Below are 57,671 nucleotides of genomic sequence, written 5' to 3'. Positions count from 1 at the left end.
AAAAGGTGAGGCTATGCAATACGGTGGTGGAAGAAGGAGGTAATTGGAAGTCCCCCATCCAATTCCTCCTGCACCATATTAGTTTAAACTTGCCAAGCTTTTTTCCAAAGTCTCTATTTTGGCCTCTGCATCAGCCGCTTTCTTTTTTTCCATGGCAACCACCTTTTCAGGGGCATTGTTTACAAAGCGTTCGTTGCTTAGTTTTTTCTGAACGGATTGCAAGAAACCACGGGTGTAAGTCAACTCTTCTGTGAGTTTCTTTACTTCTGCTTCAATATCTATTGCCCCTCCCATTGGAATAAAATACTCATTGCTTTTCACCCTAAAACTCAAAGCACCATCCATACCGGAATCAACATTACCCAATTGGGAAATGTTTCCCAACTTAACTATAATGCTGTCCATTTGATTAGAAGATTTTTCACTATTCAACCTAGATAGTTCCAGGGCCTCTTTTTGAGGGATGTTCTTTTCTTTTCGAATCGTACGTATCCCCGAAATTACCTCAGCGGCAAAATCAAAATCTGCTATTAGGTTCTCATCAAATTCGCTAACTGTGGGCCAGTTGGATACAATCAATGCATTTTTTGGAGTTCGCTCTGCCATATGTTGCCAGACTTCCTCAGTCAAAAATGGCATAAATGGATGCAATAACTTCAAATTCTCTTCGAACAAGTGGATAACCTCCTTGTATGTTTGACTATCAATAGGTTTTTGGTAGGCTGGTTTTACAATCTCCAACAACCAAGAGCAGAAATCGTCCCAAACCAATTTGTAAATGGCCATTAGCGCATCGGAAATTCGATACTTGGAAAAATGGTCTTCAATCTCGGTCAATGTTTGATTAAACTTAGCCGTATACCATTCAATCCCAATTCTTGATGCTTCAGGCTGTTCCATATCGGCAACTTCCCAACCTTTTACCAATCGGAAGGCATTCCATATTTTATTGGCAAAATTCTTTCCTTGCTGACAAAGTGCTTCATCAAACATTAAATCATTTCCTGCAGCAGAACTCAAAAGTAATCCTACTCGTACACCATCAGCTCCAAAATCCTTGATTAGTTTAAGTGCATCTGGGGAGTTACCTAATTGTTTGGACATTTTTCTGCGTTGCTTATCGCGCACCAAACCGGTCAAGTAAACATTCTCAAAAGGTCGTTTATCTTGATACTCATAGCCAGATATGATCATCCGCGCAACCCAGAAAAACAGGATGTCCGGACCCGTAACCAAGTCGCTGGTTGGATAATAGTAATTGATTTCTTCATTTTCAGGTTCCAAAATGCCTCCAAAAACACTTATGGGCCATAACCAGGAAGAAAACCATGTATCCAACACATCTGAATCCTGTCTTAAATCTGATGCTTGGATTCCCGGATTTTTTGCCTTTGCTTTCTCAAGTGCCTCTTCTTTGGATTCCGCTACCACAAAATCCTCCTTTCCATCGCCATAATAGTATGCCGGGATTTGCTGGCCCCACCATAATTGTCGGGAAATATTCCAATCTCGTATATTCTCCATCCAATGGCGATACGTATTCTCAAATTTCTTCGGATACAACTTGATATCACCTGTCTTTAACACACCTTCAATGGCAGGTTTGGCCAAATCCTCCATTTTGAGGAACCATTGGTCTGACAACCTAGGCTCAATTACAGCCTTGGTGCGTTCAGAAGTACCAACCTTATTAGGGTGCTGCTCGGTTTTTACCAAGAATCCGTTTTCTTCAAGTTCCTTGACAATTTCCTTGCGAACCACGAATCTATCTTTGCCTTGGTAATGCAAACCATAGGAGTTTAAGGTAGCATCCTCGTTGAAGATATCGATTACTTCAAGTTTGTGCTTATCGCCTAGATTCTTATCATTTTCATCATGTGCGGGAGTAACCTTCAAACATCCGGTACCGAACTCAATATCCACATATTCATCCTCTATGATCGGTATCACACGGTTACATATAGGTACGATAACTTTTTTACCTCTTAAATGGTGATATCTCTCATCATTTGGGTTGATGCAAACCGCCGTATCACCCAGTATAGTCTCTGGACGTGTCGTGGCTATGGTTACCTTTTCATCTGACCCTTCTATTTGATACGCCAAGTAGTATAAATTACCTTGACGCTCCTCATAGATCACCTCCTCATCGGAAAGCGTGGTTTTAGCTTGCGGATCCCAGTTTACCATGCGATATCCACGGTAAATCATGCCTTTTTCGTATAAATCCACGAAAACTTTGATCACAGAAGCCGACATATCGTCATCCATAGTGAACTTGGTGCGCTCCCAATCACAAGAACAACCTAATTTTTTCAATTGTTGAAGGATTACACCCCCATATTCGTTGGTCCAATCCCAAGCATGTTTCAAGAATTCATCGCGCGTCAAATTCGCCTTCTCTATTCCTTCATCCTTCAATTTGGCCACTACTTTTGCTTCAGTAGCAATTGAAGCATGATCCATCCCTGGAACCCAACATGCATTTTTACCTAAAAGCCTGGCTCTTCGGATCAAAACATCCTGTATAGTGTTATTGAGCATATGCCCCATATGAAGTACCCCAGTGACATTTGGCGGCGGAATTACGATGGTATATGGTTCCCTTTCATCTGGTTTTGAGCTAAAATAATCATGCTTCATCCAGTGGGCATACCACTGTTCCTCTACCCTATTGGGCTCATATTTTGATGGAATTTCCATTTTTCGGTATAGTTTTTGACTTTATTGGAATCGGATTGGGATTTTGAAGGAGAGTCGCAATGTTAATTTAACGCTATTCTTCGGCTGAGAGCCAATCTCGAAATACGAAACAAAAATAAGTAACGTTATTACATAACAAAAGAATTTTGGAAGCAGGTGATAAAACTTCTACTTTTGAAATTCACCCAAAACTAGAAATGATGAAAAAAACTGTACTCATGTTATTTGTAGGGCTTTTATCCTTAGGGATTTATGCCCAAGACGCTACAGCTAAAATTGAGTTTAAGAGCGAGACCATAGATTATGGTGAAATTGAAAAAGGTAGTGACGGTGTTCGTGTATTTGAATTCACCAACACTGGTTCAGTACCATTGGTAATTAGTAATGTTAAGTCCAGCTGCGGGTGTACAATCCCAAAAAAACCAGAAGATCCCATCTTACCTGGTAAAACGGGACAGATTCAAGTGAAGTACGATACCAAAAGAGTTGGACCTATTAGAAAGGCAATTACGGTTACTTCCAATGCTGACACACCTACTAAAGTCCTAAAAATCAAAGGAACTGTCAAAGCAGATGGTGCTAAATAAGAATAAAACAATATAGAAGAAAGCCCCGTTTATCGGGGCATTTTTATTTTAATCAAATACCTTTTTCAGAACAAACGAGAAATGCATGTCCTGATTAAACCGCTCTATCATCACACGCACCCGTTTTCCTTCCCTTTCATTTAGCATTTTGAGAACTTCCTGTAACTTGTAACGGTGAATCTTTTTACCATTTACAGCCAAAATCACATCCCCTTCCTGTAATCCAGCTTCTGCCGCAGGGCTACCTGCCCTGATACCAGAAACGATTATCTCGGGTACCAAACTGAGCCTAGTCTTGTTTTCCAATAGTATTTGAACATTACCAAATGTACTATCGTCATTACGCACTACACCAGTGAAATCGGCTATGCTCTCGGCAATATAACGAAGGCCGTTATGTTGCAAAGCAATACCTGCAAGGTTGTATTGGAAAGGATCCCTAAAGTTGGCATTTTTTTTAAGCGTAACCTGTCCTCGTTGGTAGTCAAAAATGATATTGAATCGCTTTAAAATTTCACCTCCTACGCTTCCATTCCGGTCTCCAAGATTCTTGATATAGCCAAATGATTCACGATACGGGAATGCTGCCTTGGCATCTTTCAATTCAAAATCCCCGATTTTAATACCCCTAACTTTTGTGCGTTTGCCGAATATGTTACCGCTTAACCCACGACCTAAATAATCTTCGTAGTTTTTTTCGGGAATATCCAGTCCTTTTTCGGGTTGATGAAAAAGCCATAAAGCATCACTACTTCCAGTATCAACCAAAAGTTTTACTGGCACGTTTTCTTCATCCTTCATCAATACAGTACCTTCCACATAAGCTTTTCGTTTTTCAATGGTGATAGGTAAAGTTTGCGCTTTCTTGCTACTTGGCTGTTTATAAAGTGCTGGGTTATGAAGTTTAATGTTTTGTGCCGCATAATTTACTTCCACCACAAAATCCCGAAACAAATCGTATCCTAATATGCCGTGAACAGGAATTCCCAAAGAGGTGGAAAAATTAATTTCCTTATCCAAGACCACATAAAGATCTTGATTGTAGTTTTTCGCGTCTCCCAATTTGAAGGCATTACCTATGGAACTCAGTGCTTTCATTGGTTCGCCGTCTCCTAGACCGCGGATGGTGACCTCAGATACATTGTTAATCTGAATGGAATCTTTGTCGGATAGGTTGAAAAGGATAGGTTTACTCACCCCGGAGTCCAATACAAAAGTTAACTTGGAACCGTTTATTTCCAAAGGAAGCACAATAAGATTATTGATCATTTCGAAGTTGATTTTCTCAAACTTCTTATCCTTGGGCAATTTAAATCCTTGCGCCGAAATCATGTTTGGCACAAACATTAAAAGAAATGCAAAAAGAAGGAGATTTTTCTTCAATTTCCTAGCTTATTGGGGGTTATATCTATTAAATATACATAATTATGTAGGACAACTCCAGTATTTTAACATTACGCTAACCCGGTAAATATTGTGGGAAGTAGTTGTATGCCACTATTGGTTTTCTCATTTTTGCGTAAAATTTAAAGCATGCCAAGTATTTCCAAAAAAGGATTGCAAATGCCTCCTTCTCCTATCCGAAAGTTAGTCCCATATGCGGAAGCGGCAAAGAAAAGAGGTACCCATGTCATCCATTTAAATATAGGTCAGCCAGATATTAAGACCCCTGATATTGCTCTTGATGCGGTTCGTAATCATAATATTGAGGTTCTTGCGTATAGCATGACGGAAGGGTCAGAAACTTACCGTCAAAAAATTGCTAACTATTATGCAAAGAATGACATTTCGGTAAATTCCAGTGACATTATAGTGACTACCGGGGGTTCTGAAGCTCTATCATTCGTTATGGGTTCCATTATGGATGGTGACGACGAAATCATAATTCCTGAACCGTTCTATGCAAATTACAATGGATTTGCAACCGCGGCCGGGGTGAAAGTCGTACCAATTGTTTCTTCGATTGAAGACAATTTTGCCCTTCCACCTATCGCAGAATTTGAAAAATTGATCACGCCTAATACCAAAGCCATTCTGATTTGCAATCCAGGTAACCCTACGGGGTATTTATACAGCAAGGAAGAAATTCAGCAATTGGCCAACTTGGTGAAAAAGCATGATTTATTCCTCATTGCAGACGAGGTGTACCGTGAATTTACCTATGATGGTCGCGAGCACTATTCCGTACTGCAGGAAACTGGCTTGGAAAACCATGCTATTATGGTGGATTCAGTTTCCAAACGCTATAGCATGTGTGGTGCACGAATTGGTTGTTTGGTATCCAAAAACAAGGAGGTCATCCAAACTGCGCTAAAATTTGCCCAGGCAAGGCTATCTCCCCCAACCTTTGCACAAATTGCAAGTGAGGCAGCCTTGGAAACACCAGATTCCTATTTTAATGAGGTAATTTCCGAATACGTGGAACGTAGGGATATCTTGGTTTCAGAGTTACAAAAAATTGAAGGTGTCAAGGTGGCAGTTCCGCAGGGAGCTTTCTACTGTGTGGTAGAGTTACCAGTTGCCAATTCTGATGATTTTGCACAATGGCTTTTAGAGCATTTTGAAGTAAATGGTAAAACCGTGATGGTGGCACCTGCAGCTGGATTCTATGCAACACCTGGATTGGGAACCAATCAAATCCGGATAGCCTATGTTTTGAACAAAGAGGAACTAGTACAGGCTGTTCAAATACTTGGTGAGGCACTGAAAACCTATCACAATTCGTGAATATCCAAGAGAACATATCATTAAAACATTACAATACCTTTGGTATTGATGTGATAGCTAAATCTTTTGTAGAAATCAATGGACTTGCGCAATTGCAACGTGTCTTGGAACTGAAGGCCTATCCGAATAAATTTATTTTAAGTGGTGGTAGTAATGTATTACTGACTCAAGATATTGATGCCCTGGTCATGCACATTAATTTAAAGGGTATTTCTGTTGTTGAAGAAACCGATGAGCATGTCTATGTTAAAGTAATGGCAGGAGAAAACTGGCATGAGTTTGTTCTTTGGACCCTGGCACAGGATTATGGTGGAATCGAGAACCTTTCCTTGATACCAGGAAATGTTGGCACCGCACCTATTCAAAATATTGGCGCTTACGGTGTTGAATTAAAAGATGTTTTTGTGAGCTGCGCAGCTATGAACATGGAATCCATGGAATTAGAGGCATTTGACCTCGATAGCTGTAATTTTGGATATCGGGATTCTTTTTTCAAAAATGAAGGAAAAGGAAAGTACATTATTACTTCAGTTATCCTCAAGCTTTCCAAAATCAATCATCAATTGAATACGGGTTATGGTGTCATTGAAGAGGAGTTGAAGCGGAAAGGGGTAATTTACCCAACAATACAAGATATCTCAGAAGCTGTCATAGTCATAAGGCAAAGTAAATTGCCAAACCCAAAGGAGATTGGAAATAGTGGAAGTTTCTTTAAAAATCCAGTGGTTTCTAAAAAAACGTTTGAAAAATTCCACAAAAAGAATCCAGATGCTCCTTACTACGAAGTAGATAAAAACCAATTCAAAATACCAGCTGGTTGGTTAATTCAGCAATGTGGTTACAAAGGGAAGCGCTTTGGGGATGCCGGCGTACATGAAAAACAAGCCTTGGTGTTGGTAAATTATGGAAATGCCTCAGGTAGCGAAATCCTTGAATTGGCGGAAAAAATCCAGACAGAAGTTTCCAAAACCTTCAAAATCCAAATAACTCCAGAAGTCAATATCATAAAATAACCCCTGCATTGCATCAATTACAGGGGTTATACCAAACCAAACTAACCAAAATTGTTTTTACTTAATGAAGTGTATGCTAATTTCTTTTATTTAACGTAGTTGAAAATCGATTTTCCAACGTATCGTTGTTCTATATACGAGATAAACCTTATTTTAGATTTTTACCCCCAAAGATTTACTCAACAGCCTGAATGAGCACATTGATTGAGAGACATATCGTTACCCTACTTGCGGAAAAGGACGACAAAGCAATTTCTTTACTGTATGACAACTACGGCGACACACTATTTGGTGTGGCCCATAAAGTAGTCAAGGACGAGGATTTGGCCCAGGATGTCCTGCAGGAGAGCTTCGTGAAAATCTGGAAAAAAGCCGACACCTACGACCCTTCAAAAGCAAAATTGTTCACTTGGCTATTCCGAATTACGCGTAATACGGCAATTGACAAATTACGTAGTGTTAATAATAAAGCCAATAAGGAAGTCCAAATCGACGTTTCTGACGTATATAACCTAGGAGTAAGTGGCATTAGGCCAGAAATTATGGATGTCCAAGAGAATTTGGACAAGATAGAAGACAAGTATAGAATAGTGTTGGAAGCCTTATTTTTTGAGGGCATGACACAGCAGGAAGCAAGCGAGGAACTTGAAATTCCATTAGGAACAATTAAGTCCAGATTAAAAATTGGTTTGCGTGAACTTGGTAAAATTTATGGTACATCCATGGCACTTGTGCTCCTAATAAATTTATTGTCATGAAAGAAAAAGTACAACGATTTCTCGATTCAGATATATTGGAAAAATACCTTTTGGAGGAAACTTCAAAAGAGGATACGCTCAAAACTGAGCGTTATATAGCCATGTACCCTCAAGTTCGAGATGCCTATAATGAGCTTCAAACCAATCTGGAAGCCTTCGCTAAGCTGTACGCCAGACAAACTCCAGAAGGTTTAAAAGAAATCATTTTGCATAGTGCTAAAAAGGAAAAAGCCACCAATCGTAGGTTCTTCCACTATGGTATTGCAGCAAGTGTTGTTATTATGATGTTTGCAAGCGCTTCCTACTTTTTCTGGAATCAGAACCAAAATCTTCAAAAAGAGAACACTTTGGTGACCAATCAAATCAAGTATCTTGAAGAAAACATGAAGAATCAACTGGAAGATGTAAGAAACCAGTTTATTGTTCTTAATAATCCAGCGACCAAAAGGTACAACCTTAGAGGTAAGAAAGAAGGCAAGGAATTAAAGGCAATTGCCTATATCAACCCGGTAAAAAAATTATCCTACATCAATGTTAGCAATGTCCCTGAACTGCCAGAAAACAAATGTTTTCAAATGTGGGCTGAAGTAAACGGGGAATTGGTGAATCTAGGTGTTATTAAGGAGTTTGAAGACAAGGACAAACTTTTGGCCCTTCCGTATGCAGACAATGCCGTAGGTTATATTACCATTGAACCAGAAGGCGGCAATTCCGCACCTACCGTGAAGAATATTGTTGCCAATATCAACTATTAGACAACTCATTAATTTAAGCTAACACTATCTAGCTTTACAAGGGTATTTTGTACCTTTGCACAAAAGTTGGAACATGAAGTTAGCACTGTTGACCATTGGTTTATTGGGACTCGCATTCGCAGGAATCGCAATTAAAATATGGTCCAAAAAAGACGGTAAATTCGCAGGAACCTGTGCAAGCCAAAATCCGTACTTGAATCAGGAAGGTGAAGCTTGTGGGTTTTGTGGAAAATTACCAAGTGAGCAGGACTGCAAAAGGGATTCAGTTACAGAATTACAATAGTTTGATAACCTTCAAGGTTAAATCTCAATATTTTTGAATAAAACGGAGCAATCCATCCTAGAAAACATCCAAAAGGCCAAAGACGGAAGTCAAATTGCCTTTAGTTCTTTACTGGATATGTTTTGGAATGAAGTCTATGCTTTTCAAATGGCTCGTACCAAGAACGAAAATGATGCAGAAGACATTACGATTCGAACATTCTCCAAGGCTTTTGATAAAATAGACACCTATGACGAGTCCTATGAATTCAAAACATGGTTGATTACCATTTCCAAAAACCTTCATGTAGATCTTATTCGTAAAAGAAAGCGAAGTCTGCTAGATGAAATGGACAATCACGGAGATGAGGTGAAAAAAGTATTGGATGAATCCCCATCTGTAGAAGATCAGCTCATTACTGAGCAAAACTTGGCCAATTTACTTCGTGATATAAAAAAGCTAAAACCACACTACCAAAGGGTCATCAATCTCCGCTATTTCAACGAATTAAGCTATGCCGACATTGCTAAGGAATTGAACGAACCCGTTAATAACATCAAGGTAAAACTACTTCGTGCCAAAAAACTTCTAGCAGAAATCATTCAAAAGAACTAGGACTTACCACCTAAATTGTTTCCCGCCCAGTTCGTATCTTTGCACTTCAATTTTTTGCTTATGAGCACAGTGACCCAGGAAAATGTTCTACCTCCAAAAGGCAAACCAAAATGGTTAAGGGTAAAACTCCCTACGGGTAAGAAGTATACCCAGTTACGTGGCTTGGTCGATAAATATGACCTGCACACCATTTGTACTTCAGGAAGTTGCCCTAATATGGGCGAATGTTGGGGTGAGGGAACGGCCACCTTTATGATTTTAGGCAATATTTGCACACGTTCTTGTGGTTTTTGTGGCGTAAAGACAGGGCGTCCTGAAACTGTGAATTGGGCAGAACCTGAAAAAGTTGCCAGATCTATAAAGATCATGAACATCAAACATGCGGTTCTTACCTCTGTTGACAGGGATGATTTAAAGGATATGGGTTCAATTATATGGGCAGAAACAGTAAAGGCGGTTCGCCGAATGAACGCCGAAACCACCATGGAAACACTAATTCCGGATTTTCAAGGGATTGAAAAGCACCTTGATCGTATTCTTGCAGTCGCACCAGAGGTTATTTCGCACAACATGGAAACGGTAAAGCGATTGACAAGGGAAGTGCGAATCCAAGCAAAATATGAACGTAGCCTTGGTGTATTGGACTACTTAAAGAAAAACGGCGCCAGCAGAACGAAATCGGGAATAATGCTCGGTTTGGGCGAACGCGAAGACGAAGTTATCCAAACTTTAAAAGACCTACGCAATGCCAATGTTGATGTGGTGACCATAGGACAGTACCTTCAACCATCAAAAAAACACCTACCCGTAAAGGAGTTTATACTTCCAGAGCAATTTAAAAAATACGAAGAAATAGGACTGGAATTGGGCTTTAGACATGTAGAGAGCGGAGCTTTGGTTCGTTCTTCTTACAAGGCTCACAAACACATCCACTAATTGCTAAACCCAATTATTAGGTTATGAAGCATATCAATATTGGTATTAACGGCTTTGGACGTATTGGAAGAACTCTTTTTAGACTTGCTCAAGACCATCCAAGTATCAATGTGGTTGCCATAAACGATGTCACCGATGCCAATACCCTGGCCCATCTGTTAAAATATGACAGTATCCATGGTGTTATGTCCGCCGATATTGCGGCAGAAGGGGATGCAATAATGGTCAATGGAAAGTCATGCAAAGTTCTTAACCATTCACATCCCAAAGAAATCAATTGGGCCCAATTCAAGGTGGATATTGTTATAGAGGCCTCAGGTAAATTCAAGGAACGAGAGGACTTGGAATACCATATTGAAAACGGCGCCAAAAAAGTCATCTTGTCAGTTCCTCCGGTGGATGAAAGCATAAAAATGGTTGTTTTAGGCGTAAATGAAGGTATAATAACCGCTGAGGACGATATCATTTCCAACGCGTCCTGCACTACGAACAATGCCGCCCCAATGATTAAGGTAATCAACGAGCTATGTGGAATTGACCAAGCTTATATTACCACGGTGCATTCCTATACGTCTGACCAGAGTCTTCATGACAGACCTCATCGGGATTTGAGAAGATCTAGAGCGGCAAGTCAATCCATTATTCCAACCACCACTGGTGCCGCAAAGGCATTGACCCACATATTCCCTGATTTATCGGAAGTTATAGGGGGTTGTGGCATTCGTGTTCCAGTACCCAATGGATCATTGACCGATATCACATTTAATGTGAAAAAAGAGACTTCAATTGAGGAAATAAACAGTACTTTTAAACATTACGCCGATAACGAACTTAAAAATATACTGCATTTCACCGAAGACCCCATTGTTTCCATCGATATAAACAATAGTTATCACTCTTGTACGTTTGATTCTTTGATGACCTCCGTTATTGGCAAAATGGTGAAAATTATCGGATGGTATGACAATGAAACTGGATATTGTTCCAGAATTATTGATTTAATAGCTTTGTTTATTAAGAAGAATTACGTTTGACCTCGAATCTGATATACAAACATCTTGGTATTGTAAGATGCTTCATTTTGTGCATATTCCTTTGCACACAGCTTTCTTTTGGTCAAAATGATATTAGCTCCACTGAAAAAGTTCAATCAATTTTTGATGAATTTACTACCTATAGGCATCAAAACAAGATTGATAAGGCGCTCGAAACCTTAGACCAAGCTGCTGAAATTGCAGAAAACAACGAAGATGCCAAACTCCTACTAGACACTTATCACCAATATGCACGTCTATTCTTGGAGGAAGGAGATAGGGAGACCACCATATTTTATTGGGATAGGGCCAGTATCCTGCTTAAAGAGCTCTCTTATTCGTATGGACAGGCGTTTCACAATTATCTTGATGCAGCTTTGCGCTATGATGAAGGCAATAACTTCCAATCGTTAAAACTACTGGAAGAATCAAGAAAATTGAGCAACAATAGAAATCTTGGAAACAATATTCTATTACTGGAGGCTTATATTTTCACTAATATTGAAAAATATGACGATGCCATTAAAAACCTCCATGCACTTATTGTTAATTCCGATGATAAGGAGCGTCCATATCTAGCTACAAAAGCCAATCTCCAATTGGCCAAAATAAGTGTAGAGCTTAATGATTTACAGGAAGGTGTCATTCATTCCCAAGCCGCACTGGAACTTGCAGAAAAACACGGACACTTCAAAGAAGTAAAAGCGGCCAATCTGAGTCTTTCCAATATTTATGAAAGGACTGGGGAGTATAGCCAAGCGCTGAGCTACACAAAAGCCTTGGAACAAATCAGGGATTCTATTTTCAATATTGAAAAAGTACAACTGGAGACAAAAACCGCTGATAAGATTCGGTTTGAGCATCAAATGACCGAAATCAACAAGCTTACGGCTAAGAATGAAGAGTTGAGCGAATCCAAAAACCGTTCAGAAATAACCGCAATTCTAACGTCAGCCTTTTTAACGATAATCTCTTTGTTGGCAGTTTCATTGTTTCGAAACAATCAAATAAAATTAAAGACGAACGACCTCTTGTACACCAAAAACAAGGAGTTGGAGTTGGCAAGGGATTCTGCAGTATCTGCGATGGAAGCAAAAACCAACTTCCTATCTACAGTGACCCATGAATTACGTACACCACTTTATGCTGTTACAGGTCTAACCCACCTATTGTTAGAGGAAAATCCGGCCGAACATCAAAAGGAACATCTTAAATCATTAAAGTTCTCAGGGGACTATCTACTTAATTTCATCAATGATATTCTTCAAATCAATAAAATTGATGCGGATAAGCTGGAACCCTTGAACATCGAGTTCAAGTTACAGAAGGTCTTGGCAGATGTGGTGGATTCACTTCAGCAAAACGCCAATGAAAACAATACGAAATTGGTGTTGGACTATGACCCGAATATTCCACAACAGCTTTTGGGTGACCCTATCAAAATTTCCCAGATTTTCATGAATTTAGTGGGTAATGCATTGAAGTTCACCAAGGATGGAAAAGTTGAAGTAATTGCAAAAATGCTTCGAATGGAAGATGACGAAGTAAAACTTTACTTTGAAGTCAAAGACAACGGAATTGGTATTTCCGAAGATCAGCAGAAGAACATCTTTGATAGCTTTGAACAGGGATCTATACAAATCAACAGGGAATACGGCGGTACAGGATTAGGACTGACCATCGTGAAAAGTCTTTTAGGACTGTTTGGCAGCAAAATACATTTGGAAAGTGAATTGGGACATGGTAGCTCCTTTTTCTTTGAATTGGATTTAAAATGCGACAATACCACTGTTGATGAAGTGACTTTCGAATTGAATCCAGAGGAATTTGACTTTAAGGGCCTACATGTTTTAATTGTAGAAGACAATAAAATCAACCAGGTGATCACCAAGAAAATGCTCACGAAAAAAGAGATTACCTGTGATATTGCGAACAATGGTAACGAAGCCATTGATCTAGCCAAGACAAATACCTATAATGCCATTTTGATGGATATCCACATGCCAGGTATTAGTGGTGAGGAGGCAACTAGACAAATCCGCAAATTTGATCAAGAAATTCCAATTATTGCTTTGACCGCAATTTCACTTGATGACAGTTTGGACAGTTTCTATGAGGCAGGCTGCAATGATGTTGTCACAAAGCCATTTAAACCTGAGGTGTTCTATCAGAAAATTGGAGAAAATATTTTCCGTAAAAAGATGGAAGGCTTAGTTTAAAAAACGGATTCCAGCGTTTCTTTCAATACACTTTTGTCCTTTTCGGAAAACTTGTGGGCCACTTCCAAATAATACAATGAATCCACCTTACCATTAAGTCTTACAAAATCTTTTTCGGTAGTAATTACCACATCAAATCCATTTATCCGTTTAAGTTCCGTAGCCGTAAAATGGTGATGATCACTGAACTCTAAATGCTCAAAGTTGAGGTTCAAAGCCGCTAAATGTTGAATAAAGGGTTCGGGAGAGGCAATTCCAGTAACCACAGCGATTTGCTTATCCTGAAAAAGTATGTCATCCACAGTTTGCCCCAAATCGTCCTTAAATTTTTCCGCATAGTCCAAACTAGTGAAAAGTACTTTTTGATGGATTTTTGGCTTTATTTGCCTTGTAATAGCGACCTTGTCTTCTTCCGAAAGATTTGTTGGACATTTGGTCACAATAATCAGCTGGGCACGTCTAGCCTCCCTCTTGGAATCCCTGAGGTTCCCGGTGGGTAAATACCAATCTCTAGGATAAAGGCAAGCATAAGACGTTAATAGTATTGAAAGATGTGGATTGACTTTTCGATGTTGAAAAGCATCGTCCAGTAAAATAACCGCTGGCTTTATCAGCTGTTCCAATTGGGCAATACCATTCAACCGATTTGCATCAACAGCAATTGATTTAGTTGGGAATTTCTGTTGAATTTGATACGGTTCATCACCTAAATCCAAAACTGTTGATTCTTCATTACCCAACTGAAATCCTACTGATTTCCGTTTGTACCCCCTACTTAACATGGCTAGTTTTCTGGTTTCCAATAATCGTATGACATATTCAATCATTGGAGTCTTTCCAGTCCCACCAACACTCAGGTTTCCTATGCAAATAGTAGGCGTATTTGGGGTTTTTGACTTAAAAACACCAATGTCATAGAAGTAATTCCGAACAGTTATGATTAATAAATAAATCAAGGAAAACGGAAACGCTATTTTCCGAAGAAGTTGAAGCATAAGGCGAAAATATAATATTTTATCTTTAGCACATTAAGATAAGCAGTATGACCGTAAAAGAAATTGCGAGTGTTTTGGAAGAGTTGGCACCCCTGGCACATGCAGAGGATTTTGACAATGTAGGATTGTTGGTTGGTGACCCCAATCAAAAGGTTTCAGGAGTATTAGTGACCTTGGATACCCTGGAATCCGTGGTAGATGAAGCCATTGAAAAGAACTGTAATCTCATTGTAAGTTTTCATCCTATAATATTTAAAGGTTTAAAGAAAATTACGGGAAGAAACTATGTTGAGCGTGTAGTGCTTAAGGCCATTGCCAATAATATATCCATCTATAGTATGCATACTGCATTGGACAATAGCAATTTGGGGGTCAATGCCAAGATATGCGAGGTTTTGGGTATTCAAAATCCAAAAATCTTGATCCCGAAGCATGGAACAATCAAAAAACTGACTACATATGCCCCATTAAAACAAGCAGAGGCCATCAAAAAGGCACTGTTTAATGCTGGAGCTGGCAGTATTGGAAATTACAGTGATTGTAGTTTTGGAACTGAGGGTAGAGGAAGTTTCAAACCAGGGGAAGGAACAAATCCCAACACCGGAAAAGTTGGTGAACTACATTACGAGAGGGAAGAGCAAATTCATGTTATTTATTCCTTTGAGAAGGAAAAGAAAATACTTCAAGCTTTGTTCCAAGCACATCCTTATGAAGAGGTTGCCTACGAAATCAACACGCTGGAAAACCCAAATCAAGACATTGGTATGGGCATGATAGGGATGTTGGAAACTGCCATAGATGAAAAAGAATTCCTGAAACAAGTAAAACAACGAATGAAAGCTTCTGTGGTACGCCATTCGCAATTACTGGATAAAAAAGTGAACAAAGTAGCAGTTCTAGGAGGTAGTGGCGCCTTTGCCATTGCTGCCGCGAAAGCAGCCGGAGCCAATGTTTTTATTACTTCAGACATTAAATACCACGAATTTTTCCAAGCTGAAAACCAAATGGTAATTGCAGATATCGGGCACTTTGAAACTGAGCAGTTTACAAAAGATTTATTGGTTGATTATCTTATCAAAAAAATTCCTAATTTTGCAATCTCTTTATCGGAGAGCATTACAAATCCCATCAAGTATTTATAATATATGGCGAATAAAAGTGAAAACACCGTGGAAGAAAAGTTAAGAGCTTTATATGATCTACAACTTATCGATTCCAGGGTTGATGAAATACGCAATGTAAGGGGTGAACTTCCTTTGGAAGTACAGGACTTGGAAGACGAGGTATTAGGTCTAAAAACAAGGATAGACAAACTAAAAACCGATGTTGAGACCGTAAATTTTGAAATTGCGGCAAAGAAGAACCTTATTGAGGAGTCCAAAACCCTTATCAAAAAATACAACGAACAACAAAAAAACGTTCGTAACAGCCGTGAATTCAACTCCCTAAGTAAGGAAATTGAATTTCAGGAGTTGGAAATCCAATTGGCTGAAAAAAACATAAAGGAATTCAAAGCTCAAATTGAGCAAAAGAAAGAGGTTGTTTCAGAAACCAAGGAAAAGCTTTCTGAAAGAGAAGGTCACCTTAAGCATAAGAAAGGTGAATTGGATGCTATTTTAGCTGAAACCGAAAAAGAAGAAAAAGCACTTCTTAAGAAATCCGAAGAGTTTGAAGAGAAAATTGAGGACAGATTAATTCAAGCTTACAAGAGAATCCGTCACAATGTAAAAAATGGTCTAGCCGTGGTTCCTGTTGAAAGAGGCGCTTCCGGTGGTTCCTTCTTTACAATTCCTCCACAAGTACAGGTTGAAATCGCTTCAAGAAAGAAGATCATAACCGATGAACACAGTGGTAGAATTTTGGTTGATCCTTTGTTGGCTGAAGAAGAACAAGCAAGAATGCAAGAAATGTTTGCCAAAATCTAGTTTTGGTTCACCATACAAATCAAAAAACCACCTTTTAGGTGGTTTTTTTTGTTTTTAAAAGGGATATGATTTTCTCTGCTACCAAATCGGAATCCCAATTTTCCTCAATATTGGGCAGTTCCATTACCTCACGCATAATCCGTTCCTGTTCATCACCAATAGCTAAAGCTTCGGCATAAGGTCTATCAGAAAATGTAACCCTACTATAAACTGGAATCCATTTATCGGGATGTTTTGATGCAAAATGCTTTTCTATCTTTTTTTGAAGTAAAAATTTGGAATCAGCCGTTTTACTGCTCATTTCCTTGAAGTTGCGATAACTTAATTCCGCAATGGCATCAGCATTGGGTTTACGGGATTTCTGATAGGCAGAAAAAATGGAATCCCAGTCGTCTCCATACGTTTCCATCAATTCGTCAAGGACATATATATCTTCAAAACCTGCATTCATACCTTGGCCATAAAAAGGTACTATGGCATGGGCAGAATCACCAACTAAAGCTACCTTGTTCCAATACGTCCATGGATAACATTTCATCGTAACCATTGCACTGGTAGGATTTTTAAAGAAATCCTCCGTGAGATTTTCTATTTCCTTCCTAACATTTGGAAAATAGGACTTAAAGAAAGCCTTCGCTTCTTTTGTTGTTGTAATATTTTCGAAAGATACCTCTCCCTCAAATGGCAGAAATAAAGTACATGTAAAGCTCCCATCAATATTGGGCATAGCAATCAACATGAATTTTCCTCTTGGCCAAATATGAAACGAATTATTATCCAGTTTATGGGTTCCGTCTTCATTCGGTGGAATCGTTAGTTCCTTATAACCCACATCAATAAAATCCTGTGAATAATCGAATCGGCTGCGTCTTTGCATCTTATGCCTTACCCTTGAAAATGCGCCATCACAACCAAAAATCAAATCATATTGATATTCTTTCCAAACACTTTTTTCTGATTCTCCCGTGAAAATTTTGGCTTCAGGTAGATCAACATCCCAAACCTTTTCATTAAAACGAAAAACTGCTCCTTCGTTTTCGGCTAAATCAATCATCCTTCTATTTAAAACCCCTCTCGAGATTGACCAAATAGCCTCACCCTCCTTACCGTATTTTTGAAAATACACCGGTTTATTATTGACATGCATTGCGCGCTTATCAAGCGGAATGGCAATTTCCCTTATGGCATCACCCAGTCCAACTTTTTCCAAGGATTTCCATCCCCTATTACTCATTGCCAAGTTGATAGATCGTCCAGAGAAGTGAACAGTCCGAATATCCGGTCGTCTGTCAAAAACAGTGACAGCATGGCCTTTCTTTTTTAAGTAAATCGCTAACAAGGAGCCCACCAATCCAGAACCGATGATGGCTATATTTTTTGAAGTTTGTTCCATATGCCCGCGGGCGAAATCAGGTTAGTCTATAAAAGTACGGAAAATAGGCTGCATTTTTAGCGACAACATGCCCGTAAAGGGGTTTCAAATATCCGCTCAAGTCCTAAAATTCCGTTAAAAATGAAACTTTAGTAGAAATAATTAAAGTACCTGTAAACTTTTGGCATCAAACTTGACGTATATAAAACAAATATCCCGCCTCGGCGTCTATATATAAAAAAGTCCTTCACAATTTATTGCGAAGGACTTTTTCCTTTTGGTGTCTTGCAGCTTATTCTAATATGCCATCCACAATACCGTAAGCCACTGATTCTTCAGCGCCCATCCAATAATCACGATCAAAATCTTTCATGACCTTGTCAAAATCCTGACCACAGTTATCCGCCAAGATTTTCGCTCCAAGTTCCTTGGTCTTAATGATTTCCTTGGCTTGGATTTCAATATTGGAGGCCTGACCTTGTGCTCCACCACTTGGTTGGTGGATCATAACACGTGCATGCGGTTGAATAAAACGTCTTCCCTTTTCACCCACGGACAACAAAATGGACCCCATTGAAGCCGCCAAACCGGAACAAACCGTTGAAACTGGACTTTTTATCTGTTTGATGGTATCATAAATAGCAAAACCAGAGGTTACATAACCCCCTGGGCTATTAATAATCAATTGAATTTCGTTATTACTTTGAAGATCCAAAAACAATAGTCGATCTATAACGTGTTTTGCTGAATCATCATCAACCATACCCCATAAAAACACCTTGCGTTCGTCCAATAACTTTTCTTGGATCAATTCGTGAACTTTTCCTTTTTTTGAACTCATTTGTTATTTATTGAAAGTTTCAAAATTAATCAAATTAAAGGTAATCCTTTTGCCTTAAAATTGCGTTTAAATCCGCTCTGAATATGGAGCCGGATCCGCAGCAAAAAGTCGAGATGCGTTGCTTAGCAGGAAAACCCGACACTTAAACGTCAAAAACAGCAATTCAACTTACTGTTTTACAGTCATCTATGTTTTTTTCACCTTATCGATGAATGGGTAATACAACGATTTATGTGATAGCTATATCGTGTAACTTTTCGTTAAAATCCATTCCGTTCTTTCTTTGACGTAGAATTATAAACCCAAATCCATAATTCCGATCTAAACTTTGAAACACTTAACCTGCAATGACCAATTCTATTTCAATTCATTCACTTACTGTTCATTACTAGGTTAAGCCTTTCATAAAGTTTGGATAAACGGTTACCGTTAACCCAAATCAGAACTTATGAAGCGTAAAACTACCTCTTCTACATTTCGATTTTTAGTTCCAGCAATCGTGCTCCTTTTAGGTGTTTCCGTAAAAGGACAGGTAAAAAAGACTTTTACCTCACGGTATTCTGAAACCATTAAAGGTGATGTCACCATAATTGCCAACAATGTTCTTTCAAGGCATGCTACAAATGCATATACAGGCAACGATGGTAATCACGATTTTTCGAACAATGTTTTTGTGGATATTGATTCCGATGCCTCAACTTTTAATTCCAGTAGCGCCAATTTTGCCAATCCACAACCAAGTTTAAGTTGTTTAAATTTCAAAAAGGTTCTGTTGTATTGGGCCGCTGCAGATAAAGAATACTCTGTTGACGATAAAACGGGTAATGGAGGAGCGGAGCCAAATTGGAATTACAATCAGGTGAAATTGATGTTGCCTGGTCAATCTTCATACAATACGGTCACAGCTGATGAAGTCATCTATAGAGGTAGAGATGAACATTTTGTCAATGATCCTTATGTATGTGTTAAGGACATCACCAACGATGTAATAGCCTTATCCAATCCTTATGGTAAATTTCAAATAGCAAACGTTAAGGCCACGGAAGGCGATTTATATTCACATACTGGTTCCCATACTGGAACTTCCGGGGGATGGCAAATTGTGTTTGTTTACGAGAATCCAAGCATGATTGGTAAAAACGTAACACTCTTTGATGGTTATGTCCACATTACCAAAACAGAAGGTGAGGTTGAATTTGATTTTAATGGCTTTCAAACTGTACCTACTGGAAATGTGAACGCAGATATTATCCTTGGTTCCTTTGAAGGTGATAAGGATATTTCTGGAGATCAGCTACAAATCTATGACACCAATAACACCTGGTCAAACATTTCCACACCATTAAGGGATGCCAATAATTTTTTCAATAGTCGAATTACGGTGGATAATGCAGACTATACCAACAGAAACCCTGCAAGTACAAATACATTAGGATTTGATGCCGCAATTTTTGATCTACAGAACACAGCGAACAAATTCATTGATAACAATCAAACATCCGCACGGTTAAAAATTACATCAGACCAAGAGAGTTATGGTCTTTATCTTTTAGGTTTAAGTGTTGAAGTATATGAACCAAGTCTTGGCGCATTGAACTTTACTTCATCAACCTCAGGTACAGGATTCAATCCTGGCGACTCAGTTCAAATGTCATTAAATGTAGAAAATTCAGGAAATGACGATATACAAGGACTGGAGATATTTACAACGCTTGCCCCAGAAGTGGATTTCATCAATACAGAAACGCTTCCATCCGGGGTAACTTACAATTTCAATCCTACTACAAGGGAACTTCGCTTCTTTATTCCTGATGGAAACACCGATGTTGGAGATCCATTGTACACCTTGGATTTTAATGTACAGATCAAAGAACAGTGCTATTTTTTAGAAACCGCCTGTTCCACGAATTTCGCGATGCAAGCGACGGCTACATTTAGCGGTGCAACGAACACGAATCCTGTGACCGCCTATAGTTCGGGAACACTGGACAGTTGCGGTATTGGAAATTTTGACCCTACTTTAGTGGCGATAAACCAGCCAAACCAAGTAAATTGGATTACTGCTGCAAACGCTTTGGATACAACCGTAAACTGCGATGATTCAGATGCTTTGAATGCTGCACAAAATATGGTGCCTGCCACAGAATATTGCAATTTTACCCTTAACAAAATCTCTGGTGATTTTATCGCTGACCCCACATGTCCTAGTATCGGAACATATACTAATACATGGACCTTTACAGATACGTGTGGAAGAACCAGTGACCCCTTCACTCAAGTAATTACGTTGGAGGACAACACCGCTCCGGTGTTCGTGGAGGCATTGCCAGGGGACACGACCGTTTCCTGTGAAAACGTGCCAACGGCCGATATCCTTACGGCGACCGACAACTGTGACGCCGCGGTTTCGGTAATATTCGACGAGCAGGTGACAGACAACGACTCTTGCCCCTCGGATTACACCATCACAAGGACATGGACCGTTCAGGACTGTGCCGGGAACACCGAACAGCACGTACAGACCATTACCGTGGAGGACAACACCGCTCCGGTGTTCGTGGAGGCATTGCCTGGGGACACGACCGTTTCCTGTGAAAACGTACCAACGGCCGATACCCTTACGGCGACCGACAACTGTGACGCCGCGGTTTCGGTAATATTCGACGAGCAGGTGACCGACAACGACTCTTGCCCCTCGGATTACACCATCACAAGGACATGGACCGTTCAGGACTGCGCCGGGAACACCGAACAGCACGTTCAGACCATTACCGTGGAGGACAACACCGCTCCGGTGTTCGTGGAGGCATTGCCAGGGGACACCGTTGCTACATATAACGCTATCCCTAGCGCCGAGATACTAACCGCAACAGACAATTGTGATCTTAATGCAACTGTAGACATAAATGAATCCTATATTGGAGACCAATCAAGTACAACCTACACTATAGTAAGAACATGGACTGCTTCAGATTGTACTGGTAACGCGGTAAGTCATACTCAACATATTTTTGTAACTGAAAACGGAGATCCAATTGGTCTATATATTAACAACATTCAAGTTAATGAAGGAACAGGAAATGCTATTTTGGATGTTTTTCATGTAGGGCATGTCAATGGTGGATTTACATTGAACCACAGTACCGCCAACGGATCAGCAATTGCATCCGAAGATTACACATCAATTTCAGGTATTCTAAACTTCAATGGAAACCATGGTGAAATCATTACGGTTTCAGTACCAATTATCGATGATAGTAAAATAGAAAATACTGAAACATTAAAAATACAATTGAACACTGGTACAAACACTCCTGTGATTCAGGTATCTGAAGGTGAAATTACCATCATCGACAACGACGGTGGAGCGGGCTTTGGCGTCAGCGTGGCGGACTTCAACGTGGACGAGGATGCCGGTACCGCGAACTTCACCCTTTCACTCAATGCAGAGGTACAGGGCGGGTTCGACATCGACTTCAACGTCAGCGACATCACGGCAATGATCGGACAGGACTACAACACCGCCAACGTCTCGGGTACGGTAACCTTCACAGGTAACGCCGGGGAACAGCACAACGTGGCAATCGACATCATGGACGATGCGGCCATTGAGGACACCGAACAGCTATCCATTCAACTGAGCGGACTGACCACCAACCTAATACAGGTCGTGGACGGTGAGGCCACCGGTACCATCATCGACAACGACGGTGGAGCGGGCCTTGGTGTACAGTTTGATTTAACCAATTTGGATATTGATGAAAACGCCGGAACTGTCTCTATCCCTGTCAGTTTAAATGCCACTGTACAAGAGGTCTTTACAGTAGAATTCCATACCTTAAATGGCTCTGCACAAAGTGCATTGGATTACAACGGAATACCTCAAAACACACAGACTTTGACCTTTGGTGGAAGCAATAACAACAATCAAACTGTAGTCATTTCCATAATCGATGATATTATCATTGAAAATGCGGAAGATTTTAATGTAATCCTAAGTAATATTTCAACCAATAAGGTGCAAATATTGATCAATGATACGGCTACAGTCAACATATTGGATAACGATGGAAATGAAGGTTATCCTACTGATATCATTTTGGAAGCTTGCGATATTATTCCAAATCCAGAAGTAATTACTGTAAACAGTACTTGCAATACCACTGTTGTCTATAATGAAGTGATTACAGGTCAAGATGATGGATGTGCCATGGATTATACTATAACCCGTACCTGGACTTTTTCAGATTGTGTTGGAAATACCCGTGAACACATTCAAATTGTTACCATTTTGGATACACAAGCGCCTAGTTTTGTTGAGATTTTGCCGATGAACCTAACAATCTCGTGTGATAATATCCCAAATGCGGAAATCCTAACTGCTGTAGACAGTTGTGACCCGAATATCACTGTCCTATTTAACGAGCAGATTACTGACACGGATTCTTGTGGGTCCAACTATACCATTACCAGAACTTGGAGTACCGCAGATTGCGCTGGTAACCCCGTGAACCATGTACAGGTAATCACTGTTGAAGATACCACAGCACCCGTTTTTGTGGAAACATTGCCAACAGATATCACCGTATCCTGTGACAATGTTCCTGCTGCTGCGATCTTGACCGCTACGGATAATTGTGATCCTAACATCACTGTCCTATTTGACGAGCAGATTACTGACACGGATTCTTGTGGGTCCAACTATACCATTACTAGAACTTGGAGTACCGCAGATTGCGCTGGCAACCCAGTGAACCATGTACAGGTAATCACTGTTGAAGATACCACTGCCCCCGTTTTTGTGGAAGCATTGCCAACAGATACCACCGTATCCTGTGACAATGTTCCTGCTGCGGCGATCTTGACCGCTACTGACAATTGTGATCCTAACATCACTGTCCTATTTGACGAGCAGATCACCGATACGGATTCTTGTGGGTCCAACTATACCATTACTAGAACTTGGAGTACTACAGATTGCGCTGGTAACCCCGTGAACCATGTACAGGTAATCACTGTTGAAGATACCACTGCCCCCGTTTTTGTGGAAGCATTGCCAACAGATACAACCGCTTCCTGTGATAATGTTCCTGCTGCTGCGATCTTGACCGCTACGGATAATTGTGATCCTAACATCACTGTCCTATTTGACGAGCAGATCACCGATTCGGATTCTTGTGGGTCCAACTATACCATTACAAGAACTTGGAGTACCGCTGATTGCGCTGGTAACCCAGTGAACCATGTACAGGTAATCACTGTGGAAGATACCACTGCCCCCGTTTTTGTGGAAGCATTGCCACAAGACATGACCGTAATGTGTAATGAAGTTCCAGATGCCGCTACTTTGACCGCAATGGATAATTGCAATAGCAACGTGAATGTATCCTTTACCGAATTAATCAGCAATGACGCAAATTGTGCTCTAGGATATACAATTACAAGAACATGGTCTACCGTTGACTGTGCTGGCAACCCTACAAGTCATACGCAGGTAATCAGCATCGCTCCAACGGGTCCAATCACGTCTAGTGTTTACGACGAAGAAATAACTCTAGTTTGTGGTGATGCTATACCGGAGGTTCCAGAATTGACATTTACTGGCGGTTGTGGCAATTATGAAGTGTCTTTCGAGACAGAAACCACGACACTTATGGATACTGAAGATTTCATGATTACAAGAACATGGAATGTTACGGATTCTTGCGGAAACCATGCTGAATTTGAGCAAGTAATTTTTGTGATGCAACCACAACCTGAGGAAGTTATTGTAGACATTTGTGTAGAAGATGACGCAATTGATTTGATCAATTATTTACCGGAATCTTTTGACACTAACGGGAACTTTGAAATCATAAGTGGAAATGTCAATTTAGCCGGAAGTGTATTTGATCCTGCGAATTTAGAAGTAGGTGAATACAAAATCAATTACAGTTCTACCGAAGGTACTTGTAAATACTATGTTGAATTTACAATAATTGTGAACAGTGATTGTGTACCATGTGGTAGAGATGAAATCATTGTTTCCAATGCCGTCACTGCCAATGGCGACAATATCAACGATTTATTTACCATTACTGGTGTCGAATATTGTAATTATTCCTTTGAAGTTATGATATTCAACCGTTGGGGAGATAAAGTATATGAGTCTGCTGATTATCAGAACGATTGGGGTGGTTATGCTCCCAACAACGCCTTTGGTAATTCCGGGATGCTTCCTTCTGGCACCTACTACTATATCATCAATGTAACCAATGCAGAAATCAAACCATTGAATGGATACATTTATCTAGGTACTGGAGCCAACTAAATTGTGCGAAATAAATTGAAAAAAGGTCAATCCATTGGGTTGGCCTTTTTTTATATCGATTATCGAACAAATTCATGGGTAAACCACGACTAAAATCGAAGTTAGCACCTCGTGTTAATCCAAGGAAATCAGCACTTTATCGACGAATGGACATAAGACCGAAAATTAAGGTTCATTTAACGGCTATATTCCATTTTAGCTAGGTTTTATTCGTGATTTGTTAATGAATTCAAACCCAAATTCAAGTCTGGGAAACTAGACAAACCTTAACCGAAACAATATGAAAACGCTACGCAAGTTCGTCCTGTCTTTCATGGTACTTGTTGGAGTCCAAACCATGGCCCAACAGCTTCCACAATTTACACAGTACATGTTCAACACAATTTCCGTAAATCCGGCCTACGCGGGTAGTAGGGAAGGCATCAATATGACTGCCCTGCATCGGAACCAATGGGCTGGCCTGGATGGAAATCCAACCACTAGTACATTTTCATTCCATACGCCCATGAACAATGAAAGAGTAGGCTTAGGATTATCCTATATAACGGATCAACTGGGATTTGAAAGTACGAACTATGTCTATGGAGATTTTAGTTATACAGTTCCTGTTTCCGCAGAAGCCAAGCTGTCTTTTGGACTAAAAGCGGGTTTTACCAATTACAGGCTCGAAAATCCAGATTATAACGACCCATTCTTTAATGCCAATTTCAATAGTTGGAAACCCAATTTTGGAGCAGGGGTTTACTTAAGCACAAATAGGTGGTACGCAGGTATCTCATCTCCTAGAATTCTTAATACCGATTTGAACGAAGGGGAATTTGAGGCTTTGGAGCGCAATAGTTATTACGCTATTGGTGGGTTAGTTTTGGATTTATCTGTCGATGTAAAACTTAGACCCGCGATTATCACAAAATTTACGAATGGAGCGCCGTCTACCTATGATATTACCAATAGTGTTCTGTTGTATGAGAAATTTTGGTTAGGTGCATCCTATAGGTTCAATGATGCTTCAAACTTTGGAGCCTTCATGGACTACCAAATTTCCAACGATTTTAGGATTGGTTATGCCTATGACCTGCCCACATCCACTATTCGACCTTATACCGGCGGAACACATGAAGTCATTTTGATTTTTGAACCCCGCTTGTCCAAGAAAACAAATCTGTACAAATCACCACGCTATTTCTAAAATTCATTTCCAATGAAAGCACGTAAAATCACAACCACTTTATTGATTGCTCTTTTTGGAATATGCATGGTTACTGCGCAGACCATGACACAAAAAAGAGCGGACCAATTCTTTTATAAGTTTGCGTATGCCAAGGCCATACCAGAATACGAGCAAATGGTAGTTTCTGGTAAAAACACTGCCCATGCTTACCAAAGACTGGCGGAATGTTATTTAATGCTACGTGATTTTGAAAAGTCCCTGCCCTATTTCAAACGCTTTATCAATGAACCGGAAACGCCAACTACTTATTACTTTAAGTATGCCATGGCATTGAAAAGTTCCGGTCAAGAAACTGAGGCTTTAAAGTGGATGAAACTTTATAAAAAATTCCATAAAAATGACGCGCGTTTAAAGCAATTTCTCAAAGATGGGAATTTGGCATCCGTAGTTTTCAACAGTAATGAAAGATATGAGGTTGAGCCCGTACATTTTAATACACGGTACAGTGAATTTGGTTCTTTTGTCCATGATGGGCAACTTTACTTTAGTTCCAGTAGAAAGGAAAATACTTCAGATGATACTTACGATTGGAACAACGAATCCTGGTTGGACATTTTCCATGTTACCGAAGGTAGCACCATAGATGTACCTAAGAAATTCCAGGGCGAAATCAATTCCAAATTCCATGAAAGTTCCATGGTATTCTCAACGGATTATAAAAACGACACCATAATCTACTTTACAAGGAATAGTTATTTCCAGAACAAAGAGAGTTTTTATACCAAAAAAGAGAACAAGAAAATTGAAAACCTGAACAACCTTAAAATATTTAAAGCAGAGAAAATTGAAGGTGAATGGAAGGTTACCCGTAATCTTAAAACCAACGCGGACCACTATTCCACCGGTCATCCTACCGTTAATTCAAATAGAACGCTGCTCTATTTTGCATCGGACAGACCCGGAGGTTATGGAGGAACAGATATTTATTATTGTAAAATCCACCCAAGGGGCGGTGTAGGACAACCAGTAAATGCTGGTCCGATTATAAACACACCCGGAAATGAAATGTTTCCTTTTATTAATAACGAAGGTCAACTATTCTTCTCTTCAGATGGCCATGTCGGTTTTGGTCAATTGGATGTTTTTGCCGCTGTTATGGATGGAGAAGGTAAATTTACGGATGTCATCAACCTTGGCAAACCTTTGAATAGTGAAAAAGATGACTTTGGCTATTACGCTTTGGATAATGGAATTGATGGTTACGTGAGTTCCAATAGAAAGGGAGGTAAAGGAAGTGACGACATCTACAAATTCAAGTTTATTCCTTCCTTGATGTTGGAAGGTACAGTAACGGATGCCATCAATTTAAAACCCTTGGATAGTGTCACCATTTCGCTTTTTGACCAGAGAACTGGGGAATTGGTAAATCAAACATTGACCGATGCTCAAGGCAGGTATGAACTTATGGTGGACCGTGGACAAAATTATATGATTGAAGCGGTACGCAAAACCCACCCACATAAGCATGTGTATTTTAGCACCCAAACTGTGCAACGCACCACAAAATCAATGGTCCAGGATATTCTGATGGAGCCCGTAATTGACGTTAAATTGTTAGCGGGACTCAATAAAATTTATTTCGATTTTAACAAAAGTGATATTAGACCTGATGCTGCTCACGAGTTGAACAAAGTGGTGAAATTGATGACCGAAACCTATCCGGAAATGATTATTCGTTTAGAATCCCATACTGATCCAGTGGGGAGTCATTCGTATAACGACCAACTTTCCTCAAAAAGGGCCAAGTCAACCTATGAATACTTAATTGCCAATGGTATTCCTAGACACCGAATAATATCCTTTAAAGGATATGGAAAGCGAAAGTTGATAAATGATTGTACAGGTCTCAAGGACTGTGGTCAAGATCAACTAGAATTGAATAGAAGAACTGAATTCCCGGTAGTGCAGTTAAGCAGTAATTACCTGGTTAAATCTAAATAATTTTATAGGGGAGTTTAAAAAGCCGCCTTTGGAAACTTCCAGGCGGCTTTTTCATTTTCAGGGTTAGGATTTTACCTCAACCTTACTCTCCACAACATCCTTAATCGGTATCACAAACTTTCCGGATTTTGTGACCAAAGTGAGACTATTGTTTTCAATTGCTTCAACAGTGCCAGTTAATTCTCCTATGACCAACTTGTCTCCTACGGCAAATGTCCTACGGGTATAAAATGATCGCAACAAATCGGTAATCACATCTCTTGATCCCAAGCCCAAACCAATGGCAAATGCCAACAGAAATGCGCCTAAAATCATAGTCACATTATTGGTAATTATTGTGGTGTCTATCCCAGCTTGGTTCAATGCCGTAATGGAAATAAAGATGACTATAATGTAAAACAGTAAATTACTCACAAGATTAGATCCACCAAATTCCAAGGAATCGAATACCTTCTTGACTGTTTTTTTAATGAAATTTCCAATATACAATCCGATCATCATCAATGCCAATGCACTGAACAGACGAGGTAAATAGCGAAGTAGGTTTCCAATTTCGGTGGATATGATTTCCCAGCTTAAAATATCTGCTGCCACAATCAAGAACACCAACAGCAACAACCATTTTACAAAACCTTGTATGATCTTGATGATATCAAATTTGAGATCCCCTTTGCCAAAGAGTTCCATTTCGTTGATCTTATCACTGACCATGTCCATTTTAGCCAATTTCAAAATCTTACCCAGAACAAACAATACAATTCTGGTTACAATCCATCCGATGATTAGAATGATTAAGGCGCCCGCTATTTTAGGTAATGCCAATGCCACATCCCTTCCCATTGCTGCAAGGGAATCAAATGTGAGGTTTTTCCATTCATTTAATGTTTCCATATCTCAATTATTTAGTGCTTCCTAATTGTTTCCAAAGGTTTTAAATAGTTTTTTCAAGGCTGAACCTACATTGAAAGAAAACAGCGATGCCAAATCCATGATCAATTTGGCTGCTGCAATGTCATTCATGACCTTCTTTTTCATGCCTGGAGGTACTTCGCGCAAGGACGCCTCCAATTCTCTAAAAGGATTTTTCATCTTCTTAGCCATTTTACAGGGTTTTATAGATTTGCATGAGTTTTTCTTTTGCTCTTTTAAGTCGCATTTTTACTGCACTCTCACCTATTTCCATAAGGTTTACAAGGTCTTTGATGGATGCTCCATCCTGATACTTCAGTAATAGTATGGATTTGTCTTCTGGTGAAATCATTCCCAAGGCCTTTTTCAACTTCTTGGTTTTCATTTCAAACAGGTCTTCGTCAGGTATTTCTGAAGTAAGTTTATACTCAGAGTCCTGAACCGGAACGGATTTATCACTCATTTTCCGTTGCTTGTTCCTATTTACATAATTCACACAGAAATTATAGGTAAAGGAATAAAGCCAAGTAGAAAACTTGGATTTTCCTTTGAACATTTTCAGTTTAATGAACAATTGAAGGAACACATCCTGTGTCAAATCTTCAGCCTCATCTTCGGATTTGGCAAAACCGTAGCACTTGTTGTAAACCATTTTCGCGTGCCGGTCATATAGTTTACCGAACAGGAGCGGATTATTATTTGCAACGATTTTCTTTACCAGTTCCTCATCCGACAAATGAGCGTATGGGTCATTTGTTTCCAACGAATTCTTATCAATATGATGTATAAGTGTTAGAAACAGCCTTTTTAGAAAAGTCACTGGATGAGGTTTGATACGATTGTGAAAATGAAGAATTTCCATCATGGAAATTCCTCCCAATATAAATGATTTGACCTTATATTTACCAAAAATTTGAAGATGAAGTACTTTCCACTTACACTACTTTATTGCCTTTTTCTATTGGCTGCGTGCAAAACAGAACCTAAAGCCAAAGAAACTGAACAAACTCCTGAAGTATTATCTATTCCTGAAAAAATAGCCCAAGTACATGGTTATGAAAACTGGAAATCGGTAAAAGAAATACAATTCACCTTCAATGTGGACAGAGACAGCACCCATTTTGAACGTTCCTGGACTTGGAAACCAAAGACTAACGATATCATCTCAATTTCCAATGGTGATACCCTTGTTTATAACAGAAAATCAATGGACAGTATCACGCTGAAACGAAATGGTGGATTTATCAATGATCGTTTTTGGGTTTTGGCACCCTTTAATTTGATTTGGGATGCCAACAACTACAGCTTTGAACATAGTCCAGAGGAAATTGCGCCGATTAGCGAGCAGAAAATGCAAAAATTGACCATTGTTTATGGGAACGAAGGTGGCTATACGCCAGGTGATGCCTACGATTTTTACTTTCAAGATGATTATATCCTGAAAGAATGGGTTTTCCGAAAATCCAATCAAGAAGAACCGTCAACCACCACAACATGGGAAGATTATGTGACCATGGGTGGATTGCTACTGGCACAAGACCATCGTACCAAAGAACCTGGTTTCAGTTTGAACTTCACTGGATTGTCCGTAACCGCGGAATAATACCCTCAACTTCTTTTTCGTTGAAGAAAAAAGGTAGTGAGCATAATTAATAAAACGCAGCCTAGTAACGTATAAAAGCTGTGCTTAAGGGAAGCATTTTCGGCTATAAATCCGAGTATTACTGGGCCTAATAAAAAACCCGAATACCCTGAACCTGCTATGAAAGATATTCCTTGAGCTGAATCTACACCTTTTACATTCCCACCAATACGAAACAGTTCAGGAACTATTACCGAAAAACCAAGTCCATTAAGTGCAAAACCTATTATGGCCAAAAAGGTGGCACCGCTTAACACTAGAAAATAGCCTAGTGTAGCAATAATAGCTCCGAGGGCAACCACTTTAATTGACCCAATGCGTTCACTAATACCATCGCCTAAGAATCTACCTAAGGTCATTGCAACAGAAAATGCCAAAAACCCTGATCCAATAAGGGCCTCTGGTGCCAAAGTAATTTCCTTTAGATAAAGTCCACTCCAATCTATTATTGCGCCTTCACTACCAAATGCCACAAATCCTATAATACCCAATAATAGGAGAGGTTTAAATAGTCGAAAGCTAAAAGGTTCTGTTTCCACTGGTGCAGCCGTAATGTTTACATACTTTTTGTAAAACAGCAAATTGATTAAAAAAGCTAGCCCTACAGTAATAGCCATATGCAGTGGTGGATTATCAATAATTGGAATAAGAAAACTCCCTAAGCCAACAATCACTCCACCAAGGCTAAAAAAACCATGGGCGGCAGACATAAAATTTTTCGCATCTTCTTTTTCAATTTCAGTGACCAAGGTATTCATTGCAATATCCGTTAAGCCGTTAGCCATTCCAAAAAAGAACAAAGCAACCATAAGCACATAATAATTTGTTGCCAATAAAGGGAACAGCGCTGTAATGGTACCTAAAATGACACCAAACCAGGTGGCCTTGCCTACACCTAATTTGTTAATGATTTTGGAAGCGACGGGGAAAATGGTAAATACACCCAGTGACAAGCAAAATAAGGCAATACCCAAATCGGACTTATTGATACCCAAATTCTCCTTGACCGTTGGGATATAAATAGCCCAAGTCCCAAACCAAATGTTCAAAGTTGTAAACACCCATGCTGGGGCAAAATATCTTGGGTTAGAAAATATTAATTGCAATGATTTCATGGAACAAAGTAACCGAAGGCAATTTGGATTGCCTAGCTGAAAATATTCCAATATTAGTCCGTTTTATTCCTTTTTTAATAAAAATATAGATATTATTGCTAGTTTTATTGCATGAAACCAATGTTGGAATCTATTCGGGTTGATGAAGATTCATCTTTTAAAGTAGCAACTTATGACAATGAAAGCTATTGCGAATCTGCTGGCTGGCATATTCATCCAGAGTACGAATTAGTCTATATAAAAAATGGTTCTGGTAGTTTGCAAATTGGTTCCAAAACCAGAAGTTATTCAAATGGTTGTCTAGTGTTTTTGGCTGGAAATATACCTCATGCCGATTTTGGCAATAAAGACAACCCCAGCAATATTGAAGTCGTAATCCAGTTCAAAAAAGAATTAGTAGAAGAAAAATTAAAGGCCTTCCCTGAGTTTAAATCACTAAACACTTTTATAGAGCAATCCGCAAGAGTGTTACTTTTTGACCACAAAGTCAAAGACTCCCTTAGCATTAATTTTGAATCCTTTAGATTTCAGGACAATCCAGCAAGACTGATCAATTTATTGGAAATACTTTCCACACTTGAAAAATCGGTCTCTTATGACTGGCTGTTTGACACCTTTTCTATGAATCAACTGAAAAGTGATGAAGTAAAGCGCTTGGAAGAAATCTTTGAATACGTCAACAGCAACTATCAAAAAGAGGTGAATATTGCTGAGATTTCTTCGCAATTAGGTTTAACACCCAACTCCTTTAGCCGATTTTTCAAAAAAATGACAAACCGAAGGTTTATGGATTTTGTCAACTCCTTTCGAATATCCAGGGCTGTGGAAATGTTCAATGCTACTAACCCAGCTATATCTGATGTGATGTATAGAACAGGCTTTAATGATCCTTCCTATTTTAGTAAGCAATTCAAAAAATACCAAGGGGAATCACCATCTAACTACGTAAAAAGGAAATACCAGCCTTTACTTGTTTAGAATTCCTTCCTTCAAGATTTGTCCAAAGTTGTACATATCTGTGTATGAACAATAGAATGGTGCCGGTGCCAAACGTATTACATTGGGCTCCCTCCAATCGGTTATGACCCCGTTTTTCATCAAATAATCGAATAAGGACCTACCTTCACCATGTAAAAAAACAGAGAGTTGGCATCCTCTATCCTTTGGTGTAATAATTTCAAAAGTACTTTCCACCTGCTTATCAATTTCACCCAAGATGAATTCCAAATACGCAACGATTCTTTTTTGCTTATCGATTAACGCTTCCATACCTACCTCATCAAACAATTCCAACGATGCGAGGTAAGGTGCAATGGATAAAATTGGTGGATTACTTAATTGCCAGGCATCGGCGGTTTCAATAGGGTCAAATTCAGGTTGCATTAAAAAACGGGTTTCTTTTTTTGTACCCCACCATCCTTCAAAACGTGGTATGTCCTTTTTCCCTAAATAGTGTTCATGCACGTATATGCCTGATGCATTACCAGGACCGCTGTTCATGTATTTGTAGCTGCACCAAGCTGCAAAATCCACATCCCAATCATGTAATTCCAAAGCAATATTGCCCACACCATGTGCCAAATCCCATCCTACGAAAGCCCCAACTTCTTTTCCGGCTTTGGTAATGGTTTTCATATCCAATACTTGCCCATTGTAATAATTAACGCCTCCCATGAGCACTAAAGCCAACTCCTCTCCTACCTCATTGATCTTGTCCAAGATATCTTCAGTACGCCAAAAATGTTCTCCTTTACGTTTCTTGACCTCCACTAGTACCTCATTTGGATCTAGCCCATGAAATCTTGCTTGACTTTGCAACATATATTGGTCAGACGGAAAAGCTTTCTCCTCACATAGGATTTTAATTCTTTTTCCTTCAGGTCGATAAAAAGAAACCATTAACAGGTGCAGATTTACTGTCAAGGTATTCATTACAGAAATTTCTTTTTCCTTGGCCCCAACAACCTTAGCTAGGTCAGTAGCCAATCTTTCGTGATAGTCCCACCAAGGCTTTTCAGCATAGAAGTGACCTTCAACAGCCAGTTCATGCCAATCTTTCATTACATCATCCACATATTTTTTGGTTCTTTTAGGTTGGAGCCCTAGAGAGTTCCCTGTAAAATAGATGACATCCTTTCCATTTACTTGGGGATAAAGAAATTCATCCCTATAACGAGCCAGTGGATCATTGGCATCCAATTCCTTTGCAAATGCTAAAGAATTTTGAAAATCCATAGTTAAATTTTGTTTCAAAAATACAATGTTTTAGGAGGTTCTGATAGCAATTAAGCAATACGCATCTCAATGATATGCTTTTTAAATCCTACTTTTTCATAGGCCTTAACCGCTGGAATGTTGTCTTCATAAACGGTGAGTCGAATCTCATTCAATCCTCTATCAAATGACCATTCCTTGAGTCGCTCAATTATTCGGGCATTCAATCCTTTCCCTCTAAATTCCGGAACTGTGAACATAAATCCCAAATAGGAATAATTTTCATGATCTAAATAATGTCTCGCCTTTTTTACAATTGCATATCCTGAAGAAACAATAGTGTTGTTTATTTCCACAACAAGTACACATGCATTTGAATCAATAATCATTTGTTTGATATCATAATAACTGACAGGATCCTGCCTGATCGTAACATCAAAAGGTCGTTCTGCCTTAATGAGTTCCTGTTCAAATTGCAACAGAATGGGCAAATCTTCCAAAACTGCTTCCCTCACGATAAAAGCATCGGACATAATCAACTTATTTAAAGATTCAACTTAAATTCCAATGTACTTCTTTTCTCTATTTTTGCGAAAAATAACGGATGCATTTTTTATCGCCCTTGTTGGAAAATTATATAGCTCAAAACTCAGAATCCGAGCCCGCCGTTTTACAAGAACTTACCAGAGAGACCCATTTAAAGGTGATACAACCGCGAATGATAACCGGTCATTTTCAAGGGCGTGTGTTGAGCATGCTTTCAAAACTTTTAGCTCCTAAAAATATTTTGGAAATTGGGACTTATACGGGCTACTCAGCCATTTGCTTGGCTGAAGGGTTAGTGGAATATGGGGAGTTACATACAATTGAGGTCAATGAGGAACTAAAGACCATGCAACGCAAGTATTTTGAAAAGAGTGGCTTTGGAGAACAGATTATTCAACATTGCGGAGATGCGCTTGAAATTATTCCAAAACTGGAAAAGTCCTTCGACCTGGTTTTTATTGATGCCCAAAAGGTACAATATGATGCCTATTTTGAGGCTGCCATTAAAAAAACAAGAACTGGTGGTGTCATATTATCCGATAATGTCCTTTGGTCAGGGAAAGTAGTGGAACCCCTAGTCCCATCTGATAAAGCAACGGCATCATTGTTAGCCTACAATAAAAAATTAAAAGAGGATTCCAGAGTGGAAACTGTTCTACTTCCAATTCGGGACGGGCTTACAATGTCACGTGTACTTTAGAATAATAAATTCTTTGGAACAACAATCCAGATACTATTCCCACTATTGTGCCGACAATGAGGTCCAATGGATAATGTACTCCAACATAAATGCGACTGTATGTGAACAAAAGGGGCCAAATAAAAAAGATTGCAGCCCATTTAACACGGCTACGCATGAGTAAAAAAACCAAAACCGTGATGGCCCATGAACTTGCTGCATGACCTGAAAAGAAGCTGTAATCCGATGGCGTTTCGAGAATACGAATGAAGTCTTTCAAAACGGCATCGTTACAAGGCCGTACGCGTTTGATCCCATTTTTTACAACCAGAGTAAGTACTGTAATAAACACGGCTAGTCCAACTGTAGCACCGATTTTATAAATCGCTTGTTTTCTGGGAAACTTCTTAATGAAGAGGATAATAAAAATCAAGAATAAGGGAATCCAACTATAAATCTTTGTTGATGTTAGCCAAAAAACGTCGTAAGCTTCAGTTCCTAACCCATTAAGATAAATGAAAGTATCCCTATCCCAATGTAGGAGTCTTTCGTACATGGATTATTTAGTACTTCTTTTTACGGCTCCTGTTACCTCATCAACATTTTTTTTCACCTCTTCGATTTCCTTTCGGATATCTCGGGTAATGTCGGTATCTATACCTTGATTCTCAGCACTTTTCTGGATTTCACGTTTGATATCATCCGTTGCATCGCGAAGTTGACGCATTCCCTTTCCCAAACCCTTGGCTATTCCTGGAATTTTGTCTGCTCCAAAAACCATGACCACAATAAACAGGATAAAAAAGATTTCCGCGCCGCTGATGAATAAAAAATGCATGGAACAAATATAATGAGAACTTGATTGGAAACTAAAAAAAGCCCTGCGAATTCACAGGGCTTTTAATTATTTATTAGGTGATGTACTACCCTTTTATACCGTCCTTGAACTTGTCAAAATCGGATTTCTCCTCTTTTTTAGGCCAAGCGTTATTTTCAGTATCAATATCCGCAGTCTCTGCTTTAGGGTCTATCACAATTCCCACCAGTTCTTTTTGCGAAGAAACAACTCGTTTTACTTCGGAATCATTTTTTCTCCAAATTTCAGCAGGATAGGTAACATTCTCCTTAGTACCATCTGCATAAGTGTATTCCACGATCAATGGCATAGGAATACCACCTGGCTTGTCAAAAGTAATTTCGTAGAAGTACTTTGGCTCTTTTACTTGAGCTCGCTCTTCTGGAGTAAGATTGTCCATCATGAACTCATTCAAGTTGGCAGAAACTTCTGATGGGGTTTTCCCCTTCAAATCCGCGCTATAATCCTCAGAATCTTCTTCTGCTAGGTATACCAATGGTGGTAAATCGGCCTCAGTTATATTTCTTGCCGCCATATACTCTTCCATCTCCTTTGTTGGTTTGTTGGATACATAGTATTTCTTCACTCCTTTTACACCTATATCCACGTAATCCGTTGTATAGAACCATGATCTCCAGAACCAATCCAAATCTACTGCAGATGCGTCTTCCATGGTGCGGAAGAAATCTTCAGGTGTAGGATGTTTGAACTTCCATCTTTGCGCGTATGTCTTAAATGCATGGTCGAACAATTCTGGACCCATTATAGTTTCTCTAAGGATATTCAAGGCTGTTGCCGGTTTACCATAGGCGTTGGGACCCAATTGATAAACATTCTCTGGATTGGACATGATTGGAGAAATATAACTTTGATCTCCAGCCATATAAGGTACTATTTTAGCTGCTTCACCTCTTCGCGATGGATATTTATCATTAGGAGCAATGACATCTGCATTGTTCTTACCGAATTCCTGTTCCGTTAAATATTGCATGAACGTATCCAAACCTTCATCCATCCAACCCCACTGACGCTCATCGGAATTAACGATCATTGGGAAGAAATTGTGACCAACCTCATGGATAATCACACTGATCATACCGTATTTTGTTCGGTCTGAGTACGTACCATCTTCGTTTGGACGACCGTAATTCCAGCAAATCATAGGATATTCCATACCTTGGTTTTTGGCATGAACTGAAATTGCCTTGTGATATGGGTAATCAAAAGTATGCTTGGAATAGGTTTTCAACGTCTGTGCAACAGCTTTGGTTGACTGCTCTTCCCAAAGTGGGTTACCTTCCTTAGGGTATAGAGAAACCGCCATTACGTCTTTCCCACCAATTTTAACTGCCTGCATGTCCCAGATGAATTTTCTGGACGTTGCAAATCCGTAATCACGAACGTTATTGGCTTTGAACTTCCATGTTTTGGTTGCTGTGGAAAAAGATTTTTCTGCTGCTTCGGCCTCTTCTTGAGTTACAATTACAACTGGCTTGTCATAAGACTTGGTAGCTTGCTTGTAACGCTTCATCATTTCTTTGGAGAATACCTCATCACGATTTTGCAATACACCTGTTGCATCCAAAACGTGATCCGCAGGAACAGTAATGCTCACATCATAATTACCGAAAGGCAATGCAAATTCACCACTACCCCAGAACTGATGGTTTTGCCATCCTTCTACATCACTATACACCGCCATTCTTGGGAAAAACTGTGCAATCACATAGGCACGGTTCCCGTCTTTGGCAAAATACTCAAACCCAGATCTGGCTCTATTCACTGTATGGTCAGGAATATTGTACCACCATTTGATGGAAAAAGAAACTTTTTCACCGCTTTTCAATGCTTTTGGAATATTAACACGCATCATCGTTTGATTGATGGTATAAGACAACGGTTTTCCACTTGCATCCTTAACTTCCAATATATTGAATCCACCATCAAAAGGCTCAGTGACATAAGTTTGGGCAAAATCGCCAGCCATATAGGCAAAACTTACACCATTTCCATTTCTAAGAGGCGACTTGGAGTCCTTAGCCCTAACATTTTGATCCAATTGTACCCAAAGGAATTCCAAATCGTCTGGGGAATTGTTATGGTATGTAATGGTTTCCTCTCCATCTATTCTGGCTTTTTCATCATCCAGTTTAATTTTCATGGTGTAATCTGCCTGCTGCTGATAGTAGTCAGGACCCGGGGCTCCAGAGGCTGAGCGATAGGTATTAGGTGTCGAAAACTCCTCATACAACTGTTTGAATCTACTTTGATTGACGTGGCCGGGCTTCCTTTCCTCTTTAGCGTCCCCTTCTTCCTGGGCATAGGCCAATGCGCCAAAAAGGAACAACATAGAAGCAAAAACATACTTGATTTTGTTCATTTTCTTATTGATTTTATAACGGTGAAAAATAGGTTTTTTTTAAAGAACTGTTAAAGTTTGGTTACAAGTTTAACATTCCTTTATTATTCTCCTTGATCAGCACAAAACTTCGTTTGTTGTTCTTCCATTTAAAGTGCACAATATTTTGCTGGTCTTCAAAGAGATCGGTAAGTACTTCGTTTTGGACAGCTATTGATTTTAAACCATCAAAAGCAACGTCTTCAATTTCCAAATAGCAAATTATTACATCATTATCATATATTTTTCCTAAGTAATTGAAAGATGCCACTTGACCATCCAATTCCATGACAAATTTGGTCTTCAAATACTTTTTGATGTAATCTTCCGCAATCTTGGATTCATCCTCTGTTGCTAGCTTAGCATCTATTCCATAACGTTCATTCAAAACATCTTCCAAATCATCAATAAATATTCTAGTGGTAATCTGAAAGGAGTCATTTTTCTCCGAATAGACTACATTGGTGACACTAAGGTAGAATTTATGAAGAGTGGTAAATGACATTAACATTATAGTCATTGTCAAAAGAATTCCCAATCTTGCTGCGCTTAATAACTTCATTATTTGCTTCTAAAAATTTGGAATTGAATTGCAATTGTAAGATAAAATTGCAAACCGCATGCCAAAATAATATTAATCCAAATTGTTGTTTCGTCTATACATCCTGCTTTTGGATACCATAAAATCCCAAATCATCAATTTATCCTGTGAGTCCACAGTCTTCTGAAACTCCTCATCGACCTCACAGAAATACATGAAGTCGTCGATTTTTTCTATCGGGATTTTCAAATTGCTACTTATCAGAGAATCGGCATAGAACGCTTGAACTCTTTGCGTACGGGCATAGGTCTTATCTACCTTAACCCTATTCTTCAGCATTTTAGTTCTACCGGTTATTGCATTTATGATAGGATCCAATGGTGGAGCGAGAATCATTCCAACATTAAACTTACCGTAAGTAGCTTGCTGTAGTTTTCGTTCACTCTGGGTGGGTATTTTGGCGTGGGCATTTGGTAGACCCAATGCCTCTGCACTTACATCTTTTTCCAGTTGGAGTTGTCCCAAATCTTGATCAAGATCACCGGAAAGATTGTAAGGTCTTACAACCACTTCTTGTAATTCATTCACAAATTCCTCGAGGGGTACCGAGATGAAAGAGGTATTGTAAATCACCTCATTGACCACAATATACTTCCTTTGGAATTGAACAGCCGAAAATGCCAAGGTATCCTGAACAGAAGCTCGTATGGCAAAATTGCCCTCCATATCTGTAATTACGGCATTTTTTGCAGTGATGTTTTGTACCACCACACCGACAACATCCTTGTTTGAGCTATAAACACGTCCCCTTAATTGCTTTACACCCGTTTGTTGTCCATAAAAACATATGGTCACAAGTAAAAACAGTAAAGAGATTACATTATTCCGCATTCAACTCGGCCAAATAGGTTTTGCTATGGGTTACTAGGAAATCTATCAGTTGAAATTCATTTTCCTTGCGCAATAAGGTTTGAGACGGAACCTTATCATCACAATACAATAAAAAGGCGTCTATTTTGTCCTGCGGTAATTTCAAGTCCACCACAAAAAACTCATCATCGTAAACTTGGCGCAAAACCTCGCTCACTTTTAAAGGTTGTCTAGTTTCACCTTGCTCCCCTTTTGATTTGAAAAGCGCCTTGAAGATATTCACAAAATTAATTCCATCCTGCATACCACGAACAGCTCGGGACTCTGCAATATTCTCTACTTCAGATGAACGGTCAATTTCATATTCAAATTCCTTGAAATCCTCATTTTTCACTTCCAAGAACTTTTCTTGATTTTCAGGGGTTACCACCACACCTTCCAATTGCGTCACTTTCTCGGTAACCTCTACTACCAAACGGTTGTTGTATAAAATTTCCGGTGATATGGTCACCACTTCCAATTGGTAATTCACGGCGGTAAACACTAACTGATCTCCTTCCTTGACAGCAATAACGAATTCTCCATCTTCGTTGGTAATTGTAGCAGTTTCAGCAGTGGAATTGATAACATTTTCATTGGGCACGTTACCACCACGATAGAGTACTTTGCCGCGCAATAATTGCCTATCGTTCTGTCCAAATGTTAGCGCACCAACGAATAAAAAAAATAATAAGAGGGTAGTGTTTTTCATATGCAAGGGCGTTTAGCCGGAGTTAAAGAAAACTCTTGGCGTCGGAATAAAAAAGTAAAGGCATTCTAAACTTTTGTTAATTCTACCAAAATTAGTGCTTATTCGTGTTCCATTCACCTTTGAACTAGGGTATTTTGACGGTAAATAGTAGTGAAATCCATCTAGAGGTTTAGTTTTGTTCCTTAAGTCAAAATTCCTCAAACCTCAGATACTGTGAAAACAACACATGTTTTTCTTCTATTAGCATTTTTTTCCTTTGCTATGATGGAAGCCCAGATTAAAATCGGGGAAAATCCACAGAACCTGGACCCATCATCTGTCTTGGAATTGGAAAGTAACACAAGAGTATTGGTGATCACCAGAATGAATACCACTCAAATGGAAAATACCACGCCTTTACAGGGAGCGATGGTCTACAATACCGATACACAATGCGTTCACTTTTATGATGGTACACAGTGGATAAATCCCTGTGATAGACCTGACGAACAGACGTTTTCTGCAGATGCCATTGTAAACGATAATCCAACTATTGAAATTACCGAAAACGGGACCAATTTTAATTTTGAAGTTGGAAGGATACGCGGTGAAAATGTAGTACCAACTTCTTTAAATGGACAAGTGCATATCCAAGCTGGATCCGTCACTGGGGCACAAATACAAGACGCATCCGTGTCATTTGATAAATTGGGCATTGGCACAACCTCCGGTGAATTGCTGCAATGGAATGGTACGCAATGGATACTGGTGGACGAATCTGCACTGGCCGTAACCGAGGCAGATGCGATTATTGGAAATGAAGTTGTTGGACCAGCAGATGCTACACTTGTGCTATCTGGTACCGGCATCGATACCGACCCTTTTTTGTTGGATGTAAACAATGGGGGAATTAATACAAATGAATTAGCGGATAATGCGGTTAATTCACAAAAAATTGGCGATGGTCAAGTTGGCACATTAGACTTGGCAAATGATGCTGTCACTAATCTTAAAATGGCCGATGATGCTGTCGATACAGATGAAATCGTTGACGATGCGGTAACTGCAGCTAAAATTGACGTATCGGTTGCAGGAACAGGGTTGAATCAGGCGGCCAATGGGTCTTTAGAAATCGATAATTCCAATATTAATCCAGATTGGACCAATATAACTAGTATTCCTGCAGGATTTGCTGATAATGTAGATGACAATACAACCTACACTGCTGGTACCGGAATCACATTAACTGGAACCACTTTCTCAGTAGAAAATACGGGTATAGCTCCAGATTGGACCAACATAACCAATATTCCAGCTGGTTTTGCAGACAATACCGATGACAATACAACGTATAGTGCTGGCACCGGTATCACATTGACCGGAACCACGTTCTCCGTTGACAATACTGGACTTGCGCCGGATTGGACCAGCATAACAAGTATACCTGTTGGATTTGCGGACAATACTGATGATAATACAACGTACACCGCTGGCACTGGGATTACTTTAACTGGAACCATGTTCTCCGTTGACAATACTGCAGTTGCCCCCGACTGGACCAACATCACAGGTATACCTGCTGGGTTTGCGGACAATACTGATGATAATACTACGTACACCGCTGGAACTGGGATTACTTTAACGGGAACCACGTTCTCCGTTGACAATACTGGAGTTGCCCCCGACTGGACTAACATAACCAGTATACCTGCTGGATTTGCGGACAATACTGATGATAATACAACCTACGCCGCTGGAACCGGTCTTACACTAACAGGAACAACCTTTTCCGTAAATAACTTAGGTGGTGATATTTTAGGAGCACCGAATGCAACAGTAATCAACAACGACGCTGTTACGCTGGCAACTATTGCAGACGGTACCGCTAATGGGCAAGTAATGCAATGGAACGGAACAGATTGGGTACTTGTTGATGATTCCGCTTTGGATGTTGTTGACGAAATAGCATTATCGGGGCAAGTTGCCGCCGCAACAGGAGTAGCTGGTGCCTACACCATTAATAATGCGGCTATAACGCCCACTTCGGTAATTCAACTTACGGTTCAAGAAAACAATCCTGGCAATCCAATTATGATTCAGTTGGTCAATCAATTAGCAGGGCAATTTACAGTACAGGTATATGAATTTATATTGGGAACTCCAACACCAACCAATGCAAATTGGCATTACATTGTTTTAGCTCCTTAACATGAAGAGTTATTTACACCTTTTTTTAATGCTATTTGGGGCAACAATCAATGCCCAAAACGCCCTTTATAATAGCGGTAACATCCAAGTACATTCCAACGGACAAATTGGATTCCACACCAATTTTATCAATGATACCTCGTTTGATCAATCTGAAGGTTTAGCTGGATTCTACGGTAATTCCCAAATAGCGATATCTGGCAGTATCCCACCAGAATTTTGGGATGTTGAATTAATGAATACCGCAGGTCTATTTTTACAAAACCAGGTTAATGTCCAAAACAATACCAATTTCATTGATGGTGATGTAGTTTCACCACTGAACGATTCGAATGTTTATCTCAACTTTATGGACAGCGGATTCTTCAATGGAGAGCAAAATGCTGCTAAAGTGACCGGTTTCGCAGCAATAAATAATCGTGATTTCTTTTCGTTTCCTGTAGGCGACGCGGCACAGTTAAGACCACTGATCATGAATTCACAGGGTAGTACAGCATTAGCAGTTTGTGCCTATTTATTTGAAAACCCATATAATCCGTTGTCACTAGGAACAAGTTTTAATACTACTACCAAAATCCCAGAAATTGGTACCGTGAATGACAAAGAATTTTGGATTTTTGAGAGTGAGATTCCTGCCTCGGTAACCATTAGTTGGAACCAAAGAAGCGATTTAGCTTCAATACCCAATGCAACCTTTGAATCCATAATAGTAGTGGGTTGGAGTAAGACCACAAACCGATGGGAAATTATCGGTAATGAAGCCCAAGGCGGAGATATAAACGATGGTTTTATCACCTCTACAATCTTTAATCCCATGGAATTTTCAGCAATTACCTTTGGTACGGTCCCACTACCTACAGATACTTTTGCGGTAAATAACCCAACATTAGGTAATTACTTTTTGAGTCCGAATGGTGATGGAACCAATGATTTTCTTGTCATAGATAATATGAATGAGTCGCCGAACAATAGCCTTAGGATTTTCAATCGATTTGGTCAAAAAGTATATGAGAAAATCAACTATGTTGATGAATTCAATGGCCTTTCCAATACTGGAAAATTCTATCTAAGTCAGGATATTGGGCTTCCTGAAGGTATCTATTACTATTTCGTAACCCTTGACGATTTGGAATTGGAATACACTGGCTTCCTGTTTCTTGATCGATAGCTGTAGGAATTTTACCTCAATTTAGCTGTTTTAAGTCACTAATTCGCAAGGATTTGCAGTCCATTTTGCGGTTTACAACAATCTCCTCTAGCTACACAACAATTACTGGTTCTTATCTCCATGCAAGCTTATTTTTAGCGCGCTATCAAATATGTTGGAATGGATTTAAGAAGAATATTACCCTTTTTTGCCCTATTTTTTTCCGTTTATTCATTTTCCCAGGTAAAAGTTGGGAATAACCCCAATGTCATAGACCCAGCTTCCATTATGGAGTTGGAAAGCAGTGATAAAGTTTTGGTCTTAACACGACTTTCCTCAGCTCAGATGCAAAGCATCAGTCCATTGAATGGAGCGGTAATTTATAACATTGACACCTCCTGTGTTCATTACTATAACGGATCACAATGGATTAATCTATGTAATTCCTCAAACACAACAGGTTTTTCTTATGTGGATAACGGAGATGGTACAATTACCTTATCAGATGGCTCAGGAAATGACCTGACGTTTAACGGTGCACCCGAAACCATTACCACCTTGGTAGATAATTTGGATGGCACCTATACTTTCACGAACGAAGCTGGAGCACAAACTTTAATCAATACCTCAAGCACTGATAACCAAAATTTGATTACTGATGGGAACCCAGGAAACATAGGTATAGACAACGGCAACACGATTAACCTCAATGTAAATGATGCCGATGCAGATAACCAAAACGAAATTCAAGACTTACAGTTCAATTCTGGAATTATCACATTGACCAATGACCCTGGTAGCACAACAATTGATTTAAGTAATTATGATTCAGATGTGACCGATGACTTTTCAGGGGATTTCAATGACCTGACCAATGTACCTGCAAATCTGGATACGGATTCTACCGACGATTTCGATGGGGAGTGGACCTCGCTCAACAATGTACCGGCAGGTTTTGCCGATAACGTGGACGATGATACCCAACTTACCGATGCTCAGGTGGCAACGGCAGTGAACAACGAGTTCCCGAACCTTGACACCGATGTGACGGACGACTTTGATGGGGAGTGGGCCTCGCTCAACAACGTGCCTGCTGGATTCGCCGATAACGTGGATGATGACACACAATTGACCGATGCTCAGGTGGCCACAGCGGTGAACAACGAGTTCCCGAACCTTGACACCGATGTTACCGATGACTTTTCAGGGGATTTCAATGATTTGACCAACGTACCGGCCAATCTGGATACGGATTCCACCGATGACTTCTCTGGGGACTTCAATGATTTGACCAATGTGCCTGCCAATCTGGACACGGATTCAACTGATGACTTTGATGGTGAGTGGGCCTCGCTCAACAACGTGCCCGCTGGATTCGCCGATAACGTGGATGATGACACACAATTGACCGATGCTCAGGTGGCCACAGCGGTGAACAACGAGTTCCCGAACCTTGATACCGATGTCACCGATGACTTTTCTGGGGACTTCAATGACCTCACCAATGTGCCTGCCAATCTGGATACGGATTCCACTGATGATTTCGATGGGGAGTGGGCCTCGCTCAACAACGTACCGGCAGGTTTTGCCGATAATGTGGATGATGACACCCAGCTTACCGATGCTCAGGTGGCAACGGCCGTGAACAACGAGTTCCCGAACCTAGACACTGATGTTACAGATGACTTTTCAGGGGATTTCAACGATTTGACCAATGTGCCTGCAAATCTGGATACCGATTCCACAGACGATTTTGATGGTGAGTGGGCCTCGCTCAACAATGTACCCGCTGATTTTGCCGATAACGTGGACGATGACACACAACTGACCGATGCTCAGGTGGCAACAGCCGTGAACAACGAGTTCCCGAACCTGGATACCGATGTTACCGATGACTTTTCAGGGAATTTCAATGATTTGACCAACGTACCGGCCAATCTGGATACGGATTCCACCGATGACTTCTCTGGGGATTTCAATGACCTGACCAATGTACCGGTCAATCTGGATACGGATTCCACCGACGATTTCGATGGGGAGTGGGCCTCGCTCAATAATGTACCGGCGGGTTTTGCCGATAATGTGGATGATGACACCCAGCTTACCGATGCTCAGGTGGCAACGGCAGTGAACAACGAGTTCCCGAACCTTGATACCGATGTGACAGACGACTTTTCAGGCGACTTCAATGATTTGACCAACGTACCGGCCAATCTGGACACGGATTCAACCGATGACTTCAATGGGGAGTGGGCCTCGCTCAACAACGTACCGGCTGGTTTTGCCGATAATGTGGACGACGACACCCAGCTTACCGATGCTCAGGTGGCAACTGCCGTGAACAACGAGTTCCCTAACCTTGACACTGATGTTACAGATGACTTTTCAGGGGATTTCAATGACCTGACCAATGTACCTGCAAATCTGGATACCGATTCCACCGATGATTTCGATGGGGAGTGGGCCTCGCTCAACAACGTGCCTGCTGGATTCGCCGATAATGTGGACGATGATACCCAATTGACCGATGCTCAGGTGGCAACAGCCGTGAACAACGAGTTCCCGAACCTGGATACCGATGTTACCGATGACTTTTCAGGGGATTTCAATGATTTGACCAACGTACCGGCCAATCTGGACACGGATTCCACCGATGACTTTTCAGGGGATTTCAATGACCTCGCCAATGTCCCGGCGAACTTGGATACGGATTCCACCGACGATTTTGATGGGGAGTGGGCCTCGCTCAACAATGTACCGGCTGGTTTTGCCGATAACGTGGATGATGACACTCAGCTTACCGATGCACAGGTGGCAACCGCAGTGAACAATGAGTTCCCAAATCTGGATACGGATTCCACCGATGACTTTGATGGGGAGTGGGCCTCGCTCAATAATGTACCGGCGGGTTTTGCCGATAATGTGGACGATGACACCCAGCTTACCGATGCGCAGGTGGCAACTGCCGTGAACAATGAGTTCCCGAACCTTGACACAGATTCCACCGATGACTTTTCAGGGGACTTCAATGACCTGACCAATGTACCTGCAAATCTGGATACGGATTCCACAGACGATTTTGATGGGGAGTGGGCCTCGCTCAATAATGTACCGGCAGGATTCGCTGATAATGTGGACGATGACACCCAGCTTACCGATGCCCAGGTGGCAACGGCAGTGAACAACGAGTTCCCGAACCTTGACACCGATGTGACGGACGATTTTTCAGGGGATTTCAATGACCTGACCAATGTGCCGGCCAATCTGGATACGGATTCTACCGACGATTTCGATGGGGAGTGGGCCTCGCTCAACAATGTACCCGCTGGTTTTGCCGATAACGTGGACGATGACACCCAACTGACCGATGCTCAGGTGGCAACGGCAGTGAACAACGAGTTCCCGAACCTGGACACCGATGTGACGGACGACTTTTCCGGGGACTTCAATGACCTGACCAATGTACCTGCCAATCTGGACACGGATTCCACCGATGATTTTGATGGGGAGTGGGCCTCGCTCAATAATGTACCCGCTGGTTTTGCCGATAATGTGGACGATGACTCACAGCTTACCGATGCCCAAGTGGCAACGGCAGTGAACAATGAGTTCCCGAACCTTGATACCGATGTGACTGACGACTTTTCCGGGGATTTCAATGACCTGACCAATGTACCTGCAAATCTGGATACGGATTCCACTGATGATTTCGATGGGGAGTGGGCTTCCCTCAACAACGTACCTGCAGGATTCGCTGATAACGTGGACGATGACACACAATTGACCGATGCTCAGGTGGCAACTGCCGTGAACAACGAGTTCCCGAACCTTGACACCGATGTGACCGACGACTTTTCAGGGGATTTCAATGACCTGACCAATGTACCTGCAAATCTGGATACGGATTCCACCGACGATTTTGATGGGGAGTGGGCCTCGCTCAACAATGTACCGGCAGGTTTTGCCGATAACGTGGACGACGACACCCAGCTTACCGATGCGCAGGTGGCAACTGCCGTGAACAATGAGTTCCCAAATCTGGATACGGATTCCACCGATGACTTTGATGGGGAGTGGGGCTCTCTCAACAACGTACCGGCAGGTTTTGCTGATAATGTGGATGATGACACCCAGCTTACCGATGCTCAGGTGGCAACGGCAGTGAACAACGAGTTCCCGAACCTGGACACCGATGTGACGGACGACTTTTCAGGCGATTTCAATGATTTGACCAACGTACCGGCCAATCTGGACACAGATTCCACCGACGATTTTGATGGGGAGTGGGCCTCGCTCAATAATGTACCGGCAGGTTTTGCCGATAATGTGGACGATGACACCCAGCTTACCGATGCGCAGGTGGCAACGGCAGTGAACAACGAGTTCCCGAACCTTGACACCGATGTGACCGACGACTTTTCAGGGGATTTCAATGACCTGACCAATGTGCCTGCCAATCTGGACACGGATTCCACCGATGATTTCTCTGGGGACTTCAATGACTTGACCAATGTACCTGCAAATCTGGATACAGATTCCACAGACGATTTTGATGGTGAGTGGGCCTCGCTCAACAACGTGCCTGCTGGATTCGCCGATAATGTGGACGATGATACCCAATTGACCGATGCTCAGGTGGCAACTGCCGTGAACAATGAGTTCCCGACCCTGGATACCGATGTGACGGACGATTTTTCCGGGGATTTCAATGATTTGACCAACGTACCTGCCAATCTGGACACGGATTCCACCGACGATTTCGATGGGGAGTGGGCCTCGCTCAACAACGTGCCTACTGGTTTTGCCGATAATGTGGATGATGACACTCAGCTTACCGATGCTCAGGTGGCAACTGCCGTGAACAACGAGTTCCCGAACCTTGACACCGATGTGACGGACGATTTTACCGGGGACTTCAATGACCTCACCAATGTACCTGCAAATCTGGATACGGATTCCACTGATGATTTCGATGGGGAGTGGGCTTCCCTCAACAACGTACCCGCAGGATTCGCTGATAATGTGGACGATGACACACAATTGACCGATGCACAGGTGGCAACTGCAGTGAACAACGAGTTCCCGAATCTGGATACGGATTCAACCGATGACTTCGATGGGGAGTGGGCTTCCCTCAACAACGTACCCCCTGGTTTTGCCGATAACGTGGATGATGACACACAATTGACCGATTCTCAGGTGGCAACGGCAGTGAACAATGAGTTCCCGAACCTAGACACTGATGTTACCGATGACTTTTCAGGGGATTTCAATGATCTCACCAATGTGCCGACCAATCTGGACACGGATTCCACCGATGATTTCGATGGTGAATGGGCCTCGCTCAACAATGTACCCGCTGGATTCGCCGATAATGTGGACGACGATACCCAGCTTACCGATGCTCAGGTGGTAACTGCCGTGAACAACGAGTTCCCGAACCTTGACACCGATGTGACCGACGACTTTTCAGGGGATTTCAATGACCTGACCAATGTGCCTGCCAATCTGGATACGGATTCCACTGATGATTTCGATGGGGATTGGAGTTCTTTGACTAACATTCCCGCTGATATCGCAGATGGTGATGATGATACTGTAACAAACTTATCCCAAAATACAAGTACTGGGGTGATTACTTATACCAATGAGGCCACGGCTAATCAAACTGCAAATGTTGTAGGTGCCGAAGCTGACAATAGTATTACCGTTGGAGCCAATGGTGGTGCATATTATGAAAGTCCAATAAAGGCTTTTGGCAAGATAGCTGCTAACGGAAGTGTAACCCGGGCAACTGCAGGTATCACAGTTACTAAATTAGGCGGAAACGGTTATTATCGTGTCAACTTGCCAGCTGGTTTGGTAAGTGACGGAAATTACATTATCCAACTGGCTCAACCAAGTAGAGATGGTTCCGGAAATGATGACCCAGGAATATCGTACCGGGCACAAACCAGTTCAAGTTTTGAAGTAATCGTAGGAGATAATGACAATGGAGGAACAGACCGTAACCGATTCAATTCGGAATTTATGTTCACCATTTTGGATTTATAATTGAAGAAAATGCAGCGATTAACCATTATCTTAATACTCATGGCCAGTTTGGGACTTAGCGCACAGGCCCCAACAGCGGGTGATTTGGTAGCCATTCATAATGTTAGCTCAACTGAGATGAATGCTATTTCCAATCCAGAACAAGGGTCCATGGTTTTTAATACGACCACCCGAAGTATTCATTTCTATAGCAATTCCGCTTGGGTTGAAATTCCTAATATGGCCAATTCCTATGTCGGTGCATTTCAAATTACCAGTTTAGGAAATCAAACGATAACCGGAATTCCTTTTGAGCCGTCCAGCATTACTTTTTCGGCATATGCAAACGTAGAGTCCTTCAACCTAAATTCCGACAACGGCGTGGGAAACAACAATAGGACATTGGCAAATGCCTTTGGTAATATGAACGGTTTCGCCAGAAACGATAGTGGAACAGTTACGGAACAAGTCATCTATGTAGGAGGTAGTGGAAATTCCATTAACGATATATCAAGATATGCTTCCAACTCACATTGTATTGGACTCCGGTATAGCGATCAGAATGGAAATAACCTTGGTCTTACATCAGCAACAGTAACCAGTTTCAACACCAATGGTTTCACTTTGAATACGGACAGTTTTGCAGACGGTGTAGTGGTAATTTTTCAAGCATTCAGGTAAAAATGGCGAAAACGAAACAACATAGAATAATTCTCCTATTACTAGTATCGGTGTTGACTAATATGGTAGCTAGCGGCCAGGATGCTTTCCACAACTATGGGAATCTACAGTTTCACGCAACAGCTAGCGTAGGTTTTCACTTGGATATGATCAATGATGGAATGTTCGATAGCAATTCTGGGTTGACTGGTTTTTACAGCAATCAATTACTAACGGTTTCCGGTTCATCAAGTCCTGTTTTCCAGGACCTAGAAATTTTCACTGATAATGGATTGCAATTGGAAACCTGGATAGGTGTTACCGGGAATGCAAATTTTATCGCCGGAGACGTATTGACGCTAAAAGGTACTTCAGCCAGTTATCTTAATTTTATTGACCAATCTTTTTTTAACGGTAGCGGAGACGCTAGCCATATTAATGGTTATGCCGGTGCCACAAACAAAGAAACCATTACCTTTCCGGTTGGGGATGGTGAACGATTGCGATTTCTTACCCTTATTTCCGAAACCTCCAATGCACTGGCTAGGTGTGCTTATTTCCGTGAAGACCCCGATGCATTGAATAGTACAGGATTACAATTTCCTACCACAGAAAAAGATTCAGAGGACTTACAAATTAGTGATTTGGAGTTTTGGCGACTGGAAGGCGAACAGCCATCCATTGTAACGCTATCTTGGGATACCAATAGTGCAGTTGGTCTCCTAGCAGAAACTGTGGAGAGTTTGCTGGTAGTAGGATGGAGCAAGTCAGAGAATAGATGGGAACGTCTGGGGAATACCGCCATTTCAGGAAATCAGCAAAATGGAAGTATCACATCAGAAACTTTTATTCCAAGTGATTATGAAGTAATCACCTTAGGGGGAACTGATGATTTATTGGAACCATTTACCGTCCTGGACCTGGACAACTATTTTATGACGCCGAACAATGATGGCATAAATGATTTTCTTTTAATTGATGGAATCGAAAATGTACCCAACAATGTTTTGAATATTTACAATCGTTATGGGGTTTTGGTCTATTCCAAAGTAAATTATGCCAACGAGTTTGATGGTAAATCAAATCGAAATGGGGCTATCAGTCGAGGTTCTGGCCTATCTGCGGGAGTTTACTTTTACATTCTTACTGTTAGCGACACTCGGGAAAAATTTCAAGGTTATCTGTATATCTCTCAATAGTACTTGAAGAATAATCTATTTTGGCACACTTTTAGACTTAAAAATACTTCTTAACTTGGTCATCAAATAGCAATCATGAAGAGAAGGTCTTTTATCAAAAAAGCTTCGGCCACTAGTTTAGCCTGCGCATTCCCAACTATTATCCCTTATAGAAATTCGATAGAATTTAGTACCGATGAACTAATCGGCAAAGCTGATATTGACCTTTATGGAGAGGGAATAAATCTTAGGAAGGAAGCTCACGATGCTTATGTTGAAATGAAAAAAGCCGCCTATTCAGATGGTTTCAATATAAAGATGGTATCAAGTTTTCGTGATTTTTACAGACAACAGGGAATTTGGGAACGTAAATATTTGAGATTTACGGAAGACGACGGCATGTCACCATTGGATGCTATTGATAAAATTATTGAGTATTCCACAATTCCTGGTACTAGCAGACACCATTGGGCTACGGACATCGATATTATAGATGGCAACGTTATTGTAACAGGGGATGTATTGGTTCCAGAGAAATTTGAAGCTGGCGGACCTTTTGAAGGATTTAAGAAATGGCTGGATGAAAATTCCGAAAAATTCGGCTTCTATCTAGTGTATACCGATCAACCCAAAAGACGTGGTTTCAAGTATGAACCTTGGCATTATAGCTATGCGCCCATTTCAATTCCCATGTTAACTGCATATCGCAAAATCAATGTGGTAAAAATGCTTCAGAATGAGGACTTTTATGGCTGTGAACACTTTACCACAGGATTTTTAAAGTCCTATATCCAGGATAATATTTTGGATATCAACCCAGTACTCCTGTAAGGTATTTTTTGTACCTTGAAAAGACTATAACACTAACACCATGAGAAGAGGAAGTTGGAAGATCCGAATATTCATCGGATTGGCCATTGTTGCATTTGCTTTTATTCAACGTTGCAATAACAAAGAGGAAAACCCTTATACAGGGCGGGTCCAAAACATCAATATGACCCCTGACCAAGAAATTGCCATTGGTTTGCAAAGTGCTCCAGAGATGGCCCAACAACATGGCGGACTATATCCTGATGAACGTATGCAGGCCTTTGTGGATGCCGTTGGCAAAAGACTTGTACAATCCAGTATAGCGCGGGAAACCCCGTACCAATATGAATTTCATTTATTGGCAGATGACCGAACCATCAACGCCTTTGCTTTGCCAGGTGGACAATGCTTTATTACCTATGCCCTCTTTTCCCAATTGAATGAAGCACAGTTAGCAGGTGTTTTAGGACATGAAATTGCCCATGTAATTGGAAGGCATTCCGCAGAACGAATTGCGGAAAGTAGTTTTTGGCAAACACTCACCATGGGTGCTTCCGTAGGTGCGGATATAGGGAACGTGGTTGGAAGTATTGGTCAGAATACCCTTTTAAAGAATGGAAGGGGAGATGAACTGGAAAGTGATGAATTAGGGGTTTTGTTTATGATTCAATCGGGTTATGACCCAAACGAAATGATCCGTGTGATGGAAATCTTGAAGGCCGCCGCAGGTCCTAATCGTGTACCGGAGTTTCAAAGTACCCATCCAGACCCTGAAAACCGTATCGAAAAGATCAAAGAAGCCATTGAAAAATATTCAGGTCGATAGATTTGTGACCTTTATCGAATAAAAATGGGGTATTCAATGATTTGAATACCTTTGTAGTACCCAAATCAAACATGCTTTTATTTAACCCGATTGTGCTATCTAACGAGAGGACATATGGGAACACTATTACATTTTAAGCAGCTCTATCTAGAGGCATTCGAGAATTGCAGACCTAATTACGTGGTATTATTTCTTAAGGGATATGCCATATTTTGTGCGGTTCTATTGGCCATGGCTTTATATGCATTTTTATTTAGGGTGATTACTGGATTCGATTTTTAGAATTTACTCTTTTACAGAACACTATACGTAAATGGAAAAAAGAAGCCCATCCAATTGGATGGGCTTTTTGCTGGATGAATAAACTCCTTTCCTATTTTTTCATAGCCGATTTTAATAGCTCCAATGCTTCACCCGCGTTGGATATTTCCGCGTAACGCTTGGCAGTATATCCTTTGTCGCATTTTTTCCTAAGATTAGCGCCATTGGCAATAAGCACCTCTAAAATTTCTGTTCTATTGTAACGTGCAGCAAAATGAATGGGCGCCATACCCAAGGATTTTTGATTAACATCCTCACCTAGGCTAATCATTTTCTTTACCATATCTGTATCCCCTTGCACAATTGCCTTGCAAAAGGAATTGATTTCAGCGGTAATAACTGGAGATGGCTTTAGGTTTACAATTGTTTCTGGATTTTCATTGGCGTTTACACCCGCAACCAAGACCATACAGGCCGCAGCTGCGCTTAGGATTGTTTTTCTCATGATGACTAATTTTTGATTAATGAAATAATTGATATAAAAATAGACTGCTGGAAAAGTCAAATGTTACAGGATTAACACTTAAATAACTAAACTTTAACAAGGCCGTTTTTTTTAACATAAATAATTAACAAATTCACATTTAGAAATCTTTGAAAATACTGGCGCATCCCCAGATTTCATTATATTTTTGAAGCTTAATCCAACAGCATGAACAACAAGGCAATCCTTATGATTTTGGACGGCTGGGGCAAGTCTCCAGATCCTAAAGTATCAGCAATAGAACAGGCTAACACCCCCTTCATAGATTCACTCTACAAGACCTATGCAAATTCTAATTTGCTAACTGACGGAATGAATGTTGGCTTACCCGAAGGGCAAATGGGCAATAGTGAAGTTGGCCATATGAATTTAGGTGCCGGAAGAATCGTTTATCAAGATTTAGCGAAAATAAACAAAGCAGTTGCCGAGGATACCCTTAAAAACGAGCAAGCGCTTGTAGATGCCTTTAATTACGCCAAGCAGAACAATAAACCTGTGCATTTTCTAGGATTGGTCAGTAACGGTGGTGTCCATAGTCATATAGATCATCTAAAAGCATTGATAAAAGCTTCAGATGAAAGTGGTGTTACCAATTCATATGTGCATGCTTTTATGGACGGTAGAGATGTAGACCCAAAAAGCGGTAAAGGATTTTTGGAGGATTTAAATCAATATTGCGAAGGAAAAAACACATCCTTGGCAACGGTAATTGGTCGCTATTATGCCATGGATCGCGATAAAAGGTGGGAAAGGGTTAAAATGGCCTATGATGTCATGGTCAGCAATCAAGGAGAAAAAACACAGGATATAGTTTCTACCATGCAAAGCAGTTATGACGACGGTGTTACCGACGAATTCATCAAACCATTAGTTATAACAGATTCCGATAACACCCCTGTTGCCCAGATTTCCGAAGGGGATGTGATTATCTTCTTTAACTTTAGAACTGATCGTGGCCGAGAGCTCACTCAAGTTCTGAGTCAGGAGGATTTTGCTGAACATGACATGAAAAAATTGGACCTTTATTATGTGACATTGACCAACTACGACGACTCCTTTTCGGGTATTAAAGTGGTTTATGACAAAGAGAATTTAAAGGATACCCTAGGAGAAATACTGGCAAAACACGGTAAGAAGCAGATACGCATAGCGGAGACAGAAAAATATCCTCATGTAACCTTCTTTTTTAATGGTGGTAGAGAAGAACCTTTTGATGGCGAAAATCGAATACTGTGTCCGTCGCCGAAAGTAGCCACATATGATCTGCAACCAGAAATGAGTGCCTACGACATTCGAGATGCCATAGTTCCAGAATTACAAAAGGGGGAGGTAGATTTTGTATGTCTCAATTTTGCAAACCCCGATATGGTTGGACATACAGGAGTTATGGAGGCTGCGGTAAAGGCTTGCGAAACTGTAGACGAATGCGCTAAAGATGTGGTTACTGCGGGATTAGAAAACGGTTATACATCCATTGTGATTGCCGACCATGGCAATTGTGACACTATGATCAATCCGGATGGAAGCCCAAACACAGCCCATACGACTAACCCTGTACCCCTAATATTGGTCGACCCTGATCGAAATGCCATTAAAGATGGTGTACTAGGTGATATCGCTCCCACAATTTTGGATATAATGGATGTTCCAAAATCGGATTTGATGGCGCAAAGCTCTCTTATCTAAAGGCCAAAACAAAGCAACTTTATATTGCATTAAGCTCCTTTGTTGATTTCCAATTATCTTTGCACCCATGGTAAAAATCAAGACTTCAGAGGAAATTGAAATAATGCGGGAAAGTGCCCTGGTGGTATCGAGAACACTTGGCATGCTTGCTTCTGAAATAAAACCTGGAGCCAATCCATTGCAATTGGATAAAATGGCCGAAGAATTTATTCGGGAACAAGGTGCTGAACCTGGTTTTCTTGGGATGTACGACTTTCCGAACACCTTAAACTGGAGCCCAAATGCACAGGTAGTCCATGGTATTCCAAATAACGATGAGCTCAAAGAAGGGGATGTCATCTCCGTGGATTGTGGTGCTTTTAAAAACGGATATTATGGGGACCACGCCTACACTTTTGAAGTTGGTGAAGTGGAAGAAGCCACCAAAAAACTCCTTAAAGTAACCAAAGAATCCCTTTATGTTGGCATCCGTCAATTCAAAGAAGGGAATCGTGTAGGTGATGTGGGTTATGCTATTCAAAATTATTGTGAAAACCATGGTTATGGTGTTGTACGTGAATTGGTAGGGCACGGATTGGGAACCAAACTACATGAAGATCCGCAAATGCCCAATTATGGCAAAAGAGGTAGAGGAAAGAAATTTGTGAATGGAATGGTAGTCGCCATAGAACCTATGATCAATATGGGAACTCGAAGAATCAAGCAACTTAATGATGGCTGGACGATTCTTACCGCAGATGGCAAACCAAGCGCACATTTTGAACATGATGTTGCCCTTGTTGATGGAAAACCGGAGTTATTGTCCACTTTCCAGTACATTTATGATGCATTGGGCATTACATCAGAAGAAGAAGCTGAATTTAGAAATAAGCCATTGTCTTAAAATTATAGCTATTGTCTAAAATCTTTAAGTTTTTCCTGAACCTTATCCCGAGGCCTATACTGATTAAGTTGAGTTTTTGGGTAAGGCCTTTGATTGCCCTTGGATTGCGTGGAAACAAGTTTACTGATCCAATTGATGGTAAAAGCTTTAGGAAATTCCTGCCCTATGGCTATGAAAACCCGCGGGAGAATGTACTATCCCCTTCTACCCTCTCCTTGGAACGACATCGATTGTTATGGCTCTATCTACAAAACGAGACCCGTTTTTTTACGGATCCTATCAAGTTATTGCATTTTGCACCAGAACAAGCCTTTTACCTTCGATTCAGGAACCTAAAAAACCTCACATACACTACAACCGATTTAAACTCGCCGTTGGCGGATGTAAAAGCGGATATCTGCAACCTACCTTTTGATGAAGCATCATTCGATGTAATCCTCTGTAATCATGTTTTGGAGCATATTCCGGATGATACGAAGGCCATGCAAGAGCTATACCGTGTCTTGAAACCAGGAGGGTGGGGCGTTTTTCAGATACCACAGGACTTAAATCGTGATGTGACTTTTGAAGATGACACCATTACAGATAAAAAGGAACGTGCTCGTATTTTTGGACAGTATGACCATGTGCGCATCTATGGCCGAGATTACTTTGATAAACTTAGAACTATAGGTTTTACTGTTGAAGCGGTGGATTATACCAACGCACTGA

The 57,671-nt window shown here is 40.6% G+C and carries 48 protein-coding genes (2 of these 48 cut by a window edge); 30 read left to right on the top strand and 18 right to left on the bottom strand.

The window, feature by feature from the left end; translation table 11 throughout:
- Positions 1 to 43: the 3' portion of a TonB-dependent receptor gene (locus tag M3P19_RS14425; protein ID WP_249658397.1), read on the top strand. It extends 2,330 nt beyond the left edge of the window; only the last 43 of its 2,373 coding nucleotides appear in the window; its start codon lies beyond the left edge, outside the window; the stop codon is at positions 41 to 43.
- 35 nt (positions 44 to 78) lie between these two features.
- On the opposite strand, the gene M3P19_RS14420 is transcribed toward M3P19_RS14425, so the two are convergent.
- Complete coding sequence (locus M3P19_RS14420) at positions 79 to 2,703, bottom strand: valine--tRNA ligase (protein ID WP_249658396.1); 2,625 nt, start codon at positions 2,701 to 2,703, stop codon at positions 79 to 81.
- Positions 2,704 to 2,900: 197 nt separating this feature from the next.
- On the opposite strand from M3P19_RS14420, the gene M3P19_RS14415 reads away from it, so the two are divergent.
- On the top strand, positions 2,901 to 3,290 hold the full coding sequence (locus tag M3P19_RS14415) for a DUF1573 domain-containing protein (protein ID WP_249658395.1): 390 nt from the start codon (positions 2,901 to 2,903) through the stop codon (positions 3,288 to 3,290).
- A 48-nt stretch (positions 3,291 to 3,338) separates the two neighbouring features.
- Here the strand turns inward: M3P19_RS14415 and M3P19_RS14410 are convergent, their stop codons facing one another.
- Positions 3,339 to 4,673: an aspartyl protease family protein gene (locus M3P19_RS14410; protein ID WP_249658394.1), complete on the bottom strand. Its 1,335-nt coding sequence runs from the start codon at positions 4,671 to 4,673 to the stop codon at positions 3,339 to 3,341.
- 150 nt (positions 4,674 to 4,823) lie between these two features.
- Here M3P19_RS14410 and M3P19_RS14405 point away from each other — a divergent pair, with 150 nt between their 5' ends.
- From M3P19_RS14405 to M3P19_RS14365, 9 genes are all read left to right on the top strand, one after another.
- Positions 4,824 to 6,017: a pyridoxal phosphate-dependent aminotransferase gene (locus M3P19_RS14405; protein ID WP_249658393.1), complete on the top strand. Its 1,194-nt coding sequence runs from the start codon at positions 4,824 to 4,826 to the stop codon at positions 6,015 to 6,017.
- Positions 6,014 to 7,030 carry a UDP-N-acetylmuramate dehydrogenase gene (gene murB / locus M3P19_RS14400; RefSeq protein ID WP_249658392.1) on the top strand — a complete coding sequence of 339 codons (1,017 nt, stop codon included), beginning with the start codon at positions 6,014 to 6,016 and terminating at the stop codon, positions 7,028 to 7,030. The genes M3P19_RS14405 and murB overlap by 4 nt, the downstream gene beginning before the upstream one ends.
- A 191-nt stretch (positions 7,031 to 7,221) precedes the next feature.
- Complete coding sequence (locus tag M3P19_RS14395) at positions 7,222 to 7,788, top strand: RNA polymerase sigma factor (protein ID WP_249658391.1); 567 nt, start codon at positions 7,222 to 7,224, stop codon at positions 7,786 to 7,788.
- Complete coding sequence (locus tag M3P19_RS14390; RefSeq protein WP_249658390.1) at positions 7,785 to 8,543, top strand: anti-sigma factor; 759 nt, start codon at positions 7,785 to 7,787, stop codon at positions 8,541 to 8,543. The genes M3P19_RS14395 and M3P19_RS14390 overlap by 4 nt, the downstream gene beginning before the upstream one ends.
- A gap of 73 nt (positions 8,544 to 8,616) precedes the next feature.
- On the top strand, positions 8,617 to 8,826 hold the full coding sequence (locus M3P19_RS14385) for a membrane or secreted protein (protein ID WP_249658389.1): 210 nt from the start codon (positions 8,617 to 8,619) through the stop codon (positions 8,824 to 8,826).
- 33 nt (positions 8,827 to 8,859) lie between these two features.
- Positions 8,860 to 9,420 carry an RNA polymerase sigma factor gene (locus M3P19_RS14380; protein ID WP_249658388.1) on the top strand — a complete coding sequence of 187 codons (561 nt, stop codon included), beginning with the start codon at positions 8,860 to 8,862 and terminating at the stop codon, positions 9,418 to 9,420.
- Positions 9,421 to 9,480: 60 nt separating this feature from the next.
- Positions 9,481 to 10,356, top strand: coding sequence for a lipoyl synthase (gene lipA / locus M3P19_RS14375; protein WP_249658387.1), 876 nt, complete (start codon positions 9,481 to 9,483; stop codon positions 10,354 to 10,356).
- Between the two features lie 23 nt (positions 10,357 to 10,379).
- Entirely contained in the window at positions 10,380 to 11,390 is a 1,011-nt protein-coding gene (gene gap / locus M3P19_RS14370; RefSeq protein ID WP_249658386.1) for a type I glyceraldehyde-3-phosphate dehydrogenase, read from the top strand.
- A 47-nt stretch (positions 11,391 to 11,437) separates the two neighbouring features.
- Complete coding sequence (locus M3P19_RS14365; RefSeq protein ID WP_283777956.1) at positions 11,438 to 13,609, top strand: hybrid sensor histidine kinase/response regulator; 2,172 nt, start codon at positions 11,438 to 11,440, stop codon at positions 13,607 to 13,609.
- On the opposite strand, the gene lpxK is transcribed toward M3P19_RS14365, so the two are convergent.
- Positions 13,606 to 14,604: a tetraacyldisaccharide 4'-kinase gene (gene lpxK, locus M3P19_RS14360; RefSeq protein WP_249658385.1), complete on the bottom strand. Its 999-nt coding sequence runs from the start codon at positions 14,602 to 14,604 to the stop codon at positions 13,606 to 13,608. The genes M3P19_RS14365 and lpxK overlap by 4 nt on opposite strands.
- Before the next feature lie 47 nt (positions 14,605 to 14,651).
- Here lpxK and M3P19_RS14355 point away from each other — a divergent pair, with 47 nt between their 5' ends.
- The gene (locus tag M3P19_RS14355; protein WP_249658384.1) at positions 14,652 to 15,746 is read left to right on the top strand and encodes a Nif3-like dinuclear metal center hexameric protein; all 1,095 of its coding nucleotides are present in this window, start codon (positions 14,652 to 14,654) and stop codon (positions 15,744 to 15,746) included.
- A gap of 3 nt (positions 15,747 to 15,749) precedes the next feature.
- Positions 15,750 to 16,529, top strand: coding sequence for a zinc ribbon domain-containing protein (locus tag M3P19_RS14350; protein WP_249658383.1), 780 nt, complete (start codon positions 15,750 to 15,752; stop codon positions 16,527 to 16,529).
- 34 nt (positions 16,530 to 16,563) lie between these two features.
- Here M3P19_RS14350 and M3P19_RS14345 read toward each other — a convergent pair whose 3' ends face one another.
- On the bottom strand, positions 16,564 to 17,922 hold the full coding sequence (locus M3P19_RS14345) for an FAD-dependent oxidoreductase (protein ID WP_249658382.1): 1,359 nt from the start codon (positions 17,920 to 17,922) through the stop codon (positions 16,564 to 16,566).
- Positions 17,923 to 18,193: 271 nt separating this feature from the next.
- Positions 18,194 to 18,742, bottom strand: coding sequence for a ClpP family protease (locus M3P19_RS14340; RefSeq protein ID WP_249658381.1), 549 nt, complete (start codon positions 18,740 to 18,742; stop codon positions 18,194 to 18,196).
- A 448-nt stretch (positions 18,743 to 19,190) separates the two neighbouring features.
- On the opposite strand from M3P19_RS14340, the gene M3P19_RS14335 reads away from it, so the two are divergent.
- From M3P19_RS14335 to M3P19_RS14325, 3 genes are all read left to right on the top strand, one after another.
- Positions 19,191 to 25,052, top strand: a complete 5,862-nt coding sequence (locus M3P19_RS14335) for an HYR-like domain-containing protein (protein ID WP_249658380.1) — start codon at positions 19,191 to 19,193, stop codon at positions 25,050 to 25,052.
- A gap of 280 nt (positions 25,053 to 25,332) precedes the next feature.
- A complete protein-coding gene (locus tag M3P19_RS14330) occupies positions 25,333 to 26,241 on the top strand; it encodes a PorP/SprF family type IX secretion system membrane protein (protein ID WP_249658379.1) in 909 nt (302 codons plus the stop codon).
- A gap of 12 nt (positions 26,242 to 26,253) precedes the next feature.
- On the top strand, positions 26,254 to 28,224 hold the full coding sequence (locus M3P19_RS14325) for an OmpA family protein (protein WP_249658378.1): 1,971 nt from the start codon (positions 26,254 to 26,256) through the stop codon (positions 28,222 to 28,224).
- Between the two features lie 63 nt (positions 28,225 to 28,287).
- Here M3P19_RS14325 and M3P19_RS14320 read toward each other — a convergent pair whose 3' ends face one another.
- The 3 genes from M3P19_RS14320 to M3P19_RS14310 are packed head-to-tail and all read right to left on the bottom strand — an operon-like array spanning position 28,288 to position 29,953.
- On the bottom strand, positions 28,288 to 29,115 hold the full coding sequence (locus M3P19_RS14320) for a mechanosensitive ion channel family protein (RefSeq protein WP_249658377.1): 828 nt from the start codon (positions 29,113 to 29,115) through the stop codon (positions 28,288 to 28,290).
- Positions 29,116 to 29,136: 21 nt separating this feature from the next.
- On the bottom strand, positions 29,137 to 29,325 hold the full coding sequence (locus M3P19_RS14315) for a hypothetical protein (protein ID WP_249658376.1): 189 nt from the start codon (positions 29,323 to 29,325) through the stop codon (positions 29,137 to 29,139).
- Between the two features lies 1 nt (position 29,326).
- A complete protein-coding gene (locus M3P19_RS14310; protein WP_249658473.1) occupies positions 29,327 to 29,953 on the bottom strand; it encodes an RNA polymerase sigma factor in 627 nt (208 codons plus the stop codon).
- A gap of 99 nt (positions 29,954 to 30,052) precedes the next feature.
- On the opposite strand from M3P19_RS14310, the gene M3P19_RS14305 reads away from it, so the two are divergent.
- Positions 30,053 to 30,736: a hypothetical protein gene (locus tag M3P19_RS14305; protein WP_249658375.1), complete on the top strand. Its 684-nt coding sequence runs from the start codon at positions 30,053 to 30,055 to the stop codon at positions 30,734 to 30,736.
- Positions 30,737 to 30,741: 5 nt separating this feature from the next.
- Here M3P19_RS14305 and M3P19_RS14300 read toward each other — a convergent pair whose 3' ends face one another.
- The gene (locus tag M3P19_RS14300) at positions 30,742 to 31,890 is read right to left on the bottom strand and encodes an MFS transporter (protein WP_249658374.1); all 1,149 of its coding nucleotides are present in this window, start codon (positions 31,888 to 31,890) and stop codon (positions 30,742 to 30,744) included.
- Positions 31,891 to 32,001: 111 nt separating this feature from the next.
- On the opposite strand from M3P19_RS14300, the gene M3P19_RS14295 reads away from it, so the two are divergent.
- Complete coding sequence (locus M3P19_RS14295; protein WP_249658373.1) at positions 32,002 to 32,868, top strand: AraC family transcriptional regulator; 867 nt, start codon at positions 32,002 to 32,004, stop codon at positions 32,866 to 32,868.
- On the opposite strand, the gene kynU is transcribed toward M3P19_RS14295, so the two are convergent.
- Entirely contained in the window at positions 32,857 to 34,125 is a 1,269-nt protein-coding gene (kynU, locus tag M3P19_RS14290; protein ID WP_249658372.1) for a kynureninase, read from the bottom strand. The two genes, M3P19_RS14295 and kynU, sit on opposite strands and share 12 nt — an antisense overlap.
- 50 nt (positions 34,126 to 34,175) lie before the next feature.
- A complete protein-coding gene (locus tag M3P19_RS14285; RefSeq protein WP_249658371.1) occupies positions 34,176 to 34,637 on the bottom strand; it encodes a GNAT family N-acetyltransferase in 462 nt (153 codons plus the stop codon).
- A gap of 71 nt (positions 34,638 to 34,708) precedes the next feature.
- On the opposite strand from M3P19_RS14285, the gene M3P19_RS14280 reads away from it, so the two are divergent.
- Positions 34,709 to 35,350: an O-methyltransferase gene (locus M3P19_RS14280; RefSeq protein ID WP_249658370.1), complete on the top strand. Its 642-nt coding sequence runs from the start codon at positions 34,709 to 34,711 to the stop codon at positions 35,348 to 35,350.
- Here the strand turns inward: M3P19_RS14280 and M3P19_RS14275 are convergent.
- The 6 genes from M3P19_RS14275 to M3P19_RS14250 form a co-directional block, all read right to left on the bottom strand.
- The gene (locus M3P19_RS14275; protein WP_249658369.1) at positions 35,328 to 35,885 is read right to left on the bottom strand and encodes a phosphatase PAP2 family protein; all 558 of its coding nucleotides are present in this window, start codon (positions 35,883 to 35,885) and stop codon (positions 35,328 to 35,330) included. The two genes, M3P19_RS14280 and M3P19_RS14275, sit on opposite strands and share 23 nt — an antisense overlap.
- A gap of 3 nt (positions 35,886 to 35,888) precedes the next feature.
- Positions 35,889 to 36,167, bottom strand: coding sequence for a Sec-independent protein translocase subunit TatA/TatB (locus M3P19_RS14270; protein ID WP_249658368.1), 279 nt, complete (start codon positions 36,165 to 36,167; stop codon positions 35,889 to 35,891).
- A gap of 85 nt (positions 36,168 to 36,252) precedes the next feature.
- On the bottom strand, positions 36,253 to 38,565 hold the full coding sequence (locus M3P19_RS14265) for a M1 family metallopeptidase (RefSeq protein WP_249658367.1): 2,313 nt from the start codon (positions 38,563 to 38,565) through the stop codon (positions 36,253 to 36,255).
- 61 nt (positions 38,566 to 38,626) lie between these two features.
- Complete coding sequence (locus M3P19_RS14260; protein ID WP_249658366.1) at positions 38,627 to 39,145, bottom strand: DUF6702 family protein; 519 nt, start codon at positions 39,143 to 39,145, stop codon at positions 38,627 to 38,629.
- Positions 39,146 to 39,217: 72 nt separating this feature from the next.
- Positions 39,218 to 40,015: a carboxypeptidase-like regulatory domain-containing protein gene (locus M3P19_RS14255; RefSeq protein ID WP_249658365.1), complete on the bottom strand. Its 798-nt coding sequence runs from the start codon at positions 40,013 to 40,015 to the stop codon at positions 39,218 to 39,220.
- Positions 40,005 to 40,745, bottom strand: a complete 741-nt coding sequence (locus M3P19_RS14250) for a carboxypeptidase-like regulatory domain-containing protein (RefSeq protein ID WP_249658364.1) — start codon at positions 40,743 to 40,745, stop codon at positions 40,005 to 40,007. Before M3P19_RS14250 ends, M3P19_RS14255 begins: the two co-directional genes overlap by 11 nt.
- 213 nt (positions 40,746 to 40,958) lie before the next feature.
- Here M3P19_RS14250 and M3P19_RS14245 point away from each other — a divergent pair, with 213 nt between their 5' ends.
- From M3P19_RS14245 to M3P19_RS14210, 8 genes are all read left to right on the top strand, one after another.
- Positions 40,959 to 42,932 carry an autotransporter outer membrane beta-barrel domain-containing protein gene (locus M3P19_RS14245; RefSeq protein ID WP_249658363.1) on the top strand — a complete coding sequence of 658 codons (1,974 nt, stop codon included), beginning with the start codon at positions 40,959 to 40,961 and terminating at the stop codon, positions 42,930 to 42,932.
- Between the two features lies 1 nt (position 42,933).
- Positions 42,934 to 44,100 (top strand): gliding motility-associated C-terminal domain-containing protein, encoded by a 1,167-nt coding sequence (locus M3P19_RS14240; RefSeq protein ID WP_249658362.1) that lies wholly within the window; start codon positions 42,934 to 42,936, stop codon positions 44,098 to 44,100.
- Positions 44,101 to 44,259: 159 nt separating this feature from the next.
- A complete protein-coding gene (locus M3P19_RS14235; RefSeq protein ID WP_249658361.1) occupies positions 44,260 to 50,133 on the top strand; it encodes a midas domain-containing protein in 5,874 nt (1,957 codons plus the stop codon).
- A gap of 9 nt (positions 50,134 to 50,142) precedes the next feature.
- Complete coding sequence (locus M3P19_RS14230) at positions 50,143 to 50,793, top strand: hypothetical protein (protein WP_249658360.1); 651 nt, start codon at positions 50,143 to 50,145, stop codon at positions 50,791 to 50,793.
- Positions 50,794 to 50,795: 2 nt separating this feature from the next.
- Positions 50,796 to 51,971 carry a gliding motility-associated C-terminal domain-containing protein gene (locus M3P19_RS14225; protein WP_249658359.1) on the top strand — a complete coding sequence of 392 codons (1,176 nt, stop codon included), beginning with the start codon at positions 50,796 to 50,798 and terminating at the stop codon, positions 51,969 to 51,971.
- Positions 51,972 to 52,046: 75 nt separating this feature from the next.
- Complete coding sequence (locus M3P19_RS14220; protein WP_249658358.1) at positions 52,047 to 52,781, top strand: M15 family metallopeptidase; 735 nt, start codon at positions 52,047 to 52,049, stop codon at positions 52,779 to 52,781.
- A 40-nt stretch (positions 52,782 to 52,821) separates the two neighbouring features.
- On the top strand, positions 52,822 to 53,586 hold the full coding sequence (locus M3P19_RS14215) for a M48 family metalloprotease (RefSeq protein WP_249658357.1): 765 nt from the start codon (positions 52,822 to 52,824) through the stop codon (positions 53,584 to 53,586).
- 114 nt (positions 53,587 to 53,700) lie between these two features.
- Positions 53,701 to 53,868 carry a DUF6747 family protein gene (locus tag M3P19_RS14210; protein WP_249658356.1) on the top strand — a complete coding sequence of 56 codons (168 nt, stop codon included), beginning with the start codon at positions 53,701 to 53,703 and terminating at the stop codon, positions 53,866 to 53,868.
- A 91-nt stretch (positions 53,869 to 53,959) separates the two neighbouring features.
- On the opposite strand, the gene M3P19_RS14205 is transcribed toward M3P19_RS14210, so the two are convergent.
- Complete coding sequence (locus tag M3P19_RS14205) at positions 53,960 to 54,352, bottom strand: ankyrin repeat domain-containing protein (RefSeq protein ID WP_249658355.1); 393 nt, start codon at positions 54,350 to 54,352, stop codon at positions 53,960 to 53,962.
- Between the two features lie 207 nt (positions 54,353 to 54,559).
- Between M3P19_RS14205 and gpmI the strand changes: the two genes are divergently transcribed.
- The 3 genes from gpmI to M3P19_RS14190 form a co-directional block, all read left to right on the top strand.
- On the top strand, positions 54,560 to 56,077 hold the full coding sequence (gene gpmI / locus M3P19_RS14200; RefSeq protein WP_249658354.1) for a 2,3-bisphosphoglycerate-independent phosphoglycerate mutase: 1,518 nt from the start codon (positions 54,560 to 54,562) through the stop codon (positions 56,075 to 56,077).
- Positions 56,078 to 56,144: 67 nt separating this feature from the next.
- Complete coding sequence (map, locus tag M3P19_RS14195; protein WP_249658353.1) at positions 56,145 to 56,960, top strand: type I methionyl aminopeptidase; 816 nt, start codon at positions 56,145 to 56,147, stop codon at positions 56,958 to 56,960.
- Between the two features lie 11 nt (positions 56,961 to 56,971).
- A protein-coding gene (locus tag M3P19_RS14190; RefSeq protein WP_249658352.1) for a class I SAM-dependent methyltransferase crosses the window boundary here: on the top strand, positions 56,972 to 57,671 show its 5' portion. The gene runs 65 nt beyond the window's last position; only the first 700 of its 765 coding nucleotides appear in the window; its start codon is at positions 56,972 to 56,974; the stop codon falls past the right edge of the window.

The sequence above is a fragment of the Flagellimonas spongiicola genome, from assembly GCF_023502425.1.
Classification (GTDB): Bacteria; Bacteroidota; Bacteroidia; order Flavobacteriales; family Flavobacteriaceae; genus Flagellimonas; species Flagellimonas spongiicola.
Note: the sequence above shows the minus strand (reverse complement) of the source record. Positions and strands in the feature narration are given on the sequence as shown.

Coding starts and splice junctions, on each gene's coding strand:
- map (WP_249658353.1), top strand. CDS start 56,145: ATGGTAAAAATCAAGACTTCAGAGGAAATTGAAATAATGCGGGAAAGT.
- M3P19_RS14320 (WP_249658377.1), bottom strand. CDS start 29,115: ATGGAAACATTAAATGAATGGAAAAACCTCACATTTGATTCCCTTGCA.
- M3P19_RS14325 (WP_249658378.1), top strand. CDS start 26,254: ATGAAAGCACGTAAAATCACAACCACTTTATTGATTGCTCTTTTTGGA.
- M3P19_RS14330 (WP_249658379.1), top strand. CDS start 25,333: ATGAAAACGCTACGCAAGTTCGTCCTGTCTTTCATGGTACTTGTTGGA.
- M3P19_RS14275 (WP_249658369.1), bottom strand. CDS start 35,885: ATGTACGAAAGACTCCTACATTGGGATAGGGATACTTTCATTTATCTT.
- M3P19_RS14225 (WP_249658359.1), top strand. CDS start 50,796: ATGGCGAAAACGAAACAACATAGAATAATTCTCCTATTACTAGTATCG.
- M3P19_RS14315 (WP_249658376.1), bottom strand. CDS start 29,325: ATGGCTAAGAAGATGAAAAATCCTTTTAGAGAATTGGAGGCGTCCTTG.
- M3P19_RS14385 (WP_249658389.1), top strand. CDS start 8,617: ATGAAGTTAGCACTGTTGACCATTGGTTTATTGGGACTCGCATTCGCA.
- M3P19_RS14230 (WP_249658360.1), top strand. CDS start 50,143: ATGCAGCGATTAACCATTATCTTAATACTCATGGCCAGTTTGGGACTT.
- M3P19_RS14210 (WP_249658356.1), top strand. CDS start 53,701: ATGGGAACACTATTACATTTTAAGCAGCTCTATCTAGAGGCATTCGAG.
- lipA (WP_249658387.1), top strand. CDS start 9,481: ATGAGCACAGTGACCCAGGAAAATGTTCTACCTCCAAAAGGCAAACCA.
- M3P19_RS14300 (WP_249658374.1), bottom strand. CDS start 31,890: ATGAAATCATTGCAATTAATATTTTCTAACCCAAGATATTTTGCCCCA.
- M3P19_RS14280 (WP_249658370.1), top strand. CDS start 34,709: ATGCATTTTTTATCGCCCTTGTTGGAAAATTATATAGCTCAAAACTCA.
- kynU (WP_249658372.1), bottom strand. CDS start 34,125: ATGGATTTTCAAAATTCTTTAGCATTTGCAAAGGAATTGGATGCCAAT.
- M3P19_RS14345 (WP_249658382.1), bottom strand. CDS start 17,922: ATGGAACAAACTTCAAAAAATATAGCCATCATCGGTTCTGGATTGGTG.
- gpmI (WP_249658354.1), top strand. CDS start 54,560: ATGAACAACAAGGCAATCCTTATGATTTTGGACGGCTGGGGCAAGTCT.
- M3P19_RS14260 (WP_249658366.1), bottom strand. CDS start 39,145: ATGAAGTTATTAAGCGCAGCAAGATTGGGAATTCTTTTGACAATGACT.
- M3P19_RS14205 (WP_249658355.1), bottom strand. CDS start 54,352: ATGAGAAAAACAATCCTAAGCGCAGCTGCGGCCTGTATGGTCTTGGTT.
- M3P19_RS14405 (WP_249658393.1), top strand. CDS start 4,824: ATGCCAAGTATTTCCAAAAAAGGATTGCAAATGCCTCCTTCTCCTATC.
- M3P19_RS14415 (WP_249658395.1), top strand. CDS start 2,901: ATGATGAAAAAAACTGTACTCATGTTATTTGTAGGGCTTTTATCCTTA.
- M3P19_RS14220 (WP_249658358.1), top strand. CDS start 52,047: ATGAAGAGAAGGTCTTTTATCAAAAAAGCTTCGGCCACTAGTTTAGCC.
- M3P19_RS14340 (WP_249658381.1), bottom strand. CDS start 18,742: ATGAGTTCAAAAAAAGGAAAAGTTCACGAATTGATCCAAGAAAAGTTA.
- M3P19_RS14270 (WP_249658368.1), bottom strand. CDS start 36,167: ATGCATTTTTTATTCATCAGCGGCGCGGAAATCTTTTTTATCCTGTTT.
- M3P19_RS14255 (WP_249658365.1), bottom strand. CDS start 40,015: ATGCGGAATAATGTAATCTCTTTACTGTTTTTACTTGTGACCATATGT.
- M3P19_RS14420 (WP_249658396.1), bottom strand. CDS start 2,703: ATGGAAATTCCATCAAAATATGAGCCCAATAGGGTAGAGGAACAGTGG.
- gap (WP_249658386.1), top strand. CDS start 10,380: ATGAAGCATATCAATATTGGTATTAACGGCTTTGGACGTATTGGAAGA.
- M3P19_RS14285 (WP_249658371.1), bottom strand. CDS start 34,637: ATGTCCGATGCTTTTATCGTGAGGGAAGCAGTTTTGGAAGATTTGCCC.
- M3P19_RS14250 (WP_249658364.1), bottom strand. CDS start 40,745: ATGAAAAACACTACCCTCTTATTATTTTTTTTATTCGTTGGTGCGCTA.
- M3P19_RS14335 (WP_249658380.1), top strand. CDS start 19,191: ATGAAGCGTAAAACTACCTCTTCTACATTTCGATTTTTAGTTCCAGCA.
- M3P19_RS14355 (WP_249658384.1), top strand. CDS start 14,652: ATGACCGTAAAAGAAATTGCGAGTGTTTTGGAAGAGTTGGCACCCCTG.
- M3P19_RS14390 (WP_249658390.1), top strand. CDS start 7,785: ATGAAAGAAAAAGTACAACGATTTCTCGATTCAGATATATTGGAAAAA.
- M3P19_RS14265 (WP_249658367.1), bottom strand. CDS start 38,565: ATGAACAAAATCAAGTATGTTTTTGCTTCTATGTTGTTCCTTTTTGGC.
- M3P19_RS14295 (WP_249658373.1), top strand. CDS start 32,002: ATGAAACCAATGTTGGAATCTATTCGGGTTGATGAAGATTCATCTTTT.
- lpxK (WP_249658385.1), bottom strand. CDS start 14,604: ATGCTTCAACTTCTTCGGAAAATAGCGTTTCCGTTTTCCTTGATTTAT.
- M3P19_RS14305 (WP_249658375.1), top strand. CDS start 30,053: ATGAAGTACTTTCCACTTACACTACTTTATTGCCTTTTTCTATTGGCT.
- M3P19_RS14240 (WP_249658362.1), top strand. CDS start 42,934: ATGAAGAGTTATTTACACCTTTTTTTAATGCTATTTGGGGCAACAATC.
- M3P19_RS14350 (WP_249658383.1), top strand. CDS start 15,750: ATGGCGAATAAAAGTGAAAACACCGTGGAAGAAAAGTTAAGAGCTTTA.
- M3P19_RS14215 (WP_249658357.1), top strand. CDS start 52,822: ATGAGAAGAGGAAGTTGGAAGATCCGAATATTCATCGGATTGGCCATT.
- M3P19_RS14395 (WP_249658391.1), top strand. CDS start 7,222: ATGAGCACATTGATTGAGAGACATATCGTTACCCTACTTGCGGAAAAG.
- M3P19_RS14235 (WP_249658361.1), top strand. CDS start 44,260: ATGGATTTAAGAAGAATATTACCCTTTTTTGCCCTATTTTTTTCCGTT.